The sequence below is a fragment of the Candidatus Eisenbacteria bacterium genome (assembly GCA_016930695.1).
Classification (GTDB): domain Bacteria; phylum Orphanbacterota; class Orphanbacteria; order Orphanbacterales; family Orphanbacteraceae; genus JAFGGD01.
Genome location: JAFGGD010000045.1, coordinates 1 through 57671 on the forward strand (window position 1 = coordinate 1; position 57671 = coordinate 57671).

At 64.8% G+C, this 57671-nt stretch carries 45 protein-coding genes, 5 tRNA genes and 1 other RNA gene (1 of these 51 running past the window's edge); 45 read left to right on the top strand and 6 right to left on the bottom strand.

Annotated elements, in window-relative coordinates:
- Nucleotides 1-188: 188 nt before the first annotated feature.
- Together lptG and JW958_10635 are read right to left on the bottom strand one after the other, a co-directional pair.
- Nucleotides 189-1271, bottom strand: coding sequence for an LPS export ABC transporter permease LptG (gene lptG, locus JW958_10630; protein ID MBN1826713.1), 1083 nt, complete (start codon nt 1269-1271; stop codon nt 189-191).
- Nucleotides 1268-2626 (bottom strand): LptF/LptG family permease, encoded by a 1359-nt coding sequence (locus JW958_10635; protein MBN1826714.1) that lies wholly within the window; start codon nt 2624-2626, stop codon nt 1268-1270. Before JW958_10635 ends, lptG begins: the two co-directional genes overlap by 4 nt.
- Before the next feature lie 425 nt (nt 2627-3051).
- On the opposite strand from JW958_10635, the gene sprA reads away from it, so the two are divergent.
- The 12 genes from sprA (at nt 3052) to pnp (ending at nt 20371) form a co-directional block, all read left to right on the top strand.
- The gene (gene sprA, locus JW958_10640; GenBank protein MBN1826715.1) at nt 3052-9066 is read left to right on the top strand and encodes a cell surface protein SprA; all 6015 of its coding nucleotides are present in this window, start codon (nt 3052-3054) and stop codon (nt 9064-9066) included.
- A 70-nt stretch (nt 9067-9136) separates the two neighbouring features.
- Nucleotides 9137-9997, top strand: coding sequence for a M28 family peptidase (locus JW958_10645; GenBank protein ID MBN1826716.1), 861 nt, complete (start codon nt 9137-9139; stop codon nt 9995-9997).
- 95 nt (nt 9998-10092) lie between these two features.
- On the top strand, nt 10093-10581 hold the full coding sequence (locus JW958_10650; protein ID MBN1826717.1) for a ribosome maturation factor RimP: 489 nt from the start codon (nt 10093-10095) through the stop codon (nt 10579-10581).
- Nucleotides 10578-12104, top strand: coding sequence for a transcription termination factor NusA (gene nusA, locus JW958_10655; protein MBN1826718.1), 1527 nt, complete (start codon nt 10578-10580; stop codon nt 12102-12104). Before JW958_10650 ends, nusA begins: the two co-directional genes overlap by 4 nt.
- Nucleotides 12058-12690, top strand: a complete 633-nt coding sequence (locus JW958_10660) for a YlxR family protein (GenBank protein MBN1826719.1) — start codon at nt 12058-12060, stop codon at nt 12688-12690. The genes nusA and JW958_10660 overlap by 47 nt, the downstream gene beginning before the upstream one ends.
- 39 nt (nt 12691-12729) lie before the next feature.
- Complete coding sequence (gene infB / locus JW958_10665) at nt 12730-15078, top strand: translation initiation factor IF-2 (protein ID MBN1826720.1); 2349 nt, start codon at nt 12730-12732, stop codon at nt 15076-15078.
- 29 nt (nt 15079-15107) lie between these two features.
- Nucleotides 15108-15389, top strand: a complete 282-nt coding sequence (locus JW958_10670; protein MBN1826721.1) for a DUF503 domain-containing protein — start codon at nt 15108-15110, stop codon at nt 15387-15389.
- Between the two features lie 46 nt (nt 15390-15435).
- Nucleotides 15436-15792 carry a 30S ribosome-binding factor RbfA gene (gene rbfA / locus JW958_10675; GenBank protein MBN1826722.1) on the top strand — a complete coding sequence of 119 codons (357 nt, stop codon included), beginning with the start codon at nt 15436-15438 and terminating at the stop codon, nt 15790-15792.
- Nucleotides 15789-16697, top strand: a complete 909-nt coding sequence (truB, locus tag JW958_10680) for a tRNA pseudouridine(55) synthase TruB (protein MBN1826723.1) — start codon at nt 15789-15791, stop codon at nt 16695-16697. The genes rbfA and truB overlap by 4 nt, the downstream gene beginning before the upstream one ends.
- Entirely contained in the window at nt 16694-17722 is a 1029-nt protein-coding gene (locus tag JW958_10685) for a bifunctional riboflavin kinase/FAD synthetase (protein ID MBN1826724.1), read from the top strand. The genes truB and JW958_10685 overlap by 4 nt, the downstream gene beginning before the upstream one ends.
- Before the next feature lie 54 nt (nt 17723-17776).
- Nucleotides 17777-18046: a 30S ribosomal protein S15 gene (gene rpsO, locus JW958_10690; protein MBN1826725.1), complete on the top strand. Its 270-nt coding sequence runs from the start codon at nt 17777-17779 to the stop codon at nt 18044-18046.
- Nucleotides 18047-18151: 105 nt separating this feature from the next.
- Complete coding sequence (gene pnp / locus JW958_10695) at nt 18152-20371, top strand: polyribonucleotide nucleotidyltransferase (GenBank protein ID MBN1826726.1); 2220 nt, start codon at nt 18152-18154, stop codon at nt 20369-20371.
- A 101-nt stretch (nt 20372-20472) separates the two neighbouring features.
- Here pnp and JW958_10700 read toward each other — a convergent pair whose 3' ends face one another.
- Nucleotides 20473-21651, bottom strand: a complete 1179-nt coding sequence (locus JW958_10700) for an aminotransferase class I/II-fold pyridoxal phosphate-dependent enzyme (GenBank protein ID MBN1826727.1) — start codon at nt 21649-21651, stop codon at nt 20473-20475.
- Between the two features lie 90 nt (nt 21652-21741).
- On the opposite strand from JW958_10700, the gene JW958_10705 reads away from it, so the two are divergent.
- The gene (locus JW958_10705; GenBank protein MBN1826728.1) at nt 21742-22503 is read left to right on the top strand and encodes a polysaccharide deacetylase family protein; all 762 of its coding nucleotides are present in this window, start codon (nt 21742-21744) and stop codon (nt 22501-22503) included.
- The gene (locus JW958_10710; GenBank protein ID MBN1826729.1) at nt 22500-23417 is read left to right on the top strand and encodes a UbiA family prenyltransferase; all 918 of its coding nucleotides are present in this window, start codon (nt 22500-22502) and stop codon (nt 23415-23417) included. The genes JW958_10705 and JW958_10710 overlap by 4 nt, the downstream gene beginning before the upstream one ends.
- Before the next feature lie 37 nt (nt 23418-23454).
- Here the strand turns inward: JW958_10710 and JW958_10715 are convergent, their stop codons facing one another.
- Together JW958_10715 and JW958_10720 are read right to left on the bottom strand one after the other, a co-directional pair.
- Entirely contained in the window at nt 23455-24456 is a 1002-nt protein-coding gene (locus tag JW958_10715) for a DUF4388 domain-containing protein (GenBank protein MBN1826730.1), read from the bottom strand.
- Nucleotides 24456-26300 carry a tetratricopeptide repeat protein gene (locus tag JW958_10720; GenBank protein ID MBN1826731.1) on the bottom strand — a complete coding sequence of 615 codons (1845 nt, stop codon included), beginning with the start codon at nt 26298-26300 and terminating at the stop codon, nt 24456-24458. The genes JW958_10715 and JW958_10720 overlap by 1 nt, the downstream gene beginning before the upstream one ends.
- 200 nt (nt 26301-26500) lie before the next feature.
- Here JW958_10720 and JW958_10725 point away from each other — a divergent pair, with 200 nt between their 5' ends.
- Nucleotides 26501-26680: a hypothetical protein gene (locus JW958_10725; protein ID MBN1826732.1), complete on the top strand. Its 180-nt coding sequence runs from the start codon at nt 26501-26503 to the stop codon at nt 26678-26680.
- 82 nt (nt 26681-26762) lie between these two features.
- Here the strand turns inward: JW958_10725 and JW958_10730 are convergent, their stop codons facing one another.
- Nucleotides 26763-26984 (bottom strand): hypothetical protein, encoded by a 222-nt coding sequence (locus tag JW958_10730; GenBank protein ID MBN1826733.1) that lies wholly within the window; start codon nt 26982-26984, stop codon nt 26763-26765.
- A gap of 183 nt (nt 26985-27167) precedes the next feature.
- On the opposite strand from JW958_10730, the gene JW958_10735 reads away from it, so the two are divergent.
- From JW958_10735 to JW958_10880, 30 genes are all read left to right on the top strand, one after another.
- Nucleotides 27168-27240 (top strand) — tRNA-Phe (locus JW958_10735).
- A 61-nt stretch (nt 27241-27301) separates the two neighbouring features.
- A tRNA-Thr gene (locus JW958_10740) sits at nt 27302-27374 on the top strand.
- 76 nt (nt 27375-27450) lie between these two features.
- Nucleotides 27451-28812, top strand: coding sequence for a phosphoglucosamine mutase (glmM, locus tag JW958_10745; protein MBN1826734.1), 1362 nt, complete (start codon nt 27451-27453; stop codon nt 28810-28812).
- 25 nt (nt 28813-28837) lie between these two features.
- A complete protein-coding gene (gene glmS / locus JW958_10750; GenBank protein ID MBN1826735.1) occupies nt 28838-30667 on the top strand; it encodes a glutamine--fructose-6-phosphate transaminase (isomerizing) in 1830 nt (609 codons plus the stop codon).
- An 8-nt stretch (nt 30668-30675) separates the two neighbouring features.
- Nucleotides 30676-31068, top strand: coding sequence for a reactive intermediate/imine deaminase (locus JW958_10755; protein ID MBN1826736.1), 393 nt, complete (start codon nt 30676-30678; stop codon nt 31066-31068).
- A gap of 14 nt (nt 31069-31082) precedes the next feature.
- Nucleotides 31083-31180 (top strand) — tRNA-Sec (locus JW958_10760).
- Nucleotides 31181-31219: 39 nt separating this feature from the next.
- Complete coding sequence (locus JW958_10765; protein MBN1826737.1) at nt 31220-31693, top strand: hypothetical protein; 474 nt, start codon at nt 31220-31222, stop codon at nt 31691-31693.
- 22 nt (nt 31694-31715) lie between these two features.
- The gene (lepB, locus tag JW958_10770) at nt 31716-32336 is read left to right on the top strand and encodes a signal peptidase I (protein ID MBN1826738.1); all 621 of its coding nucleotides are present in this window, start codon (nt 31716-31718) and stop codon (nt 32334-32336) included.
- A gap of 51 nt (nt 32337-32387) precedes the next feature.
- The gene (gene lepA, locus JW958_10775) at nt 32388-34205 is read left to right on the top strand and encodes an elongation factor 4 (GenBank protein MBN1826739.1); all 1818 of its coding nucleotides are present in this window, start codon (nt 32388-32390) and stop codon (nt 34203-34205) included.
- Nucleotides 34206-34238: 33 nt separating this feature from the next.
- A complete protein-coding gene (locus tag JW958_10780; protein MBN1826740.1) occupies nt 34239-35309 on the top strand; it encodes a hypothetical protein in 1071 nt (356 codons plus the stop codon).
- A gap of 96 nt (nt 35310-35405) precedes the next feature.
- Entirely contained in the window at nt 35406-36452 is a 1047-nt protein-coding gene (gene hrcA / locus JW958_10785; protein ID MBN1826741.1) for a heat-inducible transcription repressor HrcA, read from the top strand.
- Between the two features lie 31 nt (nt 36453-36483).
- Nucleotides 36484-37137, top strand: a complete 654-nt coding sequence (locus JW958_10790) for a nucleotide exchange factor GrpE (protein MBN1826742.1) — start codon at nt 36484-36486, stop codon at nt 37135-37137.
- On the top strand, nt 37130-39067 hold the full coding sequence (gene dnaK / locus JW958_10795; protein MBN1826743.1) for a molecular chaperone DnaK: 1938 nt from the start codon (nt 37130-37132) through the stop codon (nt 39065-39067). Before JW958_10790 ends, dnaK begins: the two co-directional genes overlap by 8 nt.
- A gap of 103 nt (nt 39068-39170) precedes the next feature.
- On the top strand, nt 39171-40286 hold the full coding sequence (dnaJ, locus tag JW958_10800) for a molecular chaperone DnaJ (protein ID MBN1826744.1): 1116 nt from the start codon (nt 39171-39173) through the stop codon (nt 40284-40286).
- Nucleotides 40287-40294: 8 nt separating this feature from the next.
- Nucleotides 40295-41074 carry an RsmE family RNA methyltransferase gene (locus JW958_10805; GenBank protein ID MBN1826745.1) on the top strand — a complete coding sequence of 260 codons (780 nt, stop codon included), beginning with the start codon at nt 40295-40297 and terminating at the stop codon, nt 41072-41074.
- Between the two features lie 242 nt (nt 41075-41316).
- Nucleotides 41317-43668, top strand: a complete 2352-nt coding sequence (locus JW958_10810; GenBank protein ID MBN1826746.1) for an endonuclease MutS2 — start codon at nt 41317-41319, stop codon at nt 43666-43668.
- Nucleotides 43665-45467: a DNA primase gene (locus tag JW958_10815; GenBank protein MBN1826747.1), complete on the top strand. Its 1803-nt coding sequence runs from the start codon at nt 43665-43667 to the stop codon at nt 45465-45467. The genes JW958_10810 and JW958_10815 overlap by 4 nt, the downstream gene beginning before the upstream one ends.
- On the top strand, nt 45464-47206 hold the full coding sequence (gene rpoD, locus JW958_10820; protein MBN1826748.1) for an RNA polymerase sigma factor RpoD: 1743 nt from the start codon (nt 45464-45466) through the stop codon (nt 47204-47206). Before JW958_10815 ends, rpoD begins: the two co-directional genes overlap by 4 nt.
- Before the next feature lie 104 nt (nt 47207-47310).
- Nucleotides 47311-47387 (top strand) — tRNA-Ile (locus tag JW958_10825).
- 50 nt (nt 47388-47437) lie between these two features.
- Nucleotides 47438-47514: transfer RNA gene (locus JW958_10830), tRNA-Val, on the top strand.
- Between the two features lie 108 nt (nt 47515-47622).
- On the top strand, nt 47623-48327 hold the full coding sequence (locus JW958_10835) for a hypothetical protein (GenBank protein ID MBN1826749.1): 705 nt from the start codon (nt 47623-47625) through the stop codon (nt 48325-48327).
- The gene (locus JW958_10840) at nt 48288-48932 is read left to right on the top strand and encodes a ribonuclease HI family protein (protein ID MBN1826750.1); all 645 of its coding nucleotides are present in this window, start codon (nt 48288-48290) and stop codon (nt 48930-48932) included. The genes JW958_10835 and JW958_10840 overlap by 40 nt, the downstream gene beginning before the upstream one ends.
- 76 nt (nt 48933-49008) lie before the next feature.
- Nucleotides 49009-49377: RNase P RNA component class A (gene rnpB, locus JW958_10845), an RNA gene on the top strand.
- Between the two features lie 37 nt (nt 49378-49414).
- Nucleotides 49415-51124 (top strand): single-stranded-DNA-specific exonuclease RecJ, encoded by a 1710-nt coding sequence (gene recJ / locus JW958_10850; protein MBN1826751.1) that lies wholly within the window; start codon nt 49415-49417, stop codon nt 51122-51124.
- Nucleotides 51061-53271, top strand: a complete 2211-nt coding sequence (locus tag JW958_10855; GenBank protein ID MBN1826752.1) for a bifunctional (p)ppGpp synthetase/guanosine-3',5'-bis(diphosphate) 3'-pyrophosphohydrolase — start codon at nt 51061-51063, stop codon at nt 53269-53271. Before recJ ends, JW958_10855 begins: the two co-directional genes overlap by 64 nt.
- 10 nt (nt 53272-53281) lie before the next feature.
- Nucleotides 53282-54007 (top strand): polyphenol oxidase family protein, encoded by a 726-nt coding sequence (locus tag JW958_10860; protein MBN1826753.1) that lies wholly within the window; start codon nt 53282-53284, stop codon nt 54005-54007.
- Between the two features lie 82 nt (nt 54008-54089).
- The gene (locus JW958_10865; protein MBN1826754.1) at nt 54090-54431 is read left to right on the top strand and encodes an STAS domain-containing protein; all 342 of its coding nucleotides are present in this window, start codon (nt 54090-54092) and stop codon (nt 54429-54431) included.
- 18 nt (nt 54432-54449) lie between these two features.
- Nucleotides 54450-54866, top strand: coding sequence for an ATP-binding protein (locus JW958_10870; GenBank protein ID MBN1826755.1), 417 nt, complete (start codon nt 54450-54452; stop codon nt 54864-54866).
- 44 nt (nt 54867-54910) lie between these two features.
- The gene (locus JW958_10875) at nt 54911-56893 is read left to right on the top strand and encodes a TonB-dependent receptor (GenBank protein MBN1826756.1); all 1983 of its coding nucleotides are present in this window, start codon (nt 54911-54913) and stop codon (nt 56891-56893) included.
- 13 nt (nt 56894-56906) lie between these two features.
- Nucleotides 56907-57671, top strand: the 5' portion of a protein-coding gene (locus tag JW958_10880) for an ABC transporter substrate-binding protein (protein ID MBN1826757.1). It continues 159 nt past the right edge of the window; only the first 765 of its 924 coding nucleotides appear in the window; the start codon lies at nt 56907-56909; its stop codon lies off the right edge, out of view.

Below are 57671 nucleotides of genomic sequence, written 5' to 3' on the forward strand. Positions count from 1 at the left end.
CTTCCCCCGCCGGTCTCCCTTCGGGGCACGGTCCGGATGCTCTGCATCCTCCCTCTTCTCGCTCGCCGACCCACCTCCGCCCGCCCCTTCTCCTCGAAGGATCACGCCGTCCGTCGCCGAAGGGAGGCTTGGTTCTTTTCGTGTTTTCCGTGGGAGGCGGAGCGAGGGCAAGGTGCGCCTGCGATCGGCTAGCGGTTGGTGAGTTTTCGGAAGAGCCAGATGCCGGCGACGCCGAAAAGAATGTTCCCCGCCCAGGCGGCGAGGAGCGGGGGAAGATAACCATTGTGGCCGAAGCTCTGCCCCACCCGGAGGGCGAGGTAATAGACGAAGCAGAGCGCCAGGGCGATGCTGAAGCCGACGGCGTTTCCCCCACGCCGGAGAAGGGACGCCAGCGGGGCGCCGAGAAGCACGAGCAGGAAGCTGGTGAACGGGAAGGCGATTTTCATGTTCAGTTCCACCTCTTCCTTCCGCACCTCGCCGCCGCTCTGTCTCGCCTTCCGGATGTGGGCGGTCAGCTCCCGAAAGCTCATCTGACGCGGGCTCTTCTGCACCGCCGCGAAATCCTCCGGCGTTTCGCGGATCGCCGGCTCCGGCCGCTCCACGAAGGGGACCGCCTCTTCGAGCCCCTCCTCGCTGAACCGCCGGAAGAAGCCGTCCCGGAAGACCAGCGTGCCGTCCACCCACTCCGCGGTCTTAGCGTCGATCCGCTCCGTCAGCCGGTTTTCCTGCAGGCGCTGCACCACCACGTTCTCCATCTCCCCCTTCGCCACGTCGAGACGGTCGATCCGAAAGAAACGCCCCCCCTCGGCGAGAAAGCTGAGGTCCCGGCGAACCGAGCGGATCCGGCTGCGTCCGGGGCGAATCATCTCGTCGTCGATCTCCTTCACCCGTACCGCCGCCGGGGGGGCGAGGAACTCGCCGAAGGCGAGGGCGGCGAGGCTTACGACGAAGGCGGCGGCGATCACCGGCAGAATCGCGCGCCGGAGGCTGATGCCGGCTCCGATGATCGCCGTGAATTCGTTGTTCCGGGCGTGCTGCCCGAGGGAAAAGAGACAGGCGAGGAGCATCCCCACCGGGAGCATGAGGAGAAGGATCTCCGGGATGCGGTAGAGGTAGTAGAGGCCCACCACGGGAATGGGAACGCCGTGATCGATGAAATCGTCGAGCTTCTCGAAGAGGTCGAGGATCAGGAAAATGGCGATAAAGGCGATGAGGGCCGTGAGGAGGGCGAGCAGATAGCGCCTCAGGATGTAGCCGTCCAGCGTCTTCAACGGTCCCCGTCCTTTTTTCTTCGGAGGAAGGAGGGGAGGCGGAAGTGCCGCGTCTCGCGCATGAGACGCGCGACCATCCAGATGCCGATCGCCCCGAGAAGCACGTTGGCCGCCCACATCGCCACGGCGGGGGGGACGTATCCCCGGTCCGCCAGCTTCTCGCCGCCGATCAAGAAGAGGTAGTACACGACGAAGAAAACGATGCTGAGCCCGATGCCGACGCCGGGGCCGCCGCTGTGCGCTTGGATGCCGAGGGGGGCGCCGACCAGAATGAAAACGATGCACGCTACCGGGAGGGCGTATTTTTTGTGCACCTCCACCATGTAGCGGTCGATCTGCCGCTCCCGGTCCGTGATCCTCTCCTCCTTGGCGACCAGGCGGGCGCCCAGGTTCCGCAGATCCCGCGCCTCGTCCCGTTCCGCCGCCGGGTTCGGCTCTTCCTCGCGGTCCGGCGCCGGCGGTCCCTGCCAGTCGAGAATCGATAGGCGCGCCGCCAGGTGGGAGCGGATCGTCTCCTCACGATCCTGTCGGTGTTTGTCCATCTCCTCCCGGTAGGCGTGGACCCGGGCGAGCATGTCCGAGGCGCTCAGCTCCCGGTCCCCGCGGGTGTTCTTCTCCGCTCGCACCAGCTCCGTTCCCAACTCGGTGATCCGGATGGTGTGCGTCTCGAAACTGATCCGGTGGTAGTGGGCGGGACTCGCCTTGTCTACCGCGTGGATCTCACCGTCCCGCAGGAAAAGGGTGAGGACGTCCCCTTGGCGGGTGAACTCGATCCGCCCCTTCTCGGCCACGATGGTCTCCGTCTTGCCGTCATCGGTGTTCCTCTGGATCGTCACTCCCTCGATGGCGGAGGTCTTTCCGTCCAGCTTCTCCACGCGGATCGTGTATCCCTGCATGTCGTTGAACATCCCCTGCTTGATCGCGAGGGAGGGACGTTTCTTGTGGATGTTGACCAGAAGGCTGGCGAGGCGGTGGTTGCTCTCGGGGAGGATATGGTTGTTGAACTGCACGAGCCCGGCGCTGATCAGCGTCGTGACGAGGAGGGGTGCGGCGAGGATCTGCCAGATTCCCACGCCGGCCGCTTTCATGGCGGTGATTTCGTTGTCCGCCGACAGTTTGCCGAAAGCCATCACCGTGGCGACCAGCACGCTCATCGGGACGGTGAGCGCCACCATCCAACCGAGGCTGAGGAAAAAGACCTCCAGCACAACCGGGAGAGCGATCCCTTTGCCGAGAAAGAGATCGATATAGTCGATCAGAAGATCCATGATGAAGAGGAAAGTGATCACCAGGATGGCGAAGAGGAAAGGACCGACGTGCTCCCTCAAGATGTAGCCGCTCAGAATGGTCCTCATACTCTCTCCTCGGGGACTCACCTTAACGGATCGGTCCTCCGGGAAACAACCGGTTTCCCCGATCGCGTCCCCTCGATGGGACAAGCCGTCGCCGATAGGATACGACCCGGGGCGACGCCGTGGGCGGGGCCGAAACTCCGTTGGGAGCCGAAGCCTCAACAGATGATTATACAACGGGTTTTGGCCTTCGTCTCAACCGATTTCCTTCTCCATTCTCCTCTTTCCAGGGTCTTTCGTGGCATGGGGCTTGCGGTAAGAAACCGGAAGCCCTGTGTGGGGGGTGTCCCTTTTTCCGCCCCCGCCCATTGAAACCCCTTATGGAGCGCTCCCGGTCCAGGTGGATTCGCGATCCTATCCCCCGGGAAGGGCGACCCTCTGAGAAGATGTTGGATAGGACCCGGTGCCCCTATGGGCGGAGGACGGCGGTGCGTCTCTCTCCGAATCGGCTGAAGCGCGCGATCGGAGCGCTCCTTCTGTTCCTCGCCGTCGCCGCCCAAGGAGCGGGACTCCCCGCGGACGTGGAACGATCGGGTTCTCTCTCCCTGATTCGAAACCCGGCGCTCCGGAATCTACCCGATCACCTCTATCACCGCGCGCGTGCCCCCTATCGTTCCCCCTTCGTGCCCCGCCTGGATGGTTACCCGACGCCGCCCGCCCCTCGCCTACGCGCCGACCTCGAACGGGGCCGTTTGGTGGTCACCCAGGAAAGGGAGGGGACCAGCCTCGTGCATCCGTGGGTGACGCCTCTTCCGGAGTATCTGGCCGACGCGCGTCTCGCCGAAATCCGCCGCGCCCTCCTCGAGAACAACCGGCAGTTGAAGGGGAGAAGCGGCGGCGCGAAGGGGAGCGGCCTCTTCAACATCGACATCCCCGTTCGTTTTCCCAAGACGCTCGGGAGGATCCTCGGACAGGGGGCGAACATCCAGGTTTCCGGCAGCGAGTCGATCACCTTTTCCGGAGAGACCCAGTACTACATCAAGTCGAGGGACAACGAGAGCGGCGGACAGAAGAAGTTCCCCGAACTGGACATGCGGCAGCAGCTCCAGATCCAAATGACCGGCACCATCGGCGAGAAGGTCAAGGTGGAGGTGCAGCACAACTCCGAGTCTCAGGTCCCCCTGGAGAACCGGATCAAGCTCCGTTACGAGGGCTTCGAGGACGAGGTGATCCAGAGGATCGAGGTGGGGAACACGGATCTCGCCCTTCCGGGAAATCAGTTCGTCAGCTTCAGCGCCCGGCAGCAGGGACTCTTCGGCGTCAAGATGATCGGCAAGGCGGGGAAGCTCGACTTCACCGCCGTCATGAGCCAGCAGCAGGGGAAGACGGACAACGCCTCCTTCACGGGACGGTCGAAGGAGGAGACCCGCCTGATCGACGGTATGGATTACGTGAAGGGACGTTTCTTCGTTCTGAACGACTACAGACCGATCGAGGATCTGCGGGTCTTCACCGACGACGACGACGCCAGCAACAATACGAGCGCGCAGCTGAAGGGATACGCCCGGCACTACAGGAACGGTGCCCCCGTCGATTCCTTGGACGGTTATTTCGACGAGTTGGAGGAGGGGACGGACTACCTGATCAACCGCGAAGTGGGGATCCTCACCATGCGGCGTTCCCTGGGCGAGAATTACACCCTCGCCGTCTATTTCACGACGACCGCGGGGGACACGGTGGGGAACATTCCGCCCGAAGCGACGACGGACTCCACCGCATCGATCGAAGTGAAGCTGATCCGTCCTCCGTCCCTCTTCTACAGGCCCACGGATGAAAGATTCGGCGAGACCTGGTATTACCAGATCCGGAACCTCTATGATCTGGGCGCCTCCAACATTCAAGGGGACGTGAAGATCCGCATCGTTCAACGCGCCGCCGGCGCGGAGGAGAGCTACGACCAGCAGAACGGGATCCCCTTCGCCCAGATCCTCGGTCTGGATCTCGTGAACAACACGGATCAGACCCTCGGGCCGGACGACTACATCGACGCCGCGTATTACGGCAAGGGAACCCGGCTCCTGGACGGTCAAGGACAACCGGAAGAGCGCCCGGGGATCCCCACCGGGGATCTTCCCTTCATACCGACCATCTTGATCGACAAGGAGAACGGCCTCCTGGTCTTTCCCGATCTGCGTCCTTTCGATCCCGTCTATAACCATCAACACGCCAACGCCAACACGTCCTACCGTCTCGAAGAGCCGAACGACGTGATTTACGACAACCACGATCCCCAACCGACGGACTCCAAATACCAGATCGAGGTGAGTTTCCGGACCAGCCAAACCTCTTTCTCCCTCAATCGTTCCAATATCATCGAGGGGAGCGAGGTGGTGAAGCTGAACGGGCGCACCCTCACGCGGGGCGTGGATTATCGGATCATTTACGAGATCGGGCAGATCGAGTTTCTCGCCGAAGAGGCTTCCGATCCCGACGCGGACATCCAGATCGACTTCGAGTACGCCCCCTTCCTCTCCCAGGCGCAGAAGAGCCTCGCCGGTTTCGCCGGAACCTACAACTACTCGGAAAGCACCAAGCTCTCCACCATCTGGCTCTACAAGGGGAACAAGACCCCCTACCGCCGTCCCCGCCTCGGCCAGGAGTCCTCGCGGATCGTCGTGGGCGGCCTCTCGGTAAGCACGGAGCACAGGCCCGAGTTCCTCACCCGTCTCACGGACAAGATCCCCGGAGTACGCGCCCGCGAAGAGTCCCATTTCCGTCTCGATCTGGAGTCGGCCGCCACCTTCCCCAACCCGAACGTCAAGAACGCCATTTATCTGGACGACATGGAGGGGACCGAGGAGTCCTCCAGCTTCGGCCTCACCCGCCGCCAGTGGGATCCCACGTCGATTCCCAAGATCGGTACCTCCCAGGAGGACTATGAGAGGGAGGCGGAGAAACGCTTCCGGGACGTCTGGTGGTACAACCCCAAGAACGCCGTTTCCCGGGGAGACATCAACCCGGACCTCACGGACGAAGAGAGAAGGAAATTCGTCCCGGTTTTGGAGGTCGCCCTCCGGAACGGCACGATCGCCGACGGAGGAGAGGATGCCTGGGGAGGCGTCATGCGTCTCGTCTCCAAAACCGGTTTGGACATGAAGGAGAGAAAGTTCTTCGAGATCTGGGTGAACGACCAGAACAGGCGCAAGGGGAAGATGCACATCGATATGGGTCTTCTCGGCGAGGACGCCATGTGGAGCACCGACCCGCCCAACAACAGCCTCGATTCGGAGGACAGGGTCCCGAGGGACGGTGTGTTGGACGACACCGGCAACAAGGGGGAGAACGACGAGGACACGGGGCTGGACGGTCTCTTCAACTCCCAAGAATCCGGGAGCGGCGGCGATCCGGCCGGCGACGACTGGGCTTACGAAGAGAGCGACCCGGACAACTACTCCCGGATCAACGGAACCGAGGACAACGGATTCCTCGACACGGAGGACCTGAACGGAAACGGCAAGGTGGACGAGGAGAGCGGCTACTTCCGTTTCACTATCGACTTCACCGACGAGGAGTACCTCGCCGCCGTGGGGAAGCAGGAGGCGAGGACCAGCTGGCGACTCTACCGGGTCCCGCTCGCCAAGTCGGAAGCGCGCGAGATTTACACCCAGCCCACATTCGATCAGGGGGTCAAGTACGTCCGGATTTGGTTCGAGGACCTGGACACCACCGACGCGGTCTTCCAGATCTACTCCATGGACGTGACCGGCAACCGGTGGTTGGAGGCGGGCATTCAGGAAGAGAACGGCGACCTCATCCCCATCGCCGAGGTGGATCCCCTGGAGATCTTCGCGGCCGGCGTGATCAACAACAAGGAGGGGGAGGACTACGACCCGCCGCCGGTGGAGATCCGCGTGGAGCGCCAGGTGCCGGAGAAGGAGCAGTCCCTGGTTCTGAACTACGAAAACCTGAAGCCGGGGCACACCGGGAGCGTCTTCCGCGCCCTATTCGACGACGAGAACTACACGCGTTACGAGAACATGGAGTTCTGGGTGAAACGGGCCGAGCCGGACGTGGAGCCGGAACTCTACCCGGACCCGGTCTTCTTCTTCCGTTTCGGCGGCGACTCCCTCAACTTCTACGAGGTGGAGAGGACCCTCGACTACGAGGGCTGGGAGCAGGTGGAACTGGACCTGGTGGAGATGACCCGCCTCAAGCTGCAGGAGGAGCCCCGCCTCGACTCGCTCTACGGCCGAGAGGTGGAGGTGCGCGAGGCGACGTCGGGCCCCTACACCTACCGCGCCGTCGGCATCCCCTCCATGACCAAGGTGCGGCGTCTCACATTCGGCATCTCCAACCGGGACCACCGGGAGATGACCGGCGTGGTCTGGGTGGACGATCTCCGCTTGACCAACGTCAAGGGGGACGCCGGCTATGCCGCCCGATTGGGGGTGGATTTGGCCCTATCGGATCTCCTGGATCTCTCGGTGGACTATCGGAAGGTGGGGAAGGACTTCCGCCGTCTGAGCGGCGGGGGCGGGGGGCAGCTGCAGGAGGAGAATCCGCGCAACGGAAGCGACGAAACGGACCTCAGCGTCAGCGGCTCCGTCCGCCTCGGCAAGTTCCTGGAGGGGGTGGGCGTCGCCGCGCCGCTCACGGTGGGATGGAACCGGAACGAAACGCTGCCGGAGCTGCAGAACGCGTCCGACGTGGTGCTTGTGGATCCCTCGACGGAGAGGACCGAGAAGAAGTCGGAAAACGCGGCCATCTCTTTTCAACGCACGCGCAAAGCGGAGAGCCCCTGGCTCTACTACACCTTCGACGCCATGCGCCTCCGCTTGAACGGGCGGCGGGGAACCAACTTCACCCCCACCAAGGTAGACACCAGCTCCTCCTGGGGGGTGGATTGGAGCTGGAGCTACCAGCCCCGCTTCCAAACCGACCTACAGGTGTTCCGCAGCTGGAAGGTGAACCCCCTGCCGACGAGCGTCAACCTGAGCGCCCGGCGGGAGCGGACGGAAACGCGCTCCCTGGACATCCGTTCCGAGACGTACCGGAAGGTGACCGGTAGAACATCCAGCTCCAGCTACTCCTTTGTCTTGCAACCGTTGAAGAGCGAAACCTTCTCCTCGGACTTCAACTTCGCCTCCAACAGGGATCATCTCTACGGCAAGGCGCTCTCCTTCCTCCCGTCGGTCAACCGGGGATTGGAGACGAGCAGGAACCACCAGACCAAGCTCTCTTATTCGCCGCGGTTCAGCTCCCTTCTGGATTGGTTCAAACCGCGTTTCTCCTACACCAGCAAGTACACCGAGGACATCCCCATCGGCCAACGCCAGATCACCGTCGACGAAACCACCGGCGACACCTTGTCGGTGGTGACGCTGCACAACGTGCAGAACACCAACACCAGCACCGTCGATTTCGGCATCGGCGTCGCGCGCCTCTTCGACCTGATCCCGGACGGATCGGGGAAGGAGGATGGGGGCGACGGCGGCCGATCCCCCGCCCCCGCCGACAGCGGCGCCGCGGAGGGGGGCGGCGATCCCCGCTTCGGCCCCGGTCATGTCCTCAGGGGGATCAAGAACGCCGGGTCCCGGATCGGCGACGTCACCGCCACGGTCACCCTCGGGCGGGACTCCCGTTATGACCGTCTCACCGGAAGGCCGGACCTCAAGTACCAGTTCGGATTCACCGACGAGGTGGACACCCTCCTCCAATACCGGCAGCAGGGACAATCGGTCAACGCCAGCCGGAGCCGGGACGTGGGGATGCGGGCGAGCAGCAGTATCCGCCTCGTTCCGAGCATGAGTCTTCGGTTGTCCTTCAACCAGAACGAGCGGAAGGGTTATGATTCAAGGAATCAGACGGCGAGCAAGAGCAGGACCTGGCCGGATCTCAGCTACAACTGGGACGGGCTGGAGGAGTTCTGGAAGCTGAGCCGCTATCTGAAAAGCGCCTCCCTCGACGTGGGGTATAATCGGAAAAGGGACCTCTCCGGGAAGACGCTCGTCGCGATCGACAAGGAAACGATCAGCAAGAACTGGAACCCGCTCTTCCAGATCGACGTGGAACTGCAGAACGGGCTCCGGGGGAGCATCTCGGCGGACCGCACCGAGAGGGTTTCGCTCAGCTATCTCGGAGGAGGCTCGGAGAGCGTATCCCAGAGCCGGGGGTACAGCGCGAGCCTGAATTACCGGATGTCCTCGCGCAAGAGGATCAACATCCCCATCCTCGGGAAGGGGACGAAGGGATCGTCCTTTACGGCGACCACGACATTCGCCTTGGATTTCAACTACTCCACCGACAAGGAGGAGGAGAAGAAGCCCTATCTTCTGAGCGCCCACACCCGGGACATCAGCATCCGCCCCCGGATCACTTGGACCTGGCTCCAGAACCTCTCCGGGAGCCTGGAGCTCCGTTTTGGAGAGAGGAGAAACCTGAAGAATGAAAACCGGAGCACACGGACCATCGGGGCGAGCATATCGGCGCTCTTCAAGTTTTAGAGGGTTCGGCGCCCGCGCCGTGGCGGCGCTGTTCGGTTTCTCTCTCTGCGCCGCGATCTCGGCGGCGCCGGTGAGCGGAGCAACGCCCTCCTTCGACGAGAAAAAAGCCTTCCGCTACCTGGAGAAGCAGGTCTCCTTCGGTCCGCGGATCCCGGGGAGCGAGGGACAGGCCCGCACGCTTCAGTGGTTGGAGGAAACCCTCCGACCCCTGGCGCCCCGGCTGGAGAAACGCTCCTTCACCGGCGTGAATCCTCTCACCGGCGAAAGCGCGCGCGGCACCAATCTGATCGCCTCCTTCCGCCCCGAATCGAAGGACCGGATCTTTCTCGGCGCCCACTGGGACACCCGCATCTTCGCCGATTTCGACCCGGACCCGGCGCGGCGCCGGGATCCCGTCCCCGGAGCGAACGACGGCGGTTCCGGCACGGCGGTCCTTCTCGTGCTGGCGGAGGTGTTCCGCGACAACCCACCCCCTTACGGCGTGGACCTTCTCTTCTTCGATTTCGAGGACCAAGGGGTTCCGGGGGGCGAGAGCGGGTGGTGTCTCGGCTCCCGATCCTTCGTGGCCGGTATGGCGCTCACCGGATACCGTCCCCGCGCGGGGATCGTGGTGGACATGGTCGGCGGCGAGGGGCTCCGGATCGCCCGGGAGAAGCGATCCATCGACTGTTGTTCCCGGCTGGTGGAGACCCTTTTCCGGATCGGCGCCTCCGAGGCGCCCGACATCTTCGCCGACGGGCCGCTCCGGGATATCTACGACGATCACGCCCCCTTTATCGAAGCGGGAATCCCGGCCGTGGACCTGATCGGAATCACATTCCCGGAATGGCACACGGTGAACGATCTTCCGGACCGATGCTCGCCGAAAAGCCTCGGCGCGGTGGGGCGAACCCTTCTGAAACTGATTTATGAAGGGCACGAAATCCCTTGACAATCTAGGGGTTGGGGCTCTATCTTCATTTCGCCCTCGGGCTTGGCTGCGCGAGGGCTCTTTTTTGGCCCCCGCGACGGACGAGGAGGCGGACCGTGGCCCTTGAATCCCTGGAGGAGGATCTCTTCCGGCTCGCTTTCGAGTCGGTGGAAGGGGAGGGGCTGGTTCTTCTCGACGTGGAGGCGATCCCCGGCGGTCCGATGCGGATCCGCTTCGTGATCGACGGGGACGGCGGCGTGACCATCGACGACTGCGCCCGAGTCAGCCGTCTTCTCTCGGATCTCCTCGACGAGTGGGAACGCCTGCCGGGCCGTTACCGCCTGGAGGTCTCCTCGCCGGGGCTGGATCGAAAGATCCGCCGCCGCGCGGAGTACGACCATTTTCGCAGCCGCGGGATACGGATCTTCGCGGACCTGGACGGCGCGGGGATTCGGGAGCACCGGGGCACTTTGGAGGGGCTGGACGGCGAGGATGTCCTGCTCCGCATGGAGGAGGGGATTCTGAGAATCCCCGCCGATCGGATCGGAAAAGCGCAGCTCGTTTTCGACGGGGGGAAAAGCGGCGGATCCGGGAGGAAAGGATGAACTTCGAAGTAATCGAAGCCCTCGGGCAGATCGCCCGGGAGAAGAACGTCGACAAGAAGCTCGTGATCGACACGCTCGCGGCGGGGCTCGTCGCGGCGGTGCGGAAGAAGCACGGCGCCACCGCCGAGGTGGATGTCTTGATCGACGAGGAGAACCGGACCCTCGGCGCCTACCTGCTGAAGAACGTGGTGGATGACGTGGAGGACCCGGTTCTGGAAGCCTCCCTCGAGGAGGCGCAGCGGTACGATCCGGACATCGACGTCGGCCACGTGCTTCGGATCGAGGTGCCTCTGGAGGAGTTCGGCAGAACCGCGATCCAGGCGGTGAAACAGGTGGTGGTGCAGCGCGTCCGCGAGGCGGAGCGGGAGCGTGTTTTCGAGGACTACCACAACAAGGTGGGCGAGGTGGTCACCGGCTCGGTGCAGCAGGTGGACCGGGGGAACCTGGTGGTCAATCTGGGGCGCACCGAGGCGCTCCTTCCTTACCGGGAGCAGATCCCCCGGGAGATGTACCGGCAGGGGGACACGATTCGCGCCGTCATCGTGGACGTGCAGAAGAACACCAAGGGCCCGCAATTGATTCTCTCCCGGACCCATCCCAGTTTCCTGGAGCAGCTCTTTCGGGTCGAGGTGCCGGAGGTGTACGAGGGGATCGTGGAGATCCGCGCCGTCGCCCGCGAGGCGGGACTCCGCTCCAAGATCGCCGTCTTCTCCAACGACGACCGGATCGATCCGGTGGGCGCCTGCGTCGGGATGAAGGGGAGCCGAGTCCAGGCTGTGGTGCGCGAGCTGTCCGGCGAACGAATCGACATCATTCCCTGGTCGGGAGACTCGAAGGTCTTCGTCACCCGCTCCCTCTCGCCCGCCAAGGTGACCGACATCGAGGTGGACGAGGCGGAGAAGACGATGCGCGTCTCCGTGGCGGAGGGGCAGCTCTCCCTCGCCATCGGCAAGAAGGGGCAGAACGCCCGTCTCGCCGCCAAGCTGACCGGCTGGAAGATCGACCTGGTCAAGGAGGAAGAGGAGGAGATCCTCTCCCCGCTACGGGATGTGGACGAGTCCGGCATCCCCATGATCGGCGTCGAAAACCTCCCCGGCGTGGGCCCTCGGATCGCGAACAAGCTGATCCAAGAGGGATTCGTCTATGTCCAGGACCTGCGCAAGGCGGATATCGAGGCGCTCTGCCAGGTGCCGGGCGTGGGGGAGAAGACCGCCGAGAAGATCCTCGAGTCCGCGGACATCATGATCGAGGAGGCGGAGAAAGCGGTGCTCGGCGAAGAAGGTGCCGAGGTCGAATCCTCCGAAGGCGGGGGAGCGGACGAGGGCGGGTCCGACGACGGCGAGGAGCCGGATGAGGACGCCGCCGACGAGGATTCGGCGGAGGAAGACTCCGACGAGGACGAGGCGGACGAACCGCGGCCGGAACCGGAGCCAGACGACGACGAGGCCCCCGAGGAACCGGAAGAGGAAGAGGAGGATGGGACGGAGCCGGAAGATCCGGAGACCCGTCCCGCAGCCGGTTGATCCGCCGGTTGAGGGGCCGGTCCGCAGCTGTCTGGGCTGCGGCGGGCGGGATGCCCAGAGACGGCTGATCCGTTTCGTCCGTCCCGCCGCCGGGGGGGAGCCGATCGGGAGAAACCTTCCGGGGAGAGGGTTCTACCTTCACCCGGACCCGGAGTGTCTCCGATTGATGGAGAAACGGGCGGGGCGCTGGTTCCGCGCCGATGAGATCGAAAGGATCCGGAAGGCGCTCGCGCGGGAGATCGGGACGCCTGACACCTCCGGGGAGGAGACCAATCGTTCCGTGGAGACTTTGATCCGGTTCACCCTCCGAACGGGGCGCTATGTGATCGGCCCGACCGGGGCGCGTGTCGCGGCCCGCAGGCGCCGATCGGGCATTCTTTTGCTCGCGAACGATATGGATCCGAAGCGGGCCGGGACGATCCGCCGGTGGGCCGGGGAGATCCCCGTGCCCGTATGGGCGCCCCTCTCGGGCGCGGTGATGGCCGGGCTCGTCGGCCGGGAGCGGTGCGAGGTCCTCTTTCTCTATGACCGCGCTCTGGCGAAATCGCTGGGGAAACGGCTTGGATCGAGGGACGAAATCGGATAGACTGGCTCGAAGGAAACGAAGTCACGGGGAGTAATCGGTTTGGCTAGAAAGCGCATTTATCAAGTCGCCAAAGACTTCAACGTCTCGAGCGAGGCCCTCCTCAAGCTCTTGCGGGGGATGAACGTCGACGTAAAGAGCCACATGAGCACCGTCGAGAACGAGACGATCGAGGAGATCCGAAAGAAGTTCGACGCGGAGAAGAAGGCGGTTCGCAAGGAAGAGGACCGGAAGAGGGAGCTTCAGGAGACACGGACCCGCGAGGAGAAGCCCAGGTCCAAGCCCAAGGCCGCGGCGAGGGCGCCGAAACCCTCCCGCGAGGAAGCGCCGCCGAAGCCGCCACGCGAGGGAGCGCAACCGAAACCGCCCCGTGAGGGGACTCCGCAGAAGCAATCCCGCCCAGGGACTCCGCCGAAGACCTCCCGTGAGGGGACTCCGCCGAAGCCCTCCCGCGGGGGGGCGCCGGCGAAGGATCAACGCCCGCCGAAAGCGGGGGAGGGACGCCGGGGACGGCGGCGCCGTTCCGTGGACGAGAAAGCGGTGCGCGCGAGCGTCAAGAAGACCCTCGCCGATCTGGAGATCGGCAAACGCCGTCGCCGTCGCCGCAAGAGCCACTCCGAAGACTCTTCCGTCGAAGAGGCCGCCAACCGAATCCGCCTTCCCGAGTTCGGAACCGTCGGCGAACTCGCCGTGGCGCTCGGCATCACGCCGAGCGAAGTGATCGCCAAGTGTTTGGAAATGGGCCTCATGGTTACCATTAACCGCAGGCTCGACCGGGACACTCTGGAGATGGTCGCGGACGAGTTCGGCTTCGAGGTGGACTTCCTGACGGAGTACGGCGAGCAGGTGGGCGTGGAGACGGTCGAGGCGGAGGGGAAGTCTCTGCCCCGGCACCCGGTGGTCACCATCATGGGGCATGTGGACCACGGAAAGACCTCCGTTCTCGATTACATCCGCAAGTCGAACGTCATCGCCGGCGAGACCGGCGGTATCACGCAGCACATCGGCGCCTACGAGGTGGAGACGGCGGGGGGGAAGATCACCTTCCTCGACACGCCGGGCCACGAGGCGTTCAGCGCGATGCGTGCTCGGGGCGCGCAGGTAACCGACTTGGTGGTGCTGGTGGTCGCCGCCGATGAACAGGTGATGCCGCAGACCGTGGAGGCGATCGACCACGCCCGCGCCGCCGGCGTCCCGATCATCGTGGCGATCAACAAGATGGACCTCCCCGCCGCCGATCCGATGCGGACGAAGCAGGCGCTCGCCGATCGAGGTCTGCAGGCGGAAGAGTGGGGCGGCAAGACGGTGGCGGTGGAGATCTCGGCCAAGACCGGACTCGGTATGGACAAGCTGCTCGAGATGATCCTGTTGAGCGCGGAGATGCTCGAGCTGAAGGGGGAGCCGACGAGGCGCATGCGCGGCGTGGTGGTGGAAGCCAGGCTCGAGAAGGGGCGCGGCCCGGTCCTCACCGTTCTGGTTCAACAGGGCCGCCTCAGCATAGGCGATTCTTTCGTCGCCGGCATCTACGACGGGAAAGTGCGGGCGCTTTTCGATGAGCGGGGCCGTCCCAAGGAGGATGCGGGGCCCTCCTCGCCGGCGGAGGTGATCGGATGCTCGGGCGTTCCCCAGGCGGGTGACTCTTTCGCCGTTTTCGCCGGCGATAGAGAGGCGCGTGAGATCGCGTCCAAACGGAAGCACCAGATGCGGGAGCAGAACCTCTGTTCCCAGCGTCGCATGACCCTCGAGGACGTCTACAGCCGGATTCAGGCGGGCGAGAAACCGAAACTGAATCTGGTGATCAAGGGGGACGTGGACGGTTCGGTGGAGGCGCTCACCGATTCGCTCCAGAAGCTTTCCACCGACCAGGTGCAGGTGGAGGTGATCCGCCGGAGCGTGGGGGCGATCACGGAGCACGACATCACCCTCGCCGCCGCTTCCGACGCGATCGTGATCGGATTCCACGTGCGAGCCGACACCAAGGCCGCCGCGCTGGCGAAGCGGGAGTGCGTGGAGATCCGCTTCTTCCACATCATCTACGAAGTGGTCGATGCGGTGCACAAGGCGATGGAAGGACTCCTGGAGCCGGAGCTGCACCAGAAGGTGATCGGAAAGGTGGAGGTCCGGCAGATCTTCAAAATCGGCCGGGTCGGCGTCGTCGCCGGGTCCTACGTCCTGAACGGCGCGATCAAGAGGAGCAGCCGGATCCGTCTGCTCAGGGACGATCTCACCGTGTACGAGGGGCGTGTCGCCTCTCTCAAGCGTTTCAAGGAAGACGTTCGGGAGGTCCAGGCGGGATACGAGTGCGGAATCATCCTGGACGACTTCAATGATCTGCATGAGGGGGATCTCCTGGAGGCGTTCGAGATCGAAGAGGTCGCGCGCAAGCTGTAGGCCTACATGGGCGCGCCCCGGAACCGCAAATGATCCTCGGAACCTGCCGGATCGACCTCCATATCCCGGCCGCGGGATCCCTGAAAGGCAAACGGGCGGTCATCAAGAGCCTGAAGGAACGCATTCGCAACCGGATGAACGTGTCCGTCGCGGAAGTGGACCACCAGGATTTTTGGCAGCGTGCGGCCCTGGGCGTGGCGGTGGTTTCCAACGAGAAGAAACACGCCGATCAGGTCTTGGCCGCGGTGGTGCGGCTCGTGCGGAGCGAGCCCCGAGTGGAGATCATCGACATCCGTGTAGAATTCCTCTGAACCCGCCGACGCCCCCCGAAAGCGCGAACGGCAACCGGACGGAACGATGAAATATAAACGGTCGGAACGTGTTTCGGCCCTCGTCCTCCATGAGCTGGCCGATATAATCGAGAGGGGGCTTCGGGATCCCGACATCGGTTTCGTAACCCTCACCCGGGTCGTCGTGAGCGACGATCTCCGAAACGCCAAGGTGTTCGTGGTGACCCGAGGGGAGGACGACGTCCGGGAGAAGACGCTCCGAGGGCTGGAGAGGGCGGTGCCCCATTTCCGCCGGGAGCTGGGGAGCCGTCTGGAACTCAGGTACGTTCCCCAGTTGCGTTTCTACCCCGATCCCTCCTTCGATCACGCCGAATCGATTCAGCGCCTCCTGGAGCGGATTCATCGAGAGGAGGAGGAAGCGTGATACACGGGCTCCTGAACGTGGACAAGCCGCAGGAGTGGACCTCGCACGACGCGGTCGCGAAAATCCGGCGCGTCCTGAAGCAGCAGAAGGTGGGGCACGCGGGGAGCCTCGACCCGAACGCCACCGGCGTGCTCCTGCTCTGCCTGGGAAAGGGGACCAAACTCTCCCGTTACTTCATGGGGCTCGAAAAGGAGTATCACGCTTTTTTCCGTTTCGGAGCCGTGACGGACACCCAGGACGCGGACGGCGAGGTGCTCGAGACCCGCGACGCGGGGGATGTCACGGAGGAGAGGATTCTCGAAGTGATCGGGAGGTTCCGCGGGGAGATCCTGCAGACGCCTCCCATGGTTTCGGCGGTGAAGGTCGGCGGGAAGCGCCTCTACCGGTACGCCCGCAAGGGGGAGACGGTGGAGAGAAAGCCCCGTCCGATCCACGTCCGTTCCTTCGAACTGGTCGGCTGGAATCCGCCGGTGGCCGAAGTGAAGATCGCCTGCTCCAAGGGGACCTACGTGCGGACCTTGGCGGCCGACATGGGAGATCTGCTCGGCTGCGGCGCCTATCTGGACCGGCTGACCAGGACCCGGATCGGCCCCTACCGGGTGGAGGACGCCCTCACCATCGAGCGGATCGCGGAGCTGGCCGCCGAGGGGCGGTTGGATGAGGCCTGCATCTCTTTAGAGAAGACGGTGGAGAAGCTTCCCACCGCCGTTCTTCGAGCTGCGCCCGGGCGCTGGGGAGGACCGGCGTTGCCGAGCACCCTCGGATCGCTCGAACCTCTCGATCCGATTCCGGGTGAGGGAGAATTTCTCCGGATTCGGGACCGTGTGGGCCGCTCCGTCGGCGTGGTGCAGGTCGAAGGGGAGCGGGGGCATCTGAGGCGGGTCTTCTCCTGGGAGGGTCGATGAAGGTCTGGCGCTCCATCGAGGACGTGGAGGGAGCGGTGGATCGCGTCGCCGTCGCCGTCGGCGTCTTTGACGGGATTCACATGGGGCATCGGGCGATCGTCGCGCGCGCCGTGGAACACGCCCGGGAGCGGAAGGGCATCGCCGTCGTCCTCACCTTCGACCCCCATCCGCGTTGCGTTCTCCGCGGTTGCCGTCCTCCCCGCATCCTCACCACACTGGACGAAAAACTGGGCATCCTCGCCCACCTCGGCGTAGACGGTGTCCTGGTTCTCCCCTTCGATCATCGCTTGGCTTCCCTCACCGCCGAAGAATTCGTGCGGACCGCCTTTACCGGGCCGCTCCACGCCGAATGGGTCGTGGTGGGGTATGATTTCCGGCTCGGCCGGGGTCGGGAGGGGGACGGGAAGACCCTTCGGGAACTGGGCCGGCGCCACGGATTCGATACGGAACTGATCGAGGCGAGCCTCTGGGAGGGGCGACCGGTAAAGTCCACCTGGATTCGTGACGAAATCGAGATAGGGAGCGTTGCCCGCGCGGCGGAGCTTCTCCGGCGCTATCACTCCCTCAGCGGTGTCGTCGAATCCGGTGAGGGAAGGGGAAGGGGGCTCGGCTGGCCGACCGCCAATCTGCGCGTCCTGGAAGAGGGGAAGCTGTGGCCCGCTCTCGGTGTCTACGCCGGTTTGGTGGAGATCGAGGAGGGGCTTCTCCCCGCGGCTGTGAACGTGGGGGTCCGTCCCACCTTCGGCGAGGGGGCGGAGCCGAACGTGGAAGCCCACATCATCGGCGCCGAACGGGATCTGCGCGGGCGGGCGGCCAAAGTCCATTTTCTGGCGCGTATCCGCGGGGAAAGGACCTTCCCCTCCGCCCGGGATCTGGCCGATCAGATCGGTCGGGACGCCCGGATGGCAAAAGAGCGGATACGGGCGGGAAAAGAGAATTTTATCTTTACAGGCCGAGCGGGCTCTGGTACATTTCTCCGGAATGGGGAAAGTACGTGTGGAAGAGGAAAAAGTGTAATCCCTTGAAATGAAGGGAGATGTGGAGTCCGCACCGAGCGGATCCAACGGGAGTTTTCAGCTTTGCCACTGTCCAAAACATCCAAGCAGGAGATCATCGGTAAGTACAAGCTCCACGATTCGGATTCCGGTTCGCCGGAGGTCCAGATCGCGCTGCTCACCGAGCGGATCACCTATCTTACCGAGCATTTCAAGGTCCATAAAAAGGACCACCACTCCCGCAGAGGTCTTCTCCGCCTCGTCGGGCGACGCCGTCGCCTCCTCGACTACCTCAAGGCGAACAAGATCGAGCGGTATCGCGCTATCGTAAAAGAACTCGGTCTTCGGAAATAGCAACGCGCGGACTCGCCTCGAAGCAAGTGCTCGAGGGCGGGTGTTTTTTCGTATGCCCGGTCGGCCGTCTGGGGACGGTGGAGGCCGTGGTTCAGGAGTTATCAAATGATGGAACGTGTTCAAGTGGATCTCGGCCCGAACGGGTTGGAGATCGAAACCGGGCGCCTCGCCAAACAGGCGAACGGCTCGGTTACGGTCCGGTCCGGAGGAACGGTTGTGTTGGTCACCGCCGTGTGTACTCTGGATCAGGTGCCGGACAAGGGGTTTTTCCCCTTGATGGTGGAATATCGAGAGCGCTCCTACGCTGCCGGGAAGATCCCCGGCGGTTTTTTTAAGCGTGAAGGAAGACCGCAGGATCGGGAAATCCTCTCGGCCCGGCTGATCGACCGGCCGATCCGTCCCCTCTTCCGGAAAGGCTTCCGGAACGAGGTCCAGATCATCGCCACCGTCCTCTCGACGGACCAGGAGAACGGCCCGGGCGTGCTCGCCCTCTGCGGTGCCTCCGCGGCGCTCGCCCTCTCGAGTATCCCGATGGAGAAGACCATCGCGGGCGTGCGGGTGGGCCGCGTGAATGGGGAATTCGTGGTCAATCCCTCTCTGGCCCAGCGGGCGGAGAGCGACATGGACCTCGTGGTCGCCGCCTCCCGCGATTCGATCGTGATGGTCGAGGGGGAGGGGAAGGAGTTCTCCGAGAAGGACATGGTGCTGGCGCTCCGCTTCGGCCAAGAAAACTGCGTCCGCGTCATCGACGCCATCGAGGATCTGCAGCGTCGCGTGGGCCGGCCGAAAATCCAGGTCGAACCGGACGAGGCGCCGGACAAGATCCGGAAGAGAATTCACGAGCTGGTCGGCGACCGGATCGCCGAGGCGAACCGCTTCGGAGTCAAGGAAGAGCGCAGGGAGAAACTCTCGGCGCTCGAGAAGGACCTGATCGCCACCCTCGCCGAGGAGTTCCCCGATCGACAGATGACGGTACGCGGCGTCCTGGACGACGTGGTCGGCGAAGAGGCCCGGCGCGTGATTCTCCAGGAAGAGAGACGTTTGGACGGCCGGCGGGTCGACGAGATCCGCCCGATCACGTGCGACGTGGGCGTTCTACCGCGGACGCATGGTTCCGCCCTCTTCACCCGCGGCCAGACGCAGGCGCTGGCGACGATTACATTGGGAACCACGTCCGACGAGCAGCGCCTGGACGACATCGAGGGAGAGCGGTTCAAGAAGTTCATGCTCCATTACAATTTCCCTCCCTTCTGCGTCAACGAGGTCCGCATGATCCGCGGCACGGGGCGGCGCGAGGTGGGCCACGGCAATCTCGCCGAGCGCTCCTTGGAGCCGATGATTCCCGTCGAGGATGATTTCCCCTACACGATCCGCATCGTCTCGGACATCCTCGAATCGAACGGCTCGTCTTCGATGGCCACCGTGTGCGGCGGAAGCCTGGCGCTCATGGACGCCGGCGTGCCGATCCGCAAGGCGGTGGCGGGGATCGCCATGGGCCTCATCAAGGAAGGGGACAAGGTCCGGGTTCTTTCGGACATCCTCGGCCAGGAGGACCATTTCGGCGATATGGACTTCAAGGTCGCCGGCAGCCGCGAGGGAATCACCGGGATCCAGATGGACCTGAAGACCGCCGGCATCGATTTCGACGTGATCGAGAAGGCTCTGGAGCAGGCGCGCCTGGGACGGCTCCACATTCTGGAGAAGATGGACGAGACCCTCGCCCAGCCGCGGCCGGAACTCTCCCCCTTCGCGCCGCGCATCCTCTGCATCAAGATCCCCGTCGACAAGATCCGGGAAATCATCGGCCCCGGGGGCAAGATGATCCGAAAGATCCAGGAGGAATCGGGCGCCAGCATCGACGTGGAGGACGACGGGACCGTGAAGGTCGCCTCGATCGATGAGGAGGCCGGGAAGATGGCCATGGCGATGATCCAGGCGATCGTGGAGGACCCGGAGATCGGGCGCGTCTACGACGGGATCGTCCGGCGGGTCGCCCCCTTCGGCGCCTTCGTGGAGATCCTTCCGGGCAAGGACGGCCTGCTCCATATTTCCGAGATGGAGCACTACCGGGTGGAGAAGGTCGAGGACGTGATGAACGAGGGGGACCGGGTGCAGGTGAAGGTGATCGACATCGACCCGGAGGGGAAGGTGCGCCTCAGCCGAAAGGTCCTTCTGCCGAACGACAACCCGGAGCGCTCCGACCGCGGCGGCGGCGAACGCCGGGAGGGCGGCGGAGGACGCGGCGGAGACCGGGGGGGCGATCGCGGAGGCGATCGGCGAGGATCCCGCCGGGGAGGCGGCGGCCGGGACAGGGACAGGCGCTAACGCACGCTCCCGTTCACGGCGAACGACGCACACGATCATCAGCGATAAAGAAAAGCCCGGCCTTTCGGTCGGGCTTTTCATTATGTCGCGCGAAAACCGGTCTAGCCGAGGCCGCCCCAGGCGTCGATCCTCTTCACCGCTTCCGCGATGCGCTCCTTCGGCTGCACCAGGGCCATGCGGACGAAGCCGGCGCCGTACTTTCCGAATCCTTCCCCCGGGCTGATCGAAACGCCCGTGGCGAGAACCAATTCATCGGTGAACTGCGAGGCGTTCTCGTACTTCTCCGGCATGCGGGTCCAGACGTACATTCCCGCCTTGGGGGAGGCCACCTTCCAACCGAGCCCGCAGAGACCCTTCACGAGGACATCCCGCCGCTCGCGGTAGACCCCGCGCAACTCCTTCAGAAAATCTTGCGGGCCGGTCAACACATCCGCCGCCGCCGCCTGGATGGCGGGGAAGACGCTGAAGTCGGCGGTGCTCTTCAGCTTGTAAAGCATGGCGATGATCTCCGGGTTCCCGACGACGAAGCCGACCCGCCAGCCCGCCATGCAGTAGGTCTTGGAGAAGGACTGGAACTCGATGGAGTTCTTTTTGTCGCGATCGATCTGGAAGATCGAGCGGGGATGCACATCGTCGTCCAAGGGGAGTTCCGAATAAGCGATGTCGGAGACCACCAGCGTGTTCGTCCGCTCGCCGAAGGCGACCACCTTCTCCAGCAGGTCCGTCTCGATCCCGCCGGTCGGGTTGTTCGGATAGTTGATCACGATGTACTTCGCCTTCGCCGCCGTGTCCGCCGGGATGGCGTCCAGATCGGGCTGAAAGCCGAGTTCCTCCAATAAAGGCATCTGGTGCGCCACGCCGCCGGCGACGTGTACGCTCGGGAAGTAAGCGGGATAAGCGGGGGAGGGAATGATCGCCGTGTCCCCCGGATTCAGGAAGGCGAGGGCCAGCTTGGCCAGACCTTCCTTGGAGCCGATGACCGGCAACACCTCCCGGTCCGGATCCACGTCCACGTCGAAGCGCGTCTTGTACCAGCGGGCCACCGCTTCCCGGAAGACCGGGATGCCGTTGAAGGGGGAGTAACGGTGGAGCTGGTGAGCGGAGTCGTCGAGAGCCCGGTGCAGGGCGTCGATCGCGGACCGGGGTGGGCGCAGGTCGGGATTGCCGATGGCGAGGTCGATCAGGTCTTTTCCTTCACTCCTGGCGCGCGCCTTCATTTCGTCGGTGCGGGCGAAGGCGTACTTGGGGAGCGAAGTCACACGTTCAGCGAATGGAAACATCGAACATCTCCTTGTGGAACCGGGGACGCTCTTATAGCATGAGACGATGGTATCGCCGCAGAGGGAGAATCGTCAAGAAGGGGAAAGCCCGTGGTCGTCTTAGCCTATCATCAGGTGGACCGCAGGCTCGATTTCGCCTGGAACATGATCTCCCCCGAGCGGCTCGCGCGCCAAATGGAGCTTCTCGCCCGCCGGGGTTGGCGGGGGGTTCCTTTCCGCGAGGCGATCGGCGGCGAGTCACGGATCGTGGGGATCACCTTCGACGACGCATTGGACGGGGTGGTCCGTTTCGGCCTTCCGGTTCTTCGCTCTTTCGGGTTCCGGGCCACCCTGTTCGTCCCCACCGCCTGGGCGGGGCGGCGGAATGGTTGGGACACCCGTCTGGCGGGGCGGCGCGTCGTCCACGCCGGTTGGGACTCGCTCGCCCGGGCGGCCGGCGAGGGGTGGGAGATCGGTTCTCACGGCCACACCCACCGCGACCTGACGTTGCTTCCCGCCGAGGAGGCGGAGAGGGAAATCCGCGTCTCACGGGAGATCATTCTGCGGCGGACCGGTATTCGCGCCGAATCGATCGCATGGCCGTTCGGTCAAGCGGATGAACGGCTTTCCGGCGCGGCGCGCCGGGCGGGTTTCCGGCGGGGCTGCCTCGCCGTTCCCGACGGAGATCCCGCGGACCCCTTCCGTATCGGGCGGATCGGGGTGAGACGCTTCGACGGCGAAGCCGAATTTCTTTCGAAAATCGAGGGGGGCCCTCTCTACCGTTGCCAGGTGTGGAAGGACCGGGTCGCCCATTTCGTCTCTCTCGCCACGCCTCGGTTGTGGCAGAGGATCCGGAGGATCGACGCGGCATGAAAGGATTGTTGGATCGTTTCTTTCTGACCCGCCCGGTGGTGCTGATCCCCGCTTGGGCTTTTCTCGGCACGGGTTATCTCCGGGCGCTCGAATCGGGCGGAGACACGGCGACGCGGTACGAGGCGATTCTGCTCCCCTTTCTTCTCCTTACGCTCATGCTCGCCGGCGTGTACGTGATCAACCAGATCTACGACCGGGACACCGACCGCGAGAACGGCAAGCTCTTTCTGATCGCCCAAGGGCACGTCTCTCTCCGCGACGCCTGGATCGAGGCGCTCCTGCTGGTCCTCGTTTCGCTGATCGCGGCGGCTCTCTTCCGGCCCGCCGATCTCCCGTGGCTCGCCGGCAGCGGCCTTCTCGGCTTTCTCTATTCCGCCGATCCGGTCCGCCTCAAGGGGCGGCCGATCGCCGACATGATCGCCAACGCCGTCGGATACGGAGGAGTCACCTTCCTCTACGGTTTCTCGCTGGTGCGCGCGCCCGGGACGGAGGATCTCCTCCACGCGCTTCCCTATATTTTTCTGGTGGGGGGCGTTTTCCTTCACACGGCCCTGGTGGACGTCCGGGGGGACCGGAAGGCGGGACTGAGAACGAGCGCCGTTCTGCTCGGTCCGCGCGGCACATCGACGTTCGCCTTCGTCTTGTTGGTGCTCGCGGCGGGCGCCGGCGTTCTGCTGGGTGAGCCTTATCCGACCCTTGCGGCGATCGGCGCCTCCCCCTTCTTCCTCTGGGGTCTCATCCGTCCGGGAGAGAAGGGGAGCACGCTCAGCTTCCAATGGGGGAGCCTGCTCTTCATCCTCCTCCTCGTTATTCGCGCTCCGTGGTTCGGCTTCTTCTTGGTCGGCCTGCTGGCGGTGACGCGGCTCTATTACAAACTGCGTTTCCACATGGTCTACCCGCGCCTCGATTTTTAAGAGGCGAAGCGGATTTCCGGCGGGGAAAACGGACGGATCAGTCCCGAAGGGGCCGTTCCGGGTCGAGGGAGCCGGAACGGATCGGTTCCGGCACCGGGCGGATCGGCGTTACGGCGCCGGCGGGGATGCCGCGCACCAGCGGGCCGTAGCGACCGGACTGCAGGAAATAGCGGGTGCCGCCGCGGATGGGACGGTAAGAGATCTCCAGGTTTCGGAGCATCACCAGCCGCCGCGGGCTGAGCAGTTTCGCCCGCACCAGTTGGTTGAGATTGTCGGGATAGTGGTCGTGCAGCGCGCGGTACATCTCCAGGACGAGACGGAGATTGCGGACCTCCCGCTCGGCGTGAAAGCCCGCCACGCGTTCCCCGAAGAGGGGCGCGTCCGACGGCGCCGCCGCGGGGGGCGGGAAAAGTCTTCCCGAAAGAAGAAGGGAGACTGTGGGGAGCAGAACGAGGAGGGCGGCGTGCGCCATCACGCGGCGCGTCTTCGCCGTGAGAGCCGCGGGCCGCAGCTTCTCCAGACGCGATTCCTCCCGTTTCGGTGTTTTCTTCCCCGCATCCGCTTCGTCGATCTGCCGGGCCGCCTCCAGGAGAAGGGTCTCCACTTTGACGTGAACGCCGGGGATGTAGGGCCGCACCGAGGGGTCGGGGAAGAACTCGAAGCGTCCTTGGCCCCACCCGAGGATCGCCCGCACCTCCCGGAGGATCTGGGCTTGGACCAGCCGGGAGAGTTCCGGCATGTCCATCATTCCTTCACGGATCATGATCTCCGCGAAGGGGAGGTCGCTCCGCGCTTCGAGGCGGAGCGCTTTCATGGTCTGGTGTTCCGGAAGAACCCTTTGGCTGAGCAGGTAGCTCTTGAAGGGATCCGCGAAGTGAATGGTCCGATCCCAGGTGGAGACGATCCGTCCCGAATCGAAAACGAGGGAGACCCGGCTCCGGCCCTGGTAGAGGCGGAGCACGCCGGTCTTTTCCTGCCCCGCCAGAAGCTGCAGGACCTCGATGGCGCCGAAATCGCCCAGATCGCCGCGGAGACCCATCAGATCATCCCCCCCAGAGTGCCGTTCCGAAAGTGTTTCCGGACGAGGAGAAGCGCGTCGATCAGGACGAAAAGGTAGACCGGCAGGAAGACCCATCCGAAGATCAGATTTTCCAGCGGGATCAGATCGCCGCCGTGGAGAATCGGGAAGGGCTTGAGCACCGGTCCTCGGAAGGCCCAAAGAATCAGAATGGAGAGCGCCAGGACGAGATAGAAAACGCCGATCCGCCGCCGCCCCAGGTATACGTGGCCGGCGCCGGGGAAAAGAACGGATAGGGCGAGCGCCATCGGCCTATGGAAAAGGACGGTGTTCCGCCCCCAGCTGCGTTCCGTGCCTCCGCCCGAGCATTCGGCGCAGAAGTCGTGACCCGTTTCCCGCACGCGGCAGCGCCTGCAGAGAATCCGCCCGCAGCGCACGCAAACGAGAGGGGCGCGGCGGGTCGAGCCGAACCAGCCGGCGAACCCGATCAGAAGCGCCAGAGGCACGGCGTGGTGCGCCGGGAAGGGGAAGAGGATCCGGCGGGTCGCGCCGAGCGCCTCCGCCCAGTCCATACCCTGCTCGCCCGCGCGGCCCCCCAGGAAACGTCCCCAGAGATGGGAGGGGGGGAGCGACTCGTCGATCAGGGTGAGGCGATCGGTGTGGCGGCTCAGCCGGGAAAGAGAACGAATGAGTGAAAAGTTGAACTCCGAAGCCTTGCTGAATTCCTCCCGGGCCCGATCGAAGGCGAATGCTTCCAGGTAGAGCTGGCCTAAGTTGTAGTGGCTCGTCGCCCTCTCCGGGTCGAGATCCAGCGCCTTTCGGTAAGCGGAAAACGCGAGATCCGTCTCCCCTCGGAGGAAGAGAAGATTCCCCATGTTGTTGTACACGGAAACGGAGCCGAAGCCGCGGTCGAGCATCTCCCTGTACAGCTCCATGGAGCGGTTCAGGTCGCCCCGTTCCCGTTCCAAAAGGGCCAGGCTGAAGAGAATGTCGCCGTCTCCGTCGTCCTCCAGGGGGAGGGATCCCTCGTCCCCTTCCAGTGGAAAGAGGGGGGTGCCGGAGAGGGCGAAGAGGGTCGTGCCGGGCATGGAGGGGAGGGTGAAGTGAATCGCCGTCTTGACGGCCACCGGCGCGGTGATGAGGAGCGCGAGGAACGCCGCGGTGACGAAACGCTCCCAACGGTCGAAGCCGCGTCGCGCCAGGAGGACTCCCGTCGCCACGAGCCAGAAGAGTCCCATCCCCCAACTCCAGGGACGGAAGAAAGCGACAAGCGCTCCTCCGAGTGCGAAGGGGTAGAAGAGGAGGAGCGGGCGGGGCAGGTTGTCGGGAAGTAGTTCCATTATGGTGTGCCGGAGGAAGGGGAGGCTCCGCAAGAGAGCCGCGCCGCTCAGGAGGGCGAGCAGCAGAATGAGGAGGGTGAATCCGCCGATGACGGCGTTCGCCACGAGGAGGCTCTGGCCTCGGAAGTTCCCCTGAAGGGCCTTGCCCGCGTCGACCAGGAAGAGAATCCACTTGGGATCGAGGGAGCGAAGGTGAAGGAGGGAGAGGAGGAGGTGGCCCCGCACCAGGGACGGATCGCCCTCCACGGCGTTGAACAGGTGTTCCCGCGCGATGTCGTACCGTCCCGCCGCGATCGATTGCACCGCACGATAATATTCCACTCGCGAAAGAATCGGCGACTCGAGCAAGGGGCCGCCGGGAGCGAGTGTCACGACCCGATGCGCCGTCCGCTCCGAATCGACCGTGGGAAGAGGGGAGAGGAGACTCTCCGACTCCCCTTCCCATTCCGCCGTCTGCGCTCCCACGATTCCCGCGGTGAGCAGAACGAATAGAAAAAGGATACCGGCGATGCCTTGCTTTCGCAAACCGTACCTCCACGAGGAGGGATCACCGATCCGCTCGGTGGGTCCATCTCCGCTCGACGTCTTCTAACCTTCTATGAATCGGCAACTTGAACCGGATTCTTTACCGAAAGAAAAAGGTGGGGGGGAAGCGGTTGACCCATCCCGCTCACCCGTCTAGCATTACCATTCCGGGCCAACGGAAGCGCGAAAGGAGTTCCTCCGTGGTTTTTGTCCATTTTCTGCTCGTGCTTGCGGGCTACGCGGGAACCGTCGCCGGTTTCCGGCTATTGGGCGGCCGCAACGATCGTACGGCCTGGGCGGGCGTCACTCTGCTTTTCGGCGGTTTCCTCGTGATGTTCGCGGGTGTTCTTCTCGCCTTCGCGCCCCGATTCTTTGAATAGGCTGTCGGAGAAGGGGATAGGGTGCCGTGTAGCTAAAAAGGGACAGCCGCGGCGGGTCCGAATGGGGGGGATGGATTCGTGCTCAGCGCCGTGTGTTTCGAAGGGGGACGATCCGGTCCAACTCGCCGTTCCGGAACACGAAACCCTTGTGAGCGCCGAAGTAATACCATGTTTCCAGGTCGCCTAGGCTTAGGGTGTCGTCCGGGGGTCCGTAGATCTTGGCCACTTTGGAGCGGATGTTGGAAGTGCCGAATCGGGCGATGATGGAGTCGAAAAAAGCGCGGTGTCGAGGGCGGCTCGCCATGACACGACTCCTGTCGGGTTCGTAACGTCCCTGTTCTCAATGTGATCGCTCAGGCAGCTACGGAAAGAATCATAGCACAACCGTTCCGCGAAGTCAAGGAGCTATCCTCTTCCATCAGAACCTTTTGGCTTGACAGAGCAAAGAGGCGCTGATACATTGCTGCATCGAACCTAGCGGTGTTTTGTCGCGGTAGCTCAGCTGGTAGAGCAGGGGACTGAAAATCCCTGTGTCGATGGTTCAATTCCGTCCCGCGACACCGCTTCTTCTCCCGTGTCGTTCTCAGACCCCGGGACGCCTCCGGGGTCGTTTCGAGTCGGGCTGGTGTAGCTCAGCTGGTAGAGCAACGCATTCGTAATGCGTCGGTCATCGGTTCAAATCCGATCACCAGCTCTCTTCCCCGACCCGGGGATCCTCGCCGAGAGAGAAGGGGTGCTCGTCTCCTCTCGGAAGTCCACGGGGTAAACCAATGCTGAAACTGAAATTAGGGATCTCCGGCGCGCGCGGCGTAATCGGAGAGACGCTTACACCCGAGGTGGTGGTGCGCCTGGCCGCCACCTATGCCGCGGAGCGCGCGGGGCGTCCCGTGCTGGTCGGCGGGGACACCCGGCCGACCGGGCCCATGGTAAGGAACGCCCTCTTCGCCGGTCTGACCGCCGCGGGTTGCCCGGTCCTCGACTGCGGCGTCTGCCCCACCCCCTCGATTCTCCTCGCCGTCGCACGCCGCCCGGAAGCGGGGGGCGGGATTCTTGTAACGGCGAGCCACAACCCGATCGAATGGAACGCCCTCAAGTTCGTGAATGAACGGGGGTTCTTTCTCGGGCCCGAGGAAGGGGAGGGGATGATCCGCCTTTTCCGTGAGGGCGTCTCTCCTTGGGTACCCTGGGATCGAGTCGGGCGGATCGAACCGGGACCGGACGTGGAGGCGGAGCATCTGGAGAAGATACTGAAGCTCCCCTGGATCGATGCCGAGTCGATACGCGCCTCGACGCACCGCGTCGTCCTCGACGGCGCCGGGGGCTCCGGTTCGAGACTCGCTCGGATGCTTCTCGAAAAGCTCGGGTGCGTGGTCACGGCGATTCACTGCGGCATGGAGGGGGGCTTTCCCCGACCGCCGGAACCGCGACCGGAGAACCTGGGTGCACTCTGTCGGGTGGTGCGGGAGGAGGGGGCGGCCGTCGGTTTCGCGCTGGATCCGGACGGCGACCGCCTCGCGCTCGTTTCCGATGAGGGGGAACCCCTCGGCGAGGAGTCGACGGTGGCGATCGCCGTCGACTATATCCTGGAGAGGGAGAGGGGGCCGGTGGTGCTGAATCTTTCCACCAGCCGGATGGCGGAGGAACTGGCGGAGCGCCACGGCGTTCCATGCCTCCGCACGCCCGTCGGCGAGGCGCACGTAGCGGCGGAGATGATCGCGTCCGGCGCCGTCGTCGGGGGCGAGGGAAACGGAGGCGTGATGCTCCCGGCGCTCCACCCCATGCGGGACGCGGCGGTGGGGATCGCCCTGACCTTGCAAGCGATGACGGCGCGGGGAGAAGGTTCCGCGGGACTCGCGCGCCGTCTCCCCCGTTATGCTATCGTGAAGGGAGTCATCGTCGCCGATCGTTTGAATGTGGAGCGACTTCTCGGTGATCTTCGATCCCGGTTCGGTCCGGGACGGGAAGACCTCCGGGACGGCGTCCACGTCGCGTGGCCGGACCGCTGGGTTCATGTTCGGGCCTCGAACACGGAACCGGTGGTTCGCGTGATGGCCGAAGCGCCCGACCGGGCGGACGCACTCCGTTTGCAGAAAGCGGCGGCGGCTTCGCTCGGTGACGGGCTCTCCGACTGACAGGGGGCGCCGGGGAGGATCGACCATGTGCGGAATCATCGGATACATCGGCAACCGGGACGCGTCCCGCATCCTGGTGGACGGTCTCCGTCGCCTGGAATACCGGGGCTACGATTCGGCGGGCGTCGCGATTCTCCAGGAGGACGTCATCCGCGTCGTCAAGGACGCCGGCAAGATACGGCGCCTCGCCGAACAGATCGAAAAGACCCCGCTTCGGGGGACGCTCGGCATCGCCCACACCCGCTGGGCGACCCACGGCGTTCCGTCGAAGATCAACGCCCACCCCCACACCGATCCGACCGGCACCATCGCCATCGTCCACAATGGTATTTTGGAAAACTTCTACTCCCTGAAGCGTTGGCTCATCGAGGAAGGGTCGGTCTTTCACACCGACACGGACACGGAAGTGATCGCCCACCTGATCGCGCGTTTCTACGTCGATTCCCTTGAGGAGGCGGTGCAGAAGGCGCTTGTGGAAATGGAGGGGGCTTACGGGATCGTGGTGATGTCGAGCCGCGACCCGGACCGGATCGTCGGCGCCCGCAACGGATCGCCCCTGGTGGCCGGTATCGGCGACGGGGAAAACTTCGTCGCTTCCGACGCGGCCGCCATCCTGGAACACACCCGGAAGATGATCTATCTGGACGACCGGGAGATGGTGGTGATTACGCGGGACGGAGTGGAGGTGAAGGACCTGGACAACACCCGCGTGGAGAGGGAGCCGGAGGAGATTTCCTGGGATCTGGAGCAGATCGAAAAGGGCGGATACGATCACTTCATGCAAAAAGAGATATTCGAGCAGCCCCGTACGATCCGGGACGCCATGTCCGGCCGGGTGGTGCTCGACTCGGGGAAGGCGCGGCTCGGCGGACTGAACATCCCCATTGAAACGCTACAGGAGCTGAACCGGATCGTGATCACCGCCTGCGGCACCTCCTGGCACGCCGCGCTGATCGGCGAGTACATGATCGAGGATCTCGCCCGGATCCCGGTGGAGGTGGAGTACGCCTCCGAGTTCCGCTACCGCCGGCCCATCGTGGACGAAGAGACGCTGGTGGCGGTGATCAGCCAGTCCGGCGAGACGCTGGACACGCTGGCGGCGATGCGGGAGGCTCAGCGGTGCGGCGCCCGGGCGCTCGGCATCTGCAACGTGGTGGGTTCCAGCATCGCCCGTGAGTCGGACGGAGGCGTTTACACACACGCCGGGCCTGAGATCGGCGTCGCGTCCACGAAAGCCTTCACCTCGCAGGTCACCGTGCTCGCCATTCTCAGCCTGATGCTCGGGCGGATCCGAGGGAGGCTCACACGCGAGGACGGCCTGCGGATGATCAAGGCGCTCCTGGCGATCCCGAACCAGGTGCAAACCATCCTCGACCGGGCCGACGAGATCAAGCGGATCGCCATGGTCTACGCGGAGAGCAACAACGCGCTATACCTCGGCCGGGGGTACAACTACCCGGTCGCACTGGAAGGCGCGCTCAAACTGAAGGAGATCAGCTACGTCCACGCCGAGGGGTATCCCGCCGCGGAGATGAAGCACGGCCCCATCGCACTGATCGACAAGCATATGCCGGTGGTTTTCATCGCCCTCAAGGACAGCGCATACGATAAAGTGCTCGGCAACATCCAGGAGGTGAAGTCGCGGCACGGCCGGATCATCGCCATCGCGACCGAGGGGGACGGCCTGGTACACAAATGGGCGGAGCACGTTATTTATCTCCCCCACACCCTCGAACCGCTGACGCCCATTCTCTCGGTGATTCCTCTGCAGCTTTTCGCGTATTATATCGCCGTTCAGCGCGGTTGCGACGTGGATCAACCGCGCAACCTCGCCAAGAGCGTCACCGTCGAATAGGGGGAGCCATGGAACGCAGGGAGATCCGGACCGGCGAAGCGCCCGCCGCGGTGGGACCGTACAGCCAAGCGATACGGACCGGTCCCTTCGTGCACACCGCCGGACAAATCGCCCTCGATCCCGGCGGCGGCGGCCTCGCGGGCGGAACGGCGGGGGAACAGGCGGAGCGGGTTCTGCGGAACCTGCGGGCGGTTTTGGACGCGGCCGGATCCTCGATGGACCGGGTGGTGAAGACCACCGTATATCTGACCGATCTGAACGCCTTCCATGAGGTGAACGAGATCTACGCCCGGTTTTTCCCCGACCCCGCGCCGGCGCGTTCCTGCGTCGAGGTGCGCGCGCTCCCGAAGGGGGCGCTCGTCATGATCGACGCGATCGGCCTGGCGGCGGATGAGGGCTAGCGGATCGACGGAGTGGGAATGGATGGGTTCTGGTGGGCCCCGAGGACTTCAAATCCTTAAGCCGGGCGCTAATCCCGTCCGGGGTGGGTTCGATTCCCACACATTCCCGCCAAGACGGCGGCGCCGCGGCCCGGCGGTCGCGGCGCTCCTTTTGCTTCTTCTCTCGGTGACGGGCGCGCCCCGGGCCGAGGAGCAACCGGCGGAGGATCTGCCCGGAGCGGCGCCCTTTCTGAACGCGCTTCGCTCCCTCGCCTTCCCGGGCTGGGGGCAGCTCCATGCCGGCAACCGCTGGAAGGCGGTCGCCCTCTTCGCGGGGCAGACCTATCTCCTCGGCCGGGTCGCGATCACGGAGCGGCGCGCGCGTTGGTACGACGATCAGCGATCCCGCGCCGATTCCCCCTGGAGCGACGCCTATCTGGAGGAGCGTTACGAGGATCTGCGCCAAACCCGCCGGGATCTGGTATGGTGGAGCACCATCGCCGCGCTCTACTCCGTGTTGGACGCCTATGTGGACGCCCATCTCGTCGGTTTCGACGAGGCGGTGGATGAGGTGGACCGGGTGACATGGACCGTCGGCCCGGCGCCGGGAGGGGGAGCGCGGATCGCGCTCCGAGCGGTTTACTGAAAGGAACGAGGGGGGAACTCCCTTGGCTCGAAAGAGTCGGACCGTGGAACGGCCGCGGAAGAGAAATCTGATCCGGGAGTACGGCGAGGCGATCTTCATCGCCGGCGTGCTCTTCTTCTTCCTCCGCACTTTCGTGGTTCAAGCGTTCACCATCCCCTCGGGTTCGATGGAGGATACGCTCCTCGTCGGCGATTTCCTCGTCGCCAATAAATTCGTTTACGGCGCGAGGATCCCCGGCACGGACGTCCGTCTTCCCAAAATCCGCGACCCCCGCGCGGGCGACATCATCGTCTTCCGCGCCCCCCACGAGGAAAAGGACTTCATCAAGCGCTGCGTGGCGGTGGAGGGGGACACGGTGGAGCTGAGGGAGAACACGCTCTTCGTGAACGGCGAGCCGAGGGAGGAGCCCTTCGTGGCCCTGAAACCGGCCGGCTTTCCCCCACGGAGCGATTGGGGGCCGAAGGTCGTTCCGCCGGGCCATATCTTCATGCTCGGCGACAACCGAAACAACAGCCAGGACAGCCGGTACTGGGGTTTCCTGGAGAAGGGGCGCGTCAAGGGCCTCGCCATGGTGCTTTACTTCTCCTGGGACCGGGAGAGGATCCTCCCCCGTTTCAGCCGTTTCTTCCGGCCCATTCACTAACCGACCGAACCGGGTAAAACGGGAAACCGACTCGGGAACGCGGAGTCGAATATGGACGAGCGCGTGCGGGACCACGTGCGGAACTTCTGCATCGTGGCCCACATCGATCACGGAAAATCGACGCTGGCGGACCGCATTCTGGAGCATACCGGCGCCGTCACGGGCCGGGAGATGCGGAACCAGGTGCTGGACGACATGGACCTGGAGAGGGAGCGGGGGATCACCATCAAGGCCCACGCCATACGGATCGATTACACGGACCGATCCGGGCGGCTCCTCCATTTTCATTTGATCGACACGCCGGGGCATGTGGACTTCTCCTACGAGGTCTCGCGCTCCCTCGCCGCATGCGAGGGAGCGGTCCTCTTGGTGGACGCCGCGCAGGGGATCGAGGCGCAGACAATCGCCAATTTCTATCTCGCCCTCGAAGGCGGGCTCGTCGTTCTCCCGGCGATCAACAAAATCGACCTTCCGGGAGCCCGGGTGGAGGAGGTGAGGCGCGCGCTTTCCGAACTGACCGGCGAGCCGGAGGAAGAGATCCTCGGGATCAGCGCCCGCACCGGCGAGGGGGTGGATCAGCTGATCGAAAAGATGGCGGAGAAGATTCCGCCCCCCGGCGGAAGCGAGGAGGAACCTCTTCAGGCGTTGATCTTCGACTCCGCCTTCGACCGGTATCGCGGCGTGAGCGTGTACGTGAGAATCGTGAACGGCGTGGTTCGGGCCGGCGATCGGATCGAGCTGATGTCCAACGGACAGGAGTACGTGGTGGACGAGGTGGGATCCTTCCGTCTCCGCCGCGTCCCCCGGGATTCGCTGAGCGCCGGCGAGGTGGGGTATCTTCTCGCGGGCATCAAGCAGGTGCAGGACGCGCGGGTGGGAGACACGATCACTTTGGCGGACCGGCCCGCGACACGGGCGCTCCCCGGTTTCCGCGAACCCAAGCCGATGGTTTTCAGCGGGCTCTATCCGATCGATCCGGGGGATTACGACTCCCTGCGGGACGCGCTGGAGAAGCTGAAACTGAACGACGCTTCCTTCGTTTTCGAGCCGGAGTCGTCGGGCGCGCTCGGATTCGGTTTTCGCTGCGGGTTTCTCGGGTTGCTTCATATGGAAATCGTACAGGCCCGCCTGGAGCGTGAATACGATCTCGAGCTGATCGGCACGGTCCCCAACGTGGTCTTTCGCGCCTATAAGCTCGATGGAACGATGACCCGCGTGGAGAACCCGCTCCACCTGCCTCCGCGGAACGAGTTGATCCGTGTGGAGGAACCGGTGGTGGACGCCCAGTTGATTCTTCCTTCCGAGTACCTGGGGAACGTGCTGAAGCTGGTGACGGAGAAGAGGGGGGAGCACCGGGGGATGGAGTACCTGGAGTCGACCCGTGTTCTCCTGCGCGTGCGGCTCCCGCTCGCCGAGGTCGTGCTCGACTTCTACGACCGGCTGCAGTCGGTCTCTCGGGGATACGCTTCCTACGATTACGAGCACGCCGGGTTCGTCGCCTCCGACATGGTGCGGCTCGACATCCTGGTGAACGAGGAGCCGGTGGACGCCCTCTCGGTGATCGTCCACCGCGACAAAGCGTACGCCTGGGGGCGACGCCTGGTCGGGAGGCTCCGCAAACTGATCCCCCGCCAGCTCTTTGCCGTGCCTCTTCAGGCGACGCTCGGCAACAAGGTGATCGCCCGGGAGACGGTCCCCGCGTTCCGCAAGGACGTAACCGCCCGTTGTTACGGCGGCGACATCACGCGGAAGCGAAAGCTCCTCCAGAAACAGAAGGAGGGGAAGAAGCGGATGAAGCGGGTCGGCTCCGTACAGATCCCCCAAGACGCCTTCCTCGCCGTTCTCCGCGTGGACGAGGAAGATCGCTGAGGCCGGACCAGCGCGGATCGGGAGGCCCGGTCGATGAGCGCCGTCGAAAGGCCGCGCGAGGCGCGTGGTCTCTATCTCTCCTTTCCGCCGAGCCTCGCCCTTTCTCTCCGATCCTCCTCCGCCGACCTATACGCCGAAGCGGTTCTTCGTGAGGCGGAAAGGCGCGCCGCCGATGGGGGAGAGGGGGGTGCCTTCGTCGCGTGGATGGCCGGCGGCGAACCGTGGCGCCTGGGCGACCGCTCCCTCTCCTCCCTCTTTCGGGAACTCGCGCGGTTTTTTCCTCCCGCCCCGCGCGTGGAGCGCTCCATCGAATGGTTCGTCGGCGAAGCGGTGCCCGAACGGCTCGTCCCTCTTCACGAATCCGGCTTCGATCGGATCTGTTTGACCGGGAAGACACGCGCCGTCGGCTATCGGCCGGTAGGCGACGCCGCCGGTTTACGGGAGGCGGTCCGCGCCGCCCGCGCCGCCGGTTTTCGCCGCGTGGCGCTCGACATGGATCCAGCCGGAGGGGCGGCCGGTTCGATCGGACCCGCGGTTGCGGCGGCGGCCGGGCCGGACCATGTATCTCTGGTGGAGACGCCGGACGAATCCTTTCCCGAGGAGCGTTGGATCGCCGACTACGAGAAATCGCTCCGCATCCTCGAAGGGGCGGGACTCCTTCGGTATGAAGTCGCCCTCTTCGCCAAACCCGGATGCCGATCCGTCGGTCTCGGATTGATCGCCGCCGGCGGGTCGCGGGTCGGACTCGGCGCGGGGGCGGTCTCGGCGGGCGCTCGGGAGATTACGAGGAACGAACCGGACCCGGACCGCTACGCCCGGATCGTGGGCGAGGGGGGAGATCCGGTCGTCCTCCGGGATCCGAGAAAAGAAGAGGACCGTTTACGGGAGAGGGTCTTCCACGGTGTCCGGAGGATCGGGGGCATTCACGTCGGCGCGCTCGAGAGGCGTTTCGGAGCAATGCGAACGCGCGATCTGGAGCGCCGCGCGCTGCCTCTTTTCCGTGCCGGTTTGCTTCGCCGGGCAGGATCCCGCCTTGTTCCCACAGATGCCGGCCTACTGACTGCGGAAGGGGTGGCCCGAGAATTATTAGGAGAAGGCGTTTAGGAAACAAAGCGCCCTTCCCTTGACAAACCGATTGCACACTATTAGCTTATGGGCGATTCACCATCTATGCCTTTTTGGCATATTTAAGGCGAGACCATGACACGCGGTTCTACGCTGGATGATCGGGAGAGGGCGGTTCTGCGCTCCATCGTGGATCTCTATGTGGGAACCGCGCAACCGGTCGCTTCGGAGCGGGTCGTAGAGGAGACACGTCTCGGCCTCAGTTCCGCCACCATCCGGGGAGTGATGAGCCGGATGGAGGAAAGGGGACTCCTCCGTCAACCCCACACCTCCGCCGGCCGCGTACCGACCGATCGGGGGTACAGGGTCTATGTGGATGAGCTGATGGGGCCGGTCTCCATCGGCAGGCGGGAGCAGGAGGAACTCCTCTTCGGCGTGGAGCGCCTGGTGAACCGTCCCGATCAGCTGCCCGGGTCGATGAGCGCTCTTCTCGCGAACGTGTCCGGGCTGGCCGGTTTCGCGTCTCCTCCACGGATCGACCGGGGGATCTATCTCAGCCTGCACGCGGATCTGGTGCGCGACGGCAGGGTGGCGATGGTGCTGGTGCTCGATTCCGGTTTCGCGCGATCGGCGCTCTGCCCCGCCGAGGAGGGGATCGACGAGAAGAGCCTCGCCTCCGGCGTGGAAGAGCTGAACCGCCGCTTCCGAGGGAGGGCGGTGGAGGAGATCCGGGACTTTCTCTTCGGCCCCGATTGGGAGGAGAACCTGCCGGCGCTCCGAGTGATGCGCCTCTTCCGCAAGGCGGCGGAGGAGCTTCTGGAAACGGGGCGGATGGCGAGGATCACCCTTTCGGGCGTGGAGTCGCTTCTCCTGGAGCCGGAGTTTCGCAGCAGCGACGAGCTGGTCCGTCTCAGCGAGAGAATCGAAGGAGGGAGCGGCCTTCCGGACCCCGAAAAGGACGCCCTCGCGGATGGGGGCGTCGCGCTTCGAATCGGCGCCGAGAATGACGAAGAGGAGCTGACCCCCTTCAGCATTCTCGCCGCCGAGTATCGCTTCGGCCGTTTCACCGGGATCATGGGGATGATCGGCCCCACCCGGATGCGGTACGGCCGGGGCGCGGCGATCGTCGATTTCGCGCGGAGGATCGTGGAACAGAGAATCGTCCCATTCGTGGAAGGATAAAGCGCCGGACACCGGCACGGAACGAAGGAACATGGCGAGAAAAAAGGACGAGAGCGAGGAAAAACGGGAAGACGGGCTTCGGGAATCCGGCGAGGAGACGGAGGCGGGCGCGCCGGTGTTCGGCGAGCAGCCGCGCGGCTCCGCCGAGCCGACGGAGGAAGACACTCTCCGCCTCCGGGTGGAGGAACTGAACGACCGCTGGCTCCGTGCCGTGGCGGACCTGGACAACTTCCGCAAGCGGACCGCACGAGAGCGCGAGAAGGAGAGGGGTCTCATCCGGGCGGCGGTGATTCTTCCCCTTCTCGACGTGCTCGACGACTTGGAGAGGGCTCTCGCGAAAGGGAAGGGCGCCGGGCCGGAGGATTTCCGGAGCGGCATCGAGATGATCCACAGGAAGTTTCTGGGGGCGCTCGGCGAACAGGGGGTTCTCCCCATCGCTTCCCTGGACCGGCCGTTCGACCCGGAGCTGCACGAAGCGTTTCAGGCCGTTCCGGACCCGAGCGGGGAGGAGGGCCGCGTGGTCGCCGAAATCCGCAGAGGGTACCGGATCGGCGATCACGTGATCAGACCTTCCCAGGTGGCGGTGTCCGCGCCGCCCGCCGGGGATGGATCGGAAGAGGCGCCGAAGAAGACGTTCGACGAACCTAAGCATAAAGAGAACGAGGAGGAGCCGGACAATGGCTAGAGTGATCGGCATCGATCTGGGGACCACCAACTCCTGCGTCGCCGTGGTGGACGAGAGCGGCGAGGCGGTGGTCATCCCCAACGCGGAGGGGGGAAGAACCACTCCGTCCATCGTCGCGTTCACCAAGGACGGGGAGCGCCTTGTGGGGCAGGTGGCCAAGCGCCAGGCGATCACGAACCCGGAAAACACCATTTTCTCCATCAAGCGTTTCATGGGCCGGCGCAAGGCGGAGGTTTCCGAGGAGATCCGCCTCGTCCCCTATCCGGTCGAGGAGAACGAAAACGGCGATGTCTGGGTGCGGGTCGGCAACACCGGCAAGACGATCTCGCCGCCGGAGATCTCCGCGATGATTCTCCAACACCTCCGCAAGGCGGCGGAAGACTACTTGGGCGAAGAGGTGAAGGACGCGGTGATCACCGTTCCCGCCTATTTCAACGACTCCCAACGCCAGGCGACCAAGGACGCGGGCCGAATCGCGGGCCTGAACGTGCGTCGTATCATCAACGAACCGACCGCGGCCTCTCTCGCATACGGTTTGGACAAAAAGAAAGAGGAGAAGATCGCCGTCTTCGATCTCGGCGGCGGCACATTCGACATCTCCATCCTCGAGCTGGGCGAGGGCGTTTTCGAGGTGAAGTCGACCAACGGCGACACCCACCTCGGAGGCGATGATTTCGATCAACGAGTGATCGATTATCTGGCGGACGAGTTCAAGAAAAGTTCGGGTATCGATATTCGCACGGATAAAATGGCCCTCCAGCGGCTCAAGGAAGCGGCGGAAAAGGCGAAGTGCGAGCTCTCTTCCACCATGCAGACCACGGTCAATCTTCCCTTCATCACCGCCGACGCTTCCGGACCGAAGCACCTGGACGTCGCCCTGACCCGGGCCAAGTTCGATCAGATCACCGCCGAGCTGGTGGAGCGGACCATCGAGCCCTGCCGCAAGGCTCTCGAGGACGCCGGCGTCACCGCCCGCGAGGTGGACGAGGTGATTCTCGTCGGCGGCTCGACCCGTATACCGGCGGTCCAGGAAGCGGTGAAGAAATTCTTCGGCAAGGAGCCGAACCGGAGCGTGAACCCGGATGAAGTGGTCGCTCTGGGCGCCGCCATCCAGGGAGGCGTGCTGACCGGCGACCTCAAGGACGTGCTTCTTCTGGACGTGACGCCCCTCAGCCTCGGCATCGAAACCCTGGGCGGCGTGATGACGCGGTTGATCGAGAGGAACACCACCATCCCGACCAAAAAGAGTCAGATCTTTTCCACCGCTTCGGACAGCCAGCCGGCTGTGAGCATCCACGTGCTCCAGGGGGAGCGCGACATGGCGGGGGACAACAGAACCCTCGGGCGCTTCGACCTCGTCGGCATCCCGCCGGCGCCGCGGGGTATCCCGCAGATCGAGGTGACCTTCGACATCGACGCCAACGGAATCGTCCACGTCTCCGCCAAGGACCTGGGGACCGGCAAGGAGCAGAAGATCCAGATCCAAGCCTCCAGCGGACTCGAGGAGAACGAGGTGAAGAGGATGGTCGGCGAGGCGGAGTCGCACGCCGCGGAGGACAAGAAGAAGAGGGAGCAGGTGGAGACGCGGAACCAGGCGGATCAGCTCGTCTACACCTCCGAGAAGACCCTCAAGGAACACGGCGACAAGTTGGATGCGGCGGATCGCCGGAGCGTGGAGGAGGCGGTGGAGGAGCTGAAGAAGGCGATGGAGACGAACGACACGGAGTCGATGAAGAAGAAAATGCAGGCGCTTCAGGACGCCTCTCATTCCTTCGCCGAGAAGATTTACTCCCAAACCGCGGGCGGGCAGGGACCCGCCGGGGCGGGCGGCCCGGAAAAGCCCGACGCGGCGGAAAAGGGCGACTCCGAGGAGGGAGCGGTGGACGCCGACTACGAGGTGGTCGACGACGACGAGCAAAAGAAGGGGTAGCCCGGGTGGAAGGGCGTGAAACGCCGCGGCCGACGGAGCCTCCGGGGCGCGCGCCCCGCGCGGCGGCCGCCCGAGAGAACGGACCGGTTCGGGAATGAGGAACATGGCCAAAAGGGATTACTACGAGGTCCTCGGCGTCGGAAAGGACGCTTCGAAGGACGAGATTAAAAAGGCCTATCGGAAACTGGCGCTTCAGTACCATCCCGACCGGAATCCGGGAGACAAGGGGGCGGAGGAGAAGTTCAAGGAAGCGACCGAGGCGTACGAGATCCTCCGGGATGACGACAAGAGAACGAAGTACGATCAGTTCGGTCACGCGGGGCCGGGGGGAGGATTCGGAGGCGGCTTCGGAGGCGGCGGAGGTTTCGAGGGCTTCGATCTTTCCGACGCGCTCCGCGCCTTCATGCGCGATTTCGGCGGTTTCGGCGATTTTTTCGGCGGTGGCGGGGCGGGCCGGGGGCGTCATGGACCGGTCCGCGGCGGAGATCTGCGGGTCAACCTCCGACTCTCCCTCGAGGAGATGGCGGCGGGCGTGGAGAAGAAGATCAAGCTGGGGGTGCGGGACGTATGCGGCGACTGCGGCGGGAGCGGCGCCGCGCCGGGCAGTTCCCCGCGGACCTGCCCCACCTGTCGCGGCGCCGGCCAGATCCGTCAGGTGCAGCGTTCTCTTCTCGGGCAATTCGTCAACATCGCCGACTGCCCGGACTGCCACGGCGAGGGGACGCGGATCGACCAGCCCTGCCCGACCTGCCGCGGTGACGGGCGCCTGGAGAAGCAGCAGACCTTCACCGTCCGCATCCCCGCCGGCGTCACCGCCGGGAACTACATCCCCCTCCGCGGCAAGGGGAACGTGGGACCGCGGGGAGGACCGCGCGGCGACGTGCTCGTCGTGATCGAGGAAAAGCCGCACCCCCGTTTCGAGCGGCACGGGGACGATCTTCTCGCCGAGGCGCAAATCTCTTTCGCGGAAGCGGTGCTCGGCGGATCGATCGAGGTCCCCACCCTCGAGGGTTCGGTCAAGATGAACGTTCCGGCCGGGACGCCCTCGGGGAAGATCTTCCGTCTTCGCGGCAAGGGTTTTCCCCATCTGCGGGGGCACGGCAAGGGGGACCAGCTCGTTCGCGTGCACATCTGGGTTCCCAAGAAACTGAAAAAGGAAGAAAAGAAGGCTCTGGACGAGATGCGGCAGAACGAGCTTTTCCGCCCGCCGGCGGAGTAGGGGCGGCGATGGGACGGCGGAATCTAAGCCGGTTTTTTTACGCGTCCCCGGAGAAACTCCGGAGGGCGCGTTTCTCTTTCGATCCGGAGGAGGAGCGCCACCTGGTTCGTTCCCTGCGCCTCGGCGACGATGCCGAGGTGCGCGTGGTGGACGGCGAGGGGAGAGGGGCGACGGTCCGGCTCGTCCGAGGCGGGAAAGGGGGATGGGAAGCGGAGGTGATCGATCGCTTCGACTCCCCCGTTGAACCGGCGCTCCGGGTCACGCTCGCCTTCGGCCTCCTGAAGGCGAAGGGGACGGATGAGGTGGTGGAACGCGCCGCCGAGATGGGAGCGACCGCTCTGCTCCCCTTCCTCTCCGCCCGCTCCGTCCCCCGCTGGGACGGGTCGAAGGAGGAGAGGAACCGGGAGAGGCTGGCCCGTATCGCTCGGGAGGGGATGAAAGTCGCCGGTGGGGCGGTCGCCCCCAGGATCGAGCCGATCGCCTCGATGGCGGCCCTTGTCGAGGAGGTTCGCCGACGAGGCGCGGCCCTCCTCTGCTCACTCGGGGCGGAGGATCCCCTCGTTCCCCGGGCCGGTCCCGGTGAGGCGCTTCTGATCGTCGGACCGGAGGGAGGGCTCGAGCGGGGGGAGGAGGAGGCGCTGATCGGCGCGGGGGCGCTCTCCGTTTCCCTCGGAAAGCGCAATCTGCGCGCCGTAACCGCCGCGACAACGGCCCTCGCCCGCCTTCTGGCCGGCCCGAAAGAAGGAGCATCCGAGGGAAAGAGGGGAAAAAACGCCCAAAACGGTTGACATTATTGACAATCCGACCTACATTCTCCTAAGATATACGAACATCTCTAAATTGGGAGAATGCAGGCTTTTCCGCCCGCCTTCCCACCGTGGGGATGGCGCGTATGCCCCGAAAATATGAGGCGATCCCCCTATACGGTCGGCGCCTAACGAATCTCCGTCCGGCATAAGCGATCCACGGTAGACAGTCGAGCGTTTGAACGCGGGTCCGTCGTGCAACCCCGGGGGCGAGTCTTTACCCTATGTATCCGCACACGTTGGAAGTCCTCGAATTCGTCCGGATCGTCGATCTGGTTGGGGGGAGATGCGTCTCCGAACCGGGCCGGCGGCTCGCCTCTCGCCTCGCCCCCCTCGCGTCCCTCGATCAGGTGCGGGAAGCGCACGCCAAGCTGGATGAGATGATCGGCCTGCTCGAACGGGAGGGACACGTTCCGATCGAAGAAACCGGCGTGGTGGAGCCGCTCCTGCAGAGATCCGCCGTGGAGGGGTCCGCGCTGGAGCCGAAGGAATTGCTCCTGCTGCTCCGCGCCGCTCGCGTGGCCGATGACGTGGAGCGTTTCTTCCGCAAGAGGAGCGGTGCGTGCCCCAAGCTCGCCGCGCTCACCGGAGGGTTGGATCCTCTCACCGACGTGCAAATGCGGATCGCGCGGGCGGTGGACGAGGAAGGGGTCGTGACCGATCACGCCAGCCCGGAACTGGCGGCGATCCGCGAGGAGACGGAGCAGATCCGCCGGGAGGTGCTGCGCATTCTGGAGAGGCGCCTCAAGGCGAAATCGGCGGACCACATCCTGCAGGAGGATCTGATCACCCTCCGAAACGGCCGGTACGTCTTACCCGTAAAAGAAGGGGCGAAGCGGAAGATAGAAGGAATCGTCCACGACCATTCCGGCACGGGACAGACCGTGTTCATCGAACCGATGGAGACGGTGGAGAGGAACAACCTCCTCGCGCGACTCCGGCGGGAGGAGGAGCGGGAGATCCGAAGGATCCGGAAGGACCTGACCGATCGGGTGCGGGAGAACGCGTCCCTCTTCTCGTCCAACGCGACGATCCTGGCGCAGGTCGACCTGCTGCAGGGGAAGGGGCTGCTGGCGCGCGCGACGGAATCGCGCATCCCCGACATCGGGAAGGGGGGGCGGATACGGATCATCCAGGGGAGGCATCCACTCCTCGAGCTTTCCCTCGATGCGGACGGGCGGAGAGAGGAACTGGTCCCTCTCGATCTGGAGTATCCCGAGGAGTGCCGCACCCTCGTTCTCACCGGTCCGAACACGGGCGGGAAAACGGTGGCGCTGAAAACGCTCGGCCTCTTCACGGTGATGGCCCAAGCGGGACTCGCGCTCCCCTCCGGCGAGGGGACCCGGATCCGTTACTTCGACCGCGTGTTCGGCGACATCGGCGACGAGCAATCGATCGAGAACAGCCTCTCCAGCTTCGCCGCGCATTTGCGGCAGATGGTCCTGATCGTGAACGGCGCGGGGGAGAACACGCTCGTCCTGCTCGATGAACTGGGCTCCGGCACCGACCCCACCGAGGGGGCCGCGCTCGCCCAAGCCCTCCTGGAGGAACTGCACGAACGCGGGGCTACTTCGCTGGTCACCACGCATCTGGGCGCGCTCAAGGTGTTCGTCCACGACCGGGAGGGGATGGAGAACGCCTCCATGGCTTTCGACCGGGAGAAACTCCGTCCCACCTACCGTTTGGAGGTGGGGCTGCCGGGAACGAGCCACGCCATCGAGATCGCCGCCCGGCTCGGTCTCCCGGAACGCGTGGTGGCGCGCGCCCGGGAAGGGATGGCCTGCGGCGAGTCGGAGATGGAGAGCCTGATCACGGATCTGCGCGCGCGGGGGAGGGATTTGGACGCGCGGGAGCGCCGCGCCGCCGAGGACCGGGAGCGATTGGACAGGACCCTCCGCGAAGTAGAGGAGCGGGAGAAGAAACTGGGTGAAGAGGAGCGCTCCGTTCGGCGGCGGGTCCTGGAGGAGGCGGATCGTCTTCTGGACGAGACCCGAGCGCGGGTGGAGCGAATCGTGCGGGATCTCAGGAGCGGCGGAGCGGACCGGGAGGCGGTGCGGGGGGCGCACGACGCTCTGGAGGAGACCAAACGTCTCGTCGACGACGCGCGGGGCGAACCCGGCGTCGCGGAAGCGGCGCCGAAACCGATCGCCGTGGGACAAAACGTTCATGTGCGAACCATGGATCGGGTGGGCCGGGTCGTCGGCATGGGGAACCGGGAGGGGAAGGTGTTCGTCGAGACCGGCGGCATCCGCCTCGAGGTGGCGCTCGCCGATCTCGAGCCGACCGAGGCGACGGGGAAGAAGCAGGCGATCCGCCCTTCCCTCGAGACGCCCAGACCGGAGCCCCGTCTGGAGCTGGATCTGCGGGGAATGACCGCGGACGAGGCCCGGGACGCGACGGATAAGTTCTTGGACGACGCCTTCCTCTCCGGCGTGCCCCGGGTCCGGATCGTGCACGGGATCGGAACCGGAACGCTCCGGCGGGAGATCACGCGGATGCTGACGGAGGACCCGCGTGTTCTCTCCCACGAGTTGGGGGGGAACGGCGGGTTTTCGACGGCGGAGATTCACACATGATGGAGAGCGGAGAGGGAAGGGACCTTGTGGAGGAGGTTCGCGCGGCGAGCGACATCGTCGGCGTGGTCGGCGCCTACGTCCGCCTCCGCAAGGCGGGCAGGAGCTTCAAGGGTCTATGCCCCTTTCACAAGGAGAAGACGCCCTCCTTCATGGTGAACCCGGAGCGGCAGTCTTTTCACTGTTTCGGCTGCGGCAAAGGGGGGGACGTGTTCCGCTTCCTCATGGAGATCGAGGGGGTGGCCTTTCCGGAGGCGCTCCGGACGCTGGCCCAACGCGCCGGTGTCCGCCTCCCCGAACGGGGGGACCCGAGGGCGAGGGAGAAGAGAGAGAGGCTTTACGCGCTTCTCGATTTCGCCGCCGGCGCCTTCCGTTCCCTTTACAAGGGGGAACGGGGGAAGCGCGCGCGGGAGTACGCGCGGAGCCGCGGTTTCGACGAGGAGACGGAGGAGCGTTTCGGCTTCGGCTTCGCCCCGGACGGCTGGCGCGGCCTTCGAGACGGCGCGGTCCGGAAGGGGTGGAGCGATGAGGACCTGGTGCGCGCCGGTCTCGCCGTTCCCAAGGAGGGGGGAACGCCCTATGACCGTTTCCGGAACCGCCTCGTCTTCCCGATCCGCAACGTGGGCGGGCGGGTGATCGGCTTCGGCGGCCGCATCTTGGGCGATGGGGAGCCGAAGTATCTCAATTCGCCGGAGACGGAGCTTTTCCGGAAGGGTGAGGGGCTCTTCGGACTTTGGACGACGCGCGGCGAGATCCGGGGCGAGGGGACGGCGGTTCTCGTGGAAGGGTACACCGATCTGATCTCCCTCTGGCGCGGCGGCGTGAAGAACACGGTCGCCCCGCTCGGCACCGCTTTCACCCCCGAGCAAGCCCGTTTGCTTCGCAACTACGCGGACAGAGCGGTGCTTCTTTTCGACGGCGACGAGGCGGGGGCGCGCGCGGCGCTCCGTTCGCTGGAAACACTTTCCGCCGAGGGGCTGCAGCCGGCGGTGGCCGAGCTTCCCGCCGGCTCCGACCCGGACGATTTCCTCCGCCGCGAGGGGGTGGAGGCGCTTCGGGAGCGCATAAACGGGGCGACTCCTGTGATCCCCTTCCTCCTCGAACGAGCATACGCCGGTGACAGGGAGGGAGGCGTGCGCGCGATCGTCCAGGTGCTGGCGGCGGTAAGGGACGAGATCCGGCTCGGCCTTCTCCTCCAGGAAGCGGCGCGCCTATCCGGTTTGAACGAGGACGTTCTTTATCGTGCGGTTCGCCGCAGCCGCTCCGAGAGCCGCGATCCCTCGGCGGAGGCCGTGCGCCTTTCGCCGGTTCGCAAGAAACGGGTGCTGGAGGCGGAGAGGGGCATCGCCTATCTCGGCTTCGAACACCCGGATCTGCTCCCGGTGATCCGGCGGGCCGTGGACCCGGAAGGGGTGGAAGACCTTCCCGCCCGAAAGTTGTTGAAGGCGCTCTACGACCTCGCCGAGAGGGGAGAGCCGCCGGTTCCCTCGCTTCTGACCCGCACCGGCGTGGACCGGGATTTTTCCCGAATGCGCGTCGAGTCCGGCGAAGGGGAGGATCCGGTACCCACATTGCAGGATTACATCGCCTGCGTCCGCCAGGAGAGGATCGATAAACGGGTCCGCGAGCTGGAAAAAGAATTACGGGACGCGGAAGCGAGAAATGATCATGACGCCTGCGCGATGCTCCTGACCGAGCGGCGCCGACTCGCCGAGCAGAAACGGCGAATCGCGGTCGCCCTCCGCGGGACCGACGCGGTCGCGGATAGGAACGCACCCGAAAGGAGTGAGCCGACGCGATGAAGAAGAAGACTTCCGAAGGGAAGCTGGCGCAGTTGAAGGATCTGGCCCTCCATCAGGGATACATCACCCACGACCAGGTAAACGACTACCTGGATGAAGACGCTTCCTTGGAGGAGATGGACGACCTCTATGCCACCTTCGGCAAGATGAAGATCGACGTGGTGGACACGGTGGAGGAGGGATTGCGCCGCAAGGCGACCCAGACCGCGGCGAAGCAGAAGACGAAGGAAGCGGCGACCCCTTCCTCGGCGGTCCGTTACGACGATCCGGTACGGATGTACCTCCGGGAGATGGGCCGCGTTCCTCTTTTGGATCGCGAGGGGGAAGTCAAGATCGCCAAGAGGATCGAATCGGGACAGAAACAGGTGGAACTGACCCTGTTCGAGTCCTCCACCACCTATGCGGAACTCCGGGAGATCGTGAAAAAACTGGAGGATCCGAAGGCGCGTCTCGAGGATTTTATCCAGTTCGACCAAGGGAATTGGGGTCCGTACTATTCGAATCGAAAGGAACAGCTGAAAACGGTTCGGACCATCCAGAAAATCCTCAAGCTGACCGAGAAGATCGAAACGATCGAAGGGAAGCGTTGCGGCGAGCCCCCGCGCGAAAAGAAGAAGGAGAAGGAGTGGCAGACGCTCCTGAAGAAGCGGCAGGAGGAACTGAACAAGATCACGCTTCATCCGCGCCAGGTGGAGCAGATGGTCCTCCGTGTCCGTGATCTGGGACTGCAGCTCGACGCCACGGAGGCGGAGATCCGCTGCCGTTGCCGTCCCTTCGAAGTGGATCCCGCGGAGCTTCTCTCGCTCGCCCGCAAAGCCGCCGGTTCGGCCCGGCGCACCGTCCGCCAGATCGAGGCGCAGGTGGGGACCTCCGCCGAGGATCTGGCCGAGGCGTCCAAGGAGATCCGGAACGCGCAGCGTCGTATCCGGCGCATGGAAGTGGAGCATCGGCTGACGCGGGACAAGTTGCGCGACGTGCTGCATCGGATCGACGAAGGAGAGCGGATCACCGCGGAAGCGAAGCGGGAAATGATCGAGGCGAACGTCCGGCTCGTGATCTCCATCGCCAAGCGCTACACCAACCGCGGGCTCGAGTTTTTGGACTTGATACAAGAAGGCAACAGTGGTCTAATGAGGGCCGTCGACAAATTCGACTACCGAAAAGGGTATAAATTCAGTACTTACGCCACCTGGTGGATCCGGCAGGCGATCACCCGCGCGATCGCGGACCAGGCGCGCACGATCCGCGTGCCGGTCCACATGATCGAAGCGATCAACAAAGTGATCCGCACCTCCCGTCGCCTCGTCCAAGAATACGGACGGGAGCCGACGCCGGAGGAAATCGCCCAGAAACTCGACCTCCCGGTGGACAAAATCAAGTCGGTGCTGAAGGCGGCCCAGGAGCCGATCTCCCTGGACCGACCGATCGGTGAGGACGAGGATTCGAACCTCGGCGACTTCATCGAAGACACCAAGGTCGTATCACCGGCCAACTCCGCGGCCTTCGTGATGTTGCAGGAGCAGATGGGCCACGTGCTCAGCACGCTCACGAAGCGGGAGGAGAAGGTGATCCGCCTTCGGTTCGGGCTCGGGGACGGCTGTCCGCGCACATTGGAAGAGGTGGGGAGCATCTTTAACGTCACCCGGGAGCGTGTCCGTCAGATCGAGGCGAAGGCGCTCCGGAAGCTTCGCCATCCGAGCAGAAGCCGGAAGCTGAAAGGATACGTGGAGCTGCCCTGACCTGGATTGTGCACGATGTTTCGTCGCGAAGGATTGAATCGCGTGCCGAGCAGGCCGCGAGCCGGTCCCGCAGCAGGAAGTTTGTGGATAATCCAGGTCAAAGCGGGCCCATAGCTCAGTCGGTTAGAGCAACTGACTCATAATCAGCAGGTCCTAGGTTCGAGTCCTAGTGGGCCCACCAGGGATCGGCGAAAGACCGGGGAGAAGCGCCGGTACTCTTGAAACATGAATGGGCGATTAGCTCAGCGGTTTAGAGCGCCCGCCTCACACGCGGGAGGTCACTGGTTCAAATCCAGTATCGCCCACCACGCCCCATCCACCGCGGCGGCGGAGAGAGGGGCCGCTCTTCCCTCCATGCGGCATGGAGGGCTTTTCGTATACGCCCCGGCCTCGGGGCTAGGCGGAAACGGAGAGAGATGAAGGACGAGGTGGAAAAACTGCTCCGTTTGCAGTCGCTCGACCTGCGGCTCGACCAGCTCTGCAAAGACAGGAAGGAACTTCCGGAGAGGGTCGCCGCCGCCGAAAGGGCTCGAAACCGTACAAGGGAAGCGCGCGGCGCGAAGGAGAAGGAGATCCGCAAGGCGGAACTCGATCAGGCCGCGGCGGACAAGGAGCTCCGGTCGAATGACGAGAAGATCAAGCGATGTCTGGACCGGGAAGGGACGGCCAAGAACGACCGCGAGCTGAAGGCCGCCCAGGCCGAGAAGGAAGCGTTGCAGGCGGCGAACGACTCGATCGGCGACAGGATCCTCCCACTCATGGAGCAAATCCCGGAGCTGAAAAAGGAAAAGAAACGGCTCGATGCCGAGCTCGATGCGTTGGAGTCCGCCCTCGCGGAGACGATCGAAGAGAGTGCGCGAGAGGAGAAAGAGATCGACTCCCTTCTCATCACGACCGGAGAGGAGCGGGAAAGGCTGGCCGGGCGCGTGGAGCCGTCCATTCTCTCCCGCTACGAGAGGATCGTTCGTCTCAAGGGCCCCCCCGGGTTGGCCCGGGTGGAGCGGGACGCATGCGAGGTCTGCTACCGGGCCATCCCTCCCCAGCAGATCATCGAGATCCGTAAGATGGAGCAGTGGATTCAATGCGAGGGGTGCGGGAGGATGTTGGTGTGGAAGGAATAGAGGAGGGGAAGGGGGATCTGTCCCGTCTCGCGCGGGATCTTTTGACCGACTCGGTCTGGGAGAGGCTCCGCAAATCTCATCCGGAGGAAGCGATCCGCCGGCTTCGCGCTTTTCTGGAGAAGGAATGCGGAGGGGGAAAGGGCGGGGGAGCGCCGGGCCGCGCCGTGGCCGCGCGTGGGAAGAAGAGCGAAGCACCCCGGGAAGGCGCTTTCCGTCTCTACACCGACGGCGCCTCCAGCGGCAATCCGGGGCCTTCCGGCGCGGGAGGCGTGATCTACGACGAGAAGGGGCGGCTCGTGGACAGCTACAGCACCCCCCTCGGGGTGACCACGAACAACGTGGCGGAGTACGCCGCCCTCCGCGAGGGACTCGACCGACTGGTACGGCTCGGCGCGCGGAAGGCCGACATCTTTTTGGACAGCGAGTTGGTGGTGCGACAGATCAGCGGTCTTTACCGCGTCAAGAGCCCCCAGCTCGCCCCGCTCCTCGCGCAGGTGCGGGAGAGACTCGATCGGATCCCGGGGCATCGTGTGCGACACGTTCCGCGCGAGGAGAATAAAGAGGCGGATCGCCTCGCACGAGACGGAATCGGCGGTACGGGGTGATCGGCGGGCCCCGCCGGAAAAAGCGTGTTACACTAGAAAACAAGAACGCGTAAAAGGACATTCGGGCGTGCGGCCGGGAGTGGGTCGGACGGTCGCGTGCCGGTTCATCACCGGTACGAGGAAAGTCCGGGCTCCAAAGGGCAGGATGCTGGACAACACCCAGTGGGAGCGATCCTAAAGGAAAGTGCCACAGAAAGCAGACCGCCGGGATCCGTCTCGGCAAGGGTGAAAGGGTGAGGTAAGAGCTCACCAGCGCCCCCGGTGACGGGGGCGGCTCGGTAAACCCCATCCGGAGCAAGGCCGCATAGGAGAAGAGAAGCTGCCCGCTTCGCTTGATTCTCGGGTTGGCCGCTCGAGCCGTGGAGTAATTCACGGCCTAGAGGAATGATCGTCGCGATCCGGTTCGCCGGATCGAACAGGACCCGGCTTATGACCCGCTCCCGTGCCGCACGCCCGAATGGTGACGGAGTACAACGATCCCGATGACGCAAAATCCGATCTGGAGCCTTCCCCCCGAACCGCCGCCGGAGAAGATCGCCGATCTCGCGGTCTCGCTGAGCGTGCCCCCCCTGATCGCCCGGCTCCTTTGGCGGCGCGGCATCCGTGATTCGGAGGGGGGCGAACGTTTCCTGCGCCCGAGTTTGGAACACCTCCACGATCCCTTCCTCCTCACCGGGATGGAGGCGGCGGTGGAGAGGATCCTCCGCGCGTTCGAAGAAGACGAGACGATCGGTATCTTCGGCGATTTCGACGTGGACGGCGTTACCTCCGCCGCGCTGTTGGACCGGGTGTTCCGGCGGATCGCGCGCCCGCCGGTCTGCCGCCTTCCCCACAGGCTGAACGAAGGGTACGGCCTCTCCCGCGCCGCCGTGGAGGATCTTGCCGGCGCGGGGGTCCGCCTGCTCATCACCGTGGACAGCGGCGTCACCAGTCACGACTCGATCGCCTACGCCCGCGGCCTGGGATTGGACTGCATCATCACCGATCACCACGAGACGAAGGAGAAGCTGCCGGACGCGCTGGCGGTGATCGACCCGAAGCAGGCCGGATGCGAATACCCCGATCCCAACCTGGTCGGCGTGGGGCTCGCCTGGAAGCTGGCGGACGCCCTCGCCTCTCGGGGCGCCGGAGAGCGGGACGACCTGCTGGCGGATCTGGATCTGGTCGCCGTCGGCACCGTAGCGGACGTGGCTCCTCTGAACGGCGAAAACAGAGTGCTGGTCCGGGAGGGCCTCGCCCGCCTCGGCGGCACGGAGAAGCCGGGCCTGCGCCACCTGATCCGCGTCGCCGGTTTCGCCGGCCGGGAAGTCGACTACGCCGCCATCGCCTTCGGTCTCGCGCCCCGCTTGAACGCGGCGGGGCGGATCGCCGATCCGGCCGTCGCCCTGGAATTGCTCACCACCGAATCGGAAGAGCGGGCGGCGCAGCTCGCCTTCGACCTGGACCGGGCGAATCAGGAACGAAAGGTTTTAGACGCGAGTACGCTCCAAGAGGCGCTCGCCCGGCTGGGCGGCGAAAAAGATCCGGGCGCCATCGTCCTCGCCTCGCCGGACTGGCACCCCGGCGTGATCGGCATCGTCGCTTCGCGCTTGAAGGAAATGTTCGGTCGGCCGGCGGTGCTGATCGCCCTCGACGGGGGAGTGGGGCGCGGTTCGGCGCGAAGCCTCTCCGGGTTCCCCCTGCATGAGGCGCTGGAGCGTTGTTCCGACCTTCTCCTCCGTCACGGCGGGCACGCCCTCGCCGCCGGTCTCAGCATCGAGGAGGAACGGATCGAGCCCTTCCGCGAACGGTTTCGCGCCCTTTTTCGCGAGGTGGAGGACGAGGTCTCTTCGCCCGGAAGTCTCACGATCGAGGGCGCGCTTGGTTTGGAGGAGTGCGACCGGACCCTTTTTGAGGCGATCGGCGTCCTCCGGCCCTTCGGTCCGGGGAACCGGAAGCCGATCTTTTTGGCACAGGGAGTGACCGCTCCGGAGGGATTCCGGCGTGTGGGGCGGAATCACCTGAAGTTCCGTGCCGGCAGGGACGGCCTTCTCATGGACGCGATCGCCTTTCAGGTGGGGCATGAAGCGGCCGACCGCTGGCGCGAGTGGGGCGCTCTCGATCTCGCCTTTACTTTGGAGGAGAATCGATGGGGCGGCGAGACCCGTCTCCAACTGAACGTGAAGGGGGTCCGGCCGGGACGGACGGCGTAGAACCGTCGACCCGTGAAATCGCTCTCGAGCCGGAAATCGCCTTTCTGAACCGCCCCGGTCTGGACAGGGAACTGCTGAACCGGGCGCTCCGTTTCGCCCGGGAACGACACGGCGGACAGATGCGCCGCAGCGGAGAGCCCCACCTCCACCACGTCGTCGAGGCGGCGCGCATCCTCGACGAGCTTCGCCTCGATTCGGTCACCCTCGCCGCGGCGATCCTCCACGACGTGGTGGAGGACACAGACACCGACGTCGACGCGATCCGCAAGGAGTTCGGCGAGGAGATCGCCCACCTGGTCGACGCGGTCACCAAGATCGGAGAAATCCGGATCGATTCCCCGGAGAAGGAGCAAGCGGAGAACTTCCGCAAGATGCTCCTCTCCATGGCTCGGGACATCCGGGTCATCCTGATCAAACTGGCCGACCGCCTTCACAACATGCGCACCCTGCAGCACCTGCCGGCGGAAAAGATCGAGCGAATCTCCCGGGAGACCCTCGAGATCTACGCCCCTCTCGCTCACCGCTTCGGCATCGCCCGGATCAAGTGGGAGCTGGAGGATTTATCGCTAAAGTATTTGGAGCCGGTCGCCTATCGTGAGCTGGTGGCGCGGATCGCCGACACCCGCGAGACCCGTGAGGGACAGATCGAGTATTTCAAGGAACCCCTCCAGGCGAAGCTCCATCAGTACGGGATCCAGGCGGAAGTGGTCGGGAGGCCCAAGCACTTTTACAGCATCTACAACAAGATGAAGGGCCAGAACCTGCCGCTCGAGGAGATCTACGACCTGCTCGCCCTGCGGGTGATCGTCGGGTCCGTGCAGGAGTGTTATCACGTGCTCGGTATCGTGCACACCCTCTATACGCCGGTGCACGACCGCTTCAAGGACTACATCGCCACCCCCAAGAGCAACATGTACCAGTCGCTCCACACCACCGTGATCGGACCGGAGGGTCGCATGGTGGAGTTCCAGATCCGTACGCGGAAGATGCATCAGACCGCCGAGTACGGCATCGCGGCGCACTGGCGCTACAAGGAGGGAGGCGCCTCGGACCACGACCTGGATCAGCGGTTGTCCTGGCTCAGGCAGGTCGTGGACTGGCAGAAGGATCTCACCGATCCCAAAGAGTTCCTGGATCTGCTGAAGAAGGACCTCTTTCATCACGAGGTGTTCGTCTTCACGCCCGGGGGGGATCTCAAAAGGCTCCCCCGCGGGTCCACGCCTCTCGATTTCGCCTTCGCGGTCCACACCGAGGTGGGCTTCCACTGCGCCGGCGCAAAGGTGGACGGCCGGATCGTCCCTCTACGCTACGAACTGCGGAACGGGGAGACGGTGGAAATCATCACCTCCCATTCCGCCGCCCCTACCCACGACTGGCTCCACGTGGTGAAGACCTCCCGGGCGAGGAGCAAGATCCGCTCCTGGCTGAAGAGGGAGAGTTTCCATCAATCGAAGCAGCTCGGCAAGGTGATCCTGGAGCGGGAATTGCACAAGCTGCACTTCAGGGGCTCCATCGAGAAGAAGCTCGCGGAGCACGTCGAGGAGTTCGGGCTGAGCGATCCGGACCAAGTCCTCGCCGCCATCGGAAGCGGCGACCTTTCCGGACGCCAGGTGGCGGTGAAGCTCGTCGAGAAGGAGCCGGGACCGCAACCGCCGGAGCCTCTCTCCCTGGAGAGGATCATCGATCTGACGCGCCGCTCCGAGCGGGGGGTACGGATCCATGGCGTGGATCAGCTGATGATCCGCTTCGCCAAGTGCTGCCAACCCCTTCCGGGCGACCGGATCGTGGGGGTGGTCACCCGGGGACGGGGCGTGTCGGTTCACCGCGTCGACTGCCCCAACGTGTTCCCCTCCCGGATCGACCCGGAGCGTGTCCTCGAGGTGGAGTGGGACGTGGGGAAAGGGCAGAATTTTCCGGTCAAGATCCTGATCCGCGCCGAGGACCGTCCCGGTCTCCTCGCCGACGTGGCCAAGGTGATCGGGAAGATGCATTCCAACATCCGGAGCGCGGATGTTCTCTCCGAGGAGACGGACGCCCAGGGCGTTTTCCTGATCGAAGTGACCGGCCTCAAACACCTGCATAAGGTGATCAAGGCGATCCGCGCGGTGAAGGGCGTGATCGACGTGGAGCGCCGCGAGCTGCACTGAGGCGGGACCCATGACGAGACCCGAACCGACGGCGATCGGCTCGCCTCTTCTGGATACGATTCCCCGCGTGCGCCACCTCTTTCTCGGCCGCGCTTTCGACTCGCCCCCCGGAGACCTCGAGCAGAGAGAGACCATCCTCGACCGGGCCGGGCGAATCGGGCGCCCCGGCGAGGCGGTATTCTTTCAGCAGGTTCACGGACGTCGTGTCGAGATCTACCCGGAGGCGGGGACGGGGGGCATCGTCTCGGGAACCGTGGCCGACGGGGGGGCGACGGATCGCAACGGCCTCGTCCTCGCGATCCGCGTTGCCGATTGCCTGCCGGTCTACCTGGCCGATCGGGAAGGGAAAGCGGTCGCCCTCCTCCACGCCGGATGGCGGGGACTCGCCGCGGGGATTTTGGGCGCGGGGGTTCGCGCCCTCGCCGGACTGGGCGTTCCGCCGGACCGTCTCCTCGCCTGGATCGGTCCCTCCGTGGGACCCTGCTGCTACGAGGTCGGCCCGGAGGTCGCCGCCGCTTTCGGCGTCCATGGCCATACACGCCCCGGACGGCCGGGGAAGCCGTTTCTCGACCTCTACGCCACCGCCCTCGCCCTCTTCCAAGAGGCGGGCGTCGGTCCGGAACGCGTCGGGCCCCGCCCCCCCTGCACCGCCTGCGATCCCGGGAGATTCCACAGTCACCGGGCCGCCCCGGAACGCCGCGGGAGGAATCTCGCCCTTCTTTTCCTGGATCCTTAACCCCATCGCCCTCTTTTCCGATACTCGGTAGGAAGGACCGGACGGGAACCGGGCCGGCGGACCGGCAGGTGCGGAGGGATTCATGCAAATCGGAAGTGAAAAGAGGGACGACGTCCTGGTGGTGACGCTCCGCGGCGAGGTGGACGCGGAGAACGTGACGGACCTCCTCGCCTTTTTCGATCGGGGCGAGTGTCGGGAGGAAAAGCGGATCGTTCTCGATCTGTCGGGGCTCCGTTACGTGGACAGCTCGGGGCTCGGCGCTTTCGTCAAGCTGATGAAGGCGGCCAGGAGGTCCGGCGGCGACGTCCGCCTGGCCGGCCCGACGCGGGAGGTCCTGAAGCTGCTGGAGCTGACCCGGCTGAACAGGGTGTTCGACATCTGTCCGGATCGAGAAGACGCGCTCGCCCATTTCTGCGCGGTGTGACCGAACGGAGAAACGGCATTGGAACGCCTTCAGGTCCATAGTGATCTCAAGTATCTCCGCCAGGTGCGGCGCTGGGTGGCCGATGTCTGCGCCTCCTGGGGCCTGAGCGAGGACGCGACGAACGACATGCGGATCGCCGTCGGAGAGGCGTTCACCAACTGCGTGGTGCACGCGTACGGACGCCGCCCCGACGGCGTGGTGGTGCTCACGGGAGAAGTGTCGGGCGGGAGGGCCTTGATCCGCGTCCGGGACTGCGGGAACGCCGTGCCCATCGATCCCGACGCGGCCCCCGATCTGGATCTTCCCCACGAAGGCGGTTACGGCGTCTACCTCATGAAGCGACTCACCGACGGAATACGTTTCGTCGTCTCCGATCCCCCCGGAACGGAAGTGGTGTTGGTTAAAAACCTCCCCGAACCGGCGGGGGAGCGCTGAAGGGCGGGCGGCCGCCGATTCTCCGGAACGAAACGAGGACATCCATGGGAGAGAAAATCGGGCGGCGGACCGCCGTTCTGAGCGTCTGTCTGCTCATCCCCTGGTGGGGAGGAGGGGTCATCGCCGCCGGCGTCGGCGGTGAGGAGGATCTTCTTTTCGGCGAAGAGGAGCGGGTGGTTACACCCGCCCGCCACAGCCTCACCGTGTCACAGGCGCCCGCGTCGGTGACGGTGATCACCGAGGAGGAAATCGAGGCCTCCGGCGCGCAGAACCTGGCGGATCTGCTCCGCGAGATCCCGGGGCTGGAGGTGGCCGCCGTCACCGCCACCGACGTGAATGTCGGCGCGCGCGGGTACAACCGGACGCTGGCGAACAAGCTTCTCGTCATGATCGACGGCCGATCGGTGTACGAGGATTTCTTCGGCGTCGTTCTCTGGGAGATGCTTCCCGTCGCCCTCGAGGAGATCAAGCAGATCGAAGTCGTTCGCGGTCCCGGCTCGGCGGTGTACGGCGCCAACGCCTACAGCGGTGTGATTCACATCATAACGAAATCTCCCCGCGAGCTGGCGGGCACGACCCTTTCCGCGCGGACCGGCGTGGAAAGCGATCGCCGGGAGGGCGCCGTGATCCGCGCGGGGCGCGCGGGGGACCATTTCGACTACAAAGGAACCTTCCTCTGGAAGCGGGAGGGTTCCCTGGGCGATGACGCCGGCGAGCCCGGCGTTCCCGAGCCGGAGTCCTTCCGGGGGAATCTGGCGCTCACACGGAGCCTTTGGGATCGTTCCACCTTCACCCTGGCCGCCGGCGGGACGGACGGGAATGGGCGCGTGGAATCCGGGATCGGCGACATGCTCCGGGACAATACATCCCTCTTCGGGAGCGCCGCGCTGGAGACGCCGGGGGCGTTTCTCCGCGCCTATTGGAACCACAGCGAAGCGGAAACGCGCAACCGGGATCTCCTGGACGCGGAGGGGAACCCGGACGACCGAGAGCTTCTGCAGAACACCTACAGCCTCGAGGGGCAGGTGATGGGGACCTCCGCCGGAGGGACCGTCGGCCTGGTGGGCGGTTCGGTCCGCTATCACGCCGTGCGCTCCGACTTTCTGGATGAGTGGCACGACCAAACCCTTTTCGGGGTCTACGCACAGGTGGAGCGGACCTTCCGAGAGAGAGAGGACGTCACGATCGGCGGCCGGGTCGACCATCATCCCCACACGGATTATCAGTTCTCTCCGCGAGCGAGCTGGATCCACCATTTCGAGGGACGGAGCTATCTCCGGCTCACCGCCGGCGAGGCCTACCGGAATCCCACCTTTATCGACAACTATCTCTACATCGAAGACGTCCCCGTAAAGAATCACGCGGGGGAGATCCTCCCCCTGCCGGCGGACGCCGTCGGTAACCGGGACCTGAAACCGGAGCGGGTGCGCACCTACGAGATCGCTTTGGGCCTGGAAATCACCCGCTTCGCCCTTCTTCGCGTGGAGGGATTCCGCAACGAGGAGAGGGACAGGGTCAACTTCGGCCCCAGCGACTACTACGGCGAGCAGGAAGCGGCTCCCTACGGCCTACCCGGAGGCGTATTGCCGAAGACGCTTACCTACCGGAATCTTTACCGCGTGAACGTGAACGGCGGCGAGGCTTCCCTGCGCGCGCGGTGGAGCCGCCGGCTGGAGACGACGGTCGGATACGGCTATGTCGCCTACGAAGAGGACGAGGGACTCCCGGAGGAGTTCTGGTGGGTGTCCCGGCACAAGGTGACGGCGCGCTTGACCGCGAAGCCGGCGGTCCGTTGGACGCTCTCCTTCGCCGGACGGTACCAGTCCCGCGCCTCCTTCCTGAAAAGCGGGGGGGGCGACCTTCCGGCTTGGTCCGTGGCCGATGCGGTTGTTCGCTACGCCCTCGGCGTGGATCATGTCGTTTTGGAATGTGCCGTGCAGAATCTTTTCGACCACCGTTATCGGGAGTATCCGGGCGGGGACTCCTTCGGCCGGAGAACCAACCTGCGTCTCCGGGTTCGATTCTGACGCGAGGAGAGGAATGATCGTCGACCGCATCCGAATCGACCCGCGCCCGGCGGCCCTCGCGGCGGCGGCGCTTCTCATTCTCTCCGGCGCGGCCGGGGGGACGGAGATCGCCGCGCTCTTTTCGGGCGACACCGAGCCCTACGTTCTCGCATACGAGGGATTCGCCGAGGTTTGCCCCGCCAACTACTGGAAGGTGGATCTCTCCCGGGTCGACGGGGAGGAGGACGGGGTCATGCGGGATCTGGTGGAACGCGAGCCCGATCTGATTCTCGCCCTCGGCACGAACGCCTACCGCGCCGCCGTCGGCGCGACCGACCGGATCCCCATCGTGTTCGTGCTTGTTCTCGATTACGGGGAAGCGCTTCCCGGCAACGTGGCGGGGGCGAGCATTCGGATCGATCCGGCGCTGCAAATGCGAACCGTCCGCCGCCTCTTCCCCGAACTGAAGCGGCTCGGCGTCGTCTACGATCCGGGGAACACCGAACATGTGCTCGAAAAGGCGCGCGCCGAAGCGGAGGCGATCGGCCTCCGGATCGTCCCTTTCCCCGTGAAGGATCTGAGCGAAACGCTTCGCGCCTATCGGGAGGGGGAGAACGACGTGGACGGCTGGTGGCTCCTCCCCGACCGGACCACCCTCGCTTCTGAGGCGGTGGATTACGTTCTCAAGAGGAGCTTGGAGCGGCGCGTACCGGTGATCGCGCCCTCCAAGAAATACGTGGAGCGCGGGGCGCAGGCGGCGCTTCTGCCGGACTACCGCGCCATCGGAGCGCTCGGTGCG

Coding starts and splice junctions, on each gene's coding strand:
- nusA (MBN1826718.1), top strand. CDS start 10,578: ATGAACTTCGAAGTAATCGAAGCCCTCGGGCAGATCGCCCGGGAGAAG.
- JW958_10670 (MBN1826721.1), top strand. CDS start 15,108: ATGATCCTCGGAACCTGCCGGATCGACCTCCATATCCCGGCCGCGGGA.
- glmM (MBN1826734.1), top strand. CDS start 27,451: ATGCTGAAACTGAAATTAGGGATCTCCGGCGCGCGCGGCGTAATCGGA.
- glmS (MBN1826735.1), top strand. CDS start 28,838: ATGTGCGGAATCATCGGATACATCGGCAACCGGGACGCGTCCCGCATC.
- JW958_10855 (MBN1826752.1), top strand. CDS start 51,061: ATGGGGCGGCGAGACCCGTCTCCAACTGAACGTGAAGGGGGTCCGGCC.
- dnaJ (MBN1826744.1), top strand. CDS start 39,171: ATGGCCAAAAGGGATTACTACGAGGTCCTCGGCGTCGGAAAGGACGCT.
- pnp (MBN1826726.1), top strand. CDS start 18,152: ATGATGGAACGTGTTCAAGTGGATCTCGGCCCGAACGGGTTGGAGATC.
- JW958_10865 (MBN1826754.1), top strand. CDS start 54,090: ATGCAAATCGGAAGTGAAAAGAGGGACGACGTCCTGGTGGTGACGCTC.
- JW958_10840 (MBN1826750.1), top strand. CDS start 48,288: ATGCGAGGGGTGCGGGAGGATGTTGGTGTGGAAGGAATAGAGGAGGGG.
- rbfA (MBN1826722.1), top strand. CDS start 15,436: ATGAAATATAAACGGTCGGAACGTGTTTCGGCCCTCGTCCTCCATGAG.
- JW958_10835 (MBN1826749.1), top strand. CDS start 47,623: ATGAAGGACGAGGTGGAAAAACTGCTCCGTTTGCAGTCGCTCGACCTG.
- recJ (MBN1826751.1), top strand. CDS start 49,415: ATGACGCAAAATCCGATCTGGAGCCTTCCCCCCGAACCGCCGCCGGAG.
- JW958_10790 (MBN1826742.1), top strand. CDS start 36,484: ATGGCGAGAAAAAAGGACGAGAGCGAGGAAAAACGGGAAGACGGGCTT.
- JW958_10730 (MBN1826733.1), bottom strand. CDS start 26,984: ATGGCGAGCCGCCCTCGACACCGCGCTTTTTTCGACTCCATCATCGCC.
- JW958_10685 (MBN1826724.1), top strand. CDS start 16,694: ATGAAGGTCTGGCGCTCCATCGAGGACGTGGAGGGAGCGGTGGATCGC.
- JW958_10875 (MBN1826756.1), top strand. CDS start 54,911: ATGGGAGAGAAAATCGGGCGGCGGACCGCCGTTCTGAGCGTCTGTCTG.
- JW958_10715 (MBN1826730.1), bottom strand. CDS start 24,456: ATGGGTCTCCGCGGCGATCTGGGCGATTTCGGCGCCATCGAGGTCCTG.
- lepA (MBN1826739.1), top strand. CDS start 32,388: ATGGACGAGCGCGTGCGGGACCACGTGCGGAACTTCTGCATCGTGGCC.
- JW958_10700 (MBN1826727.1), bottom strand. CDS start 21,651: ATGTTTCCATTCGCTGAACGTGTGACTTCGCTCCCCAAGTACGCCTTC.
- JW958_10860 (MBN1826753.1), top strand. CDS start 53,282: ATGACGAGACCCGAACCGACGGCGATCGGCTCGCCTCTTCTGGATACG.
- rpoD (MBN1826748.1), top strand. CDS start 45,464: ATGAAGAAGAAGACTTCCGAAGGGAAGCTGGCGCAGTTGAAGGATCTG.
- dnaK (MBN1826743.1), top strand. CDS start 37,130: ATGGCTAGAGTGATCGGCATCGATCTGGGGACCACCAACTCCTGCGTC.
- JW958_10635 (MBN1826714.1), bottom strand. CDS start 2,626: ATGAGGACCATTCTGAGCGGCTACATCTTGAGGGAGCACGTCGGTCCT.
- JW958_10815 (MBN1826747.1), top strand. CDS start 43,665: ATGATGGAGAGCGGAGAGGGAAGGGACCTTGTGGAGGAGGTTCGCGCG.
- hrcA (MBN1826741.1), top strand. CDS start 35,406: ATGACACGCGGTTCTACGCTGGATGATCGGGAGAGGGCGGTTCTGCGC.
- JW958_10660 (MBN1826719.1), top strand. CDS start 12,058: ATGGGACGGAGCCGGAAGATCCGGAGACCCGTCCCGCAGCCGGTTGAT.
- JW958_10805 (MBN1826745.1), top strand. CDS start 40,295: ATGGGACGGCGGAATCTAAGCCGGTTTTTTTACGCGTCCCCGGAGAAA.
- JW958_10755 (MBN1826736.1), top strand. CDS start 30,676: ATGGAACGCAGGGAGATCCGGACCGGCGAAGCGCCCGCCGCGGTGGGA.
- JW958_10780 (MBN1826740.1), top strand. CDS start 34,239: ATGAGCGCCGTCGAAAGGCCGCGCGAGGCGCGTGGTCTCTATCTCTCC.
- JW958_10810 (MBN1826746.1), top strand. CDS start 41,317: ATGTATCCGCACACGTTGGAAGTCCTCGAATTCGTCCGGATCGTCGAT.
- JW958_10710 (MBN1826729.1), top strand. CDS start 22,500: ATGAAAGGATTGTTGGATCGTTTCTTTCTGACCCGCCCGGTGGTGCTG.